The 56,283-nt window shown below is 65.8% G+C and carries 37 protein-coding genes and 22 pseudogenes; 22 read left to right on the top strand and 37 right to left on the bottom strand.

Features of this window, described 5'->3' with window-relative positions; all coding sequences use genetic code 11:
* Nucleotides 1-413: 413 nt before the first annotated feature.
* Nucleotides 414-1,346: a hypothetical protein gene (locus ABT070_RS41965; protein ID WP_351768225.1), complete on the bottom strand. Its 933-nt coding sequence runs from the start codon at nt 1,344-1,346 to the stop codon at nt 414-416.
* Between the two features lie 496 nt (nt 1,347-1,842).
* On the opposite strand from ABT070_RS41965, the gene ABT070_RS41960 reads away from it, so the two are divergent.
* Nucleotides 1,843-2,013, top strand: coding sequence for a hypothetical protein (locus ABT070_RS41960; protein WP_351768223.1), 171 nt, complete (start codon nt 1,843-1,845; stop codon nt 2,011-2,013).
* 76 nt (nt 2,014-2,089) lie between these two features.
* Nucleotides 2,090-2,921, top strand: a pseudogene (locus tag ABT070_RS41955) (helix-turn-helix domain-containing protein); the annotation flags it as partial.
* A 787-nt stretch (nt 2,922-3,708) separates the two neighbouring features.
* On the opposite strand, the gene ABT070_RS41950 reads toward ABT070_RS41955, so the two are convergent.
* Nucleotides 3,709-3,831 carry a hypothetical protein gene (locus ABT070_RS41950; RefSeq protein ID WP_351768222.1) on the bottom strand — a complete coding sequence of 41 codons (123 nt, stop codon included), beginning with the start codon at nt 3,829-3,831 and terminating at the stop codon, nt 3,709-3,711.
* A gap of 81 nt (nt 3,832-3,912) precedes the next feature.
* Here ABT070_RS41950 and ABT070_RS41945 point away from each other — a divergent pair, with 81 nt between their 5' ends.
* Nucleotides 3,913-4,134 carry a hypothetical protein gene (locus ABT070_RS41945; RefSeq protein WP_351768221.1) on the top strand — a complete coding sequence of 74 codons (222 nt, stop codon included), beginning with the start codon at nt 3,913-3,915 and terminating at the stop codon, nt 4,132-4,134.
* A gap of 435 nt (nt 4,135-4,569) precedes the next feature.
* A complete protein-coding gene (locus ABT070_RS41940; RefSeq protein WP_351768220.1) occupies nt 4,570-5,067 on the top strand; it encodes a hypothetical protein in 498 nt (165 codons plus the stop codon).
* A gap of 1,032 nt (nt 5,068-6,099) precedes the next feature.
* Here ABT070_RS41940 and ABT070_RS41935 read toward each other — a convergent pair.
* The 5 genes and pseudogenes from ABT070_RS41935 to ABT070_RS41910 form a co-directional block, all read right to left on the bottom strand.
* On the bottom strand, nt 6,100-6,432 hold the full coding sequence (locus ABT070_RS41935; protein WP_351768219.1) for an integrase core domain-containing protein: 333 nt from the start codon (nt 6,430-6,432) through the stop codon (nt 6,100-6,102).
* Between the two features lie 12 nt (nt 6,433-6,444).
* Nucleotides 6,445-7,185, bottom strand: a complete 741-nt coding sequence (locus tag ABT070_RS41930; RefSeq protein ID WP_351768218.1) for a hypothetical protein — start codon at nt 7,183-7,185, stop codon at nt 6,445-6,447.
* 145 nt (nt 7,186-7,330) lie between these two features.
* Nucleotides 7,331-8,132: pseudogene (locus tag ABT070_RS46350) on the bottom strand (IS3 family transposase); the annotation flags it as partial.
* Between the two features lie 84 nt (nt 8,133-8,216).
* Nucleotides 8,217-9,329 (bottom strand): IS30 family transposase, encoded by a 1,113-nt coding sequence (locus ABT070_RS41915; RefSeq protein WP_351768216.1) that lies wholly within the window; start codon nt 9,327-9,329, stop codon nt 8,217-8,219.
* Between the two features lie 698 nt (nt 9,330-10,027).
* A pseudogene (locus ABT070_RS41910) lies at nt 10,028-10,986 on the bottom strand (IS481 family transposase).
* Between the two features lie 430 nt (nt 10,987-11,416).
* Between ABT070_RS41910 and ABT070_RS41900 the strand changes: the two are divergent.
* A pseudogene (locus ABT070_RS41900) lies at nt 11,417-12,628 on the top strand (RNA-guided endonuclease InsQ/TnpB family protein).
* Nucleotides 12,629-13,363: 735 nt separating this feature from the next.
* Here ABT070_RS41900 and ABT070_RS46345 read toward each other — a convergent pair.
* Nucleotides 13,364-13,528 (bottom strand): annotated as a pseudogene (locus ABT070_RS46345) (IS110 family transposase); the annotation flags it as partial.
* 12 nt (nt 13,529-13,540) lie between these two features.
* Between ABT070_RS46345 and ABT070_RS41895 the strand changes: the two are divergent.
* Nucleotides 13,541-14,401: pseudogene (locus tag ABT070_RS41895) on the top strand (IS481 family transposase); the annotation flags it as partial.
* Nucleotides 14,402-14,808: 407 nt separating this feature from the next.
* On the opposite strand, the gene ABT070_RS41885 reads toward ABT070_RS41895, so the two are convergent.
* The 3 genes from ABT070_RS41885 to ABT070_RS41875 form a co-directional block, all read right to left on the bottom strand.
* Complete coding sequence (locus ABT070_RS41885; protein WP_351768213.1) at nt 14,809-15,039, bottom strand: helix-turn-helix domain-containing protein; 231 nt, start codon at nt 15,037-15,039, stop codon at nt 14,809-14,811.
* Nucleotides 14,934-15,272, bottom strand: a complete 339-nt coding sequence (locus ABT070_RS41880; RefSeq protein WP_351768212.1) for a helix-turn-helix domain-containing protein — start codon at nt 15,270-15,272, stop codon at nt 14,934-14,936. Before ABT070_RS41880 ends, ABT070_RS41885 begins: the two co-directional genes overlap by 106 nt.
* Nucleotides 15,273-16,127: 855 nt before the next feature.
* Complete coding sequence (locus ABT070_RS41875) at nt 16,128-16,310, bottom strand: hypothetical protein (RefSeq protein WP_351768211.1); 183 nt, start codon at nt 16,308-16,310, stop codon at nt 16,128-16,130.
* Between the two features lie 213 nt (nt 16,311-16,523).
* On the opposite strand from ABT070_RS41875, the gene ABT070_RS41870 reads away from it, so the two are divergent.
* The gene (locus ABT070_RS41870) at nt 16,524-16,934 is read left to right on the top strand and encodes a hypothetical protein (protein ID WP_351768210.1); all 411 of its coding nucleotides are present in this window, start codon (nt 16,524-16,526) and stop codon (nt 16,932-16,934) included.
* Nucleotides 16,935-17,106: 172 nt separating this feature from the next.
* Here the strand turns inward: ABT070_RS41870 and ABT070_RS41865 are convergent, their stop codons facing one another.
* From ABT070_RS41865 to ABT070_RS41855, 3 genes are all read right to left on the bottom strand, one after another.
* Nucleotides 17,107-18,372 carry a JmjC domain-containing protein gene (locus tag ABT070_RS41865; RefSeq protein ID WP_351768209.1) on the bottom strand — a complete coding sequence of 422 codons (1,266 nt, stop codon included), beginning with the start codon at nt 18,370-18,372 and terminating at the stop codon, nt 17,107-17,109.
* 180 nt (nt 18,373-18,552) lie between these two features.
* Nucleotides 18,553-20,046, bottom strand: coding sequence for a lanthionine synthetase C family protein (locus ABT070_RS41860; RefSeq protein ID WP_351768208.1), 1,494 nt, complete (start codon nt 20,044-20,046; stop codon nt 18,553-18,555).
* Nucleotides 20,043-23,264 (bottom strand): lantibiotic dehydratase, encoded by a 3,222-nt coding sequence (locus ABT070_RS41855; protein WP_351768207.1) that lies wholly within the window; start codon nt 23,262-23,264, stop codon nt 20,043-20,045. Before ABT070_RS41855 ends, ABT070_RS41860 begins: the two co-directional genes overlap by 4 nt.
* 656 nt (nt 23,265-23,920) lie before the next feature.
* On the opposite strand from ABT070_RS41855, the gene ABT070_RS41850 reads away from it, so the two are divergent.
* Nucleotides 23,921-25,153 carry an MFS transporter gene (locus ABT070_RS41850; protein WP_351768227.1) on the top strand — a complete coding sequence of 411 codons (1,233 nt, stop codon included), beginning with the start codon at nt 23,921-23,923 and terminating at the stop codon, nt 25,151-25,153.
* 70 nt (nt 25,154-25,223) lie between these two features.
* On the opposite strand, the pseudogene ABT070_RS41845 reads toward ABT070_RS41850, so the two are convergent.
* Nucleotides 25,224-25,604: pseudogene (locus tag ABT070_RS41845) on the bottom strand (transposase); the annotation flags it as partial.
* A 173-nt stretch (nt 25,605-25,777) separates the two neighbouring features.
* On the opposite strand from ABT070_RS41845, the gene ABT070_RS41840 reads away from it, so the two are divergent.
* The 4 genes and pseudogenes from ABT070_RS41840 to ABT070_RS41825 all read left to right on the top strand — a co-directional run bounded on the left by ABT070_RS41840 (nt 25,778) and on the right by ABT070_RS41825 (nt 28,553).
* Entirely contained in the window at nt 25,778-26,605 is an 828-nt protein-coding gene (locus ABT070_RS41840; RefSeq protein WP_351768206.1) for a helix-turn-helix domain-containing protein, read from the top strand.
* 60 nt (nt 26,606-26,665) lie between these two features.
* Nucleotides 26,666-26,971: a hypothetical protein gene (locus ABT070_RS41835; protein ID WP_351768230.1), complete on the top strand. Its 306-nt coding sequence runs from the start codon at nt 26,666-26,668 to the stop codon at nt 26,969-26,971.
* A pseudogene (locus tag ABT070_RS41830) lies at nt 26,908-27,297 on the top strand (transposase); the annotation flags it as partial. The gene ABT070_RS41835 and the pseudogene ABT070_RS41830, both read left to right, overlap by 64 nt.
* A gap of 983 nt (nt 27,298-28,280) precedes the next feature.
* Nucleotides 28,281-28,553 (top strand): helix-turn-helix domain-containing protein, encoded by a 273-nt coding sequence (locus ABT070_RS41825; RefSeq protein ID WP_351768205.1) that lies wholly within the window; start codon nt 28,281-28,283, stop codon nt 28,551-28,553.
* 622 nt (nt 28,554-29,175) lie between these two features.
* Here the strand turns inward: ABT070_RS41825 and ABT070_RS41820 are convergent.
* The 7 genes and pseudogenes from ABT070_RS41820 to ABT070_RS41790 all read right to left on the bottom strand — a co-directional run.
* Nucleotides 29,176-29,346 carry a hypothetical protein gene (locus ABT070_RS41820; RefSeq protein ID WP_351768229.1) on the bottom strand — a complete coding sequence of 57 codons (171 nt, stop codon included), beginning with the start codon at nt 29,344-29,346 and terminating at the stop codon, nt 29,176-29,178.
* Nucleotides 29,347-29,511: 165 nt separating this feature from the next.
* On the bottom strand, nt 29,512-29,862 hold the full coding sequence (locus ABT070_RS41815) for a WhiB family transcriptional regulator (RefSeq protein WP_351768204.1): 351 nt from the start codon (nt 29,860-29,862) through the stop codon (nt 29,512-29,514).
* Between the two features lie 28 nt (nt 29,863-29,890).
* Nucleotides 29,891-30,439: a diguanylate cyclase domain-containing protein gene (locus ABT070_RS41810; protein WP_351768203.1), complete on the bottom strand. Its 549-nt coding sequence runs from the start codon at nt 30,437-30,439 to the stop codon at nt 29,891-29,893.
* Between the two features lie 91 nt (nt 30,440-30,530).
* Nucleotides 30,531-30,749, bottom strand: a pseudogene (locus tag ABT070_RS41805) (GGDEF domain-containing protein); the annotation flags it as partial.
* 1,013 nt (nt 30,750-31,762) lie between these two features.
* Complete coding sequence (locus tag ABT070_RS41800; protein ID WP_351768202.1) at nt 31,763-32,257, bottom strand: hypothetical protein; 495 nt, start codon at nt 32,255-32,257, stop codon at nt 31,763-31,765.
* Nucleotides 32,258-32,308: 51 nt separating this feature from the next.
* On the bottom strand, nt 32,309-32,464 hold the full coding sequence (locus ABT070_RS41795; protein ID WP_351768201.1) for a hypothetical protein: 156 nt from the start codon (nt 32,462-32,464) through the stop codon (nt 32,309-32,311).
* A gap of 259 nt (nt 32,465-32,723) precedes the next feature.
* A pseudogene (locus ABT070_RS41790) lies at nt 32,724-32,981 on the bottom strand (helix-turn-helix domain-containing protein); the annotation flags it as partial.
* 182 nt (nt 32,982-33,163) lie between these two features.
* On the opposite strand from ABT070_RS41790, the gene ABT070_RS41785 reads away from it, so the two are divergent.
* The 3 genes and pseudogenes from ABT070_RS41785 to ABT070_RS41775 all read left to right on the top strand — a co-directional run.
* Nucleotides 33,164-33,778 (top strand): hypothetical protein, encoded by a 615-nt coding sequence (locus ABT070_RS41785; protein WP_351768200.1) that lies wholly within the window; start codon nt 33,164-33,166, stop codon nt 33,776-33,778.
* Between the two features lie 95 nt (nt 33,779-33,873).
* Nucleotides 33,874-34,093 (top strand): annotated as a pseudogene (locus tag ABT070_RS41780) (helix-turn-helix domain-containing protein); the annotation flags it as partial.
* A 147-nt stretch (nt 34,094-34,240) separates the two neighbouring features.
* A pseudogene (locus ABT070_RS41775) lies at nt 34,241-34,450 on the top strand (transposase family protein); the annotation flags it as partial.
* Nucleotides 34,451-35,322: 872 nt separating this feature from the next.
* On the opposite strand, the pseudogene ABT070_RS46340 reads toward ABT070_RS41775, so the two are convergent.
* A pseudogene (locus ABT070_RS46340) lies at nt 35,323-36,377 on the bottom strand (IS630 family transposase).
* Between the two features lie 113 nt (nt 36,378-36,490).
* On the opposite strand from ABT070_RS46340, the pseudogene ABT070_RS41760 reads away from it, so the two are divergent.
* Nucleotides 36,491-37,392 (top strand): annotated as a pseudogene (locus tag ABT070_RS41760) (transposase).
* A gap of 1,110 nt (nt 37,393-38,502) precedes the next feature.
* Here the strand turns inward: ABT070_RS41760 and ABT070_RS41755 are convergent.
* The 7 genes and pseudogenes from ABT070_RS41755 to ABT070_RS41715 all read right to left on the bottom strand — a co-directional run.
* A pseudogene (locus ABT070_RS41755) lies at nt 38,503-38,713 on the bottom strand (helix-turn-helix domain-containing protein); the annotation flags it as partial.
* 284 nt (nt 38,714-38,997) lie between these two features.
* Complete coding sequence (locus tag ABT070_RS41750; RefSeq protein WP_351768199.1) at nt 38,998-39,576, bottom strand: hypothetical protein; 579 nt, start codon at nt 39,574-39,576, stop codon at nt 38,998-39,000.
* A 148-nt stretch (nt 39,577-39,724) separates the two neighbouring features.
* Nucleotides 39,725-40,081 (bottom strand): annotated as a pseudogene (locus ABT070_RS41745) (transposase); the annotation flags it as partial.
* Nucleotides 40,082-40,206: 125 nt separating this feature from the next.
* Nucleotides 40,207-40,386, bottom strand: a pseudogene (locus tag ABT070_RS41740) (transposase family protein); the annotation flags it as partial.
* A 79-nt stretch (nt 40,387-40,465) separates the two neighbouring features.
* Nucleotides 40,466-41,546 (bottom strand): annotated as a pseudogene (locus ABT070_RS46335) (IS630 family transposase).
* A 555-nt stretch (nt 41,547-42,101) separates the two neighbouring features.
* Nucleotides 42,102-42,338 (bottom strand): annotated as a pseudogene (locus tag ABT070_RS41720) (sulfite exporter TauE/SafE family protein); the annotation flags it as partial.
* 120 nt (nt 42,339-42,458) lie between these two features.
* Nucleotides 42,459-42,837 (bottom strand): annotated as a pseudogene (locus ABT070_RS41715) (cation efflux transmembrane domain-containing protein); the annotation flags it as partial.
* Nucleotides 42,838-42,978: 141 nt separating this feature from the next.
* Between ABT070_RS41715 and ABT070_RS41710 the strand changes: the two are divergent.
* Nucleotides 42,979-44,142 carry a UDP-N-acetylglucosamine--N-acetylmuramyl-(pentapeptide) pyrophosphoryl-undecaprenol N-acetylglucosamine transferase gene (locus ABT070_RS41710; protein WP_351768195.1) on the top strand — a complete coding sequence of 388 codons (1,164 nt, stop codon included), beginning with the start codon at nt 42,979-42,981 and terminating at the stop codon, nt 44,140-44,142.
* A 6-nt stretch (nt 44,143-44,148) separates the two neighbouring features.
* On the opposite strand, the gene ABT070_RS41705 is transcribed toward ABT070_RS41710, so the two are convergent.
* From ABT070_RS41705 to ABT070_RS41695, 3 genes and pseudogenes are all read right to left on the bottom strand, one after another.
* A complete protein-coding gene (locus tag ABT070_RS41705; RefSeq protein ID WP_351768194.1) occupies nt 44,149-44,568 on the bottom strand; it encodes an arsenate reductase/protein-tyrosine-phosphatase family protein in 420 nt (139 codons plus the stop codon).
* Nucleotides 44,568-45,623: a DegT/DnrJ/EryC1/StrS family aminotransferase gene (locus tag ABT070_RS41700; RefSeq protein WP_351768193.1), complete on the bottom strand. Its 1,056-nt coding sequence runs from the start codon at nt 45,621-45,623 to the stop codon at nt 44,568-44,570. The genes ABT070_RS41705 and ABT070_RS41700 overlap by 1 nt, the downstream gene beginning before the upstream one ends.
* Before the next feature lie 31 nt (nt 45,624-45,654).
* Nucleotides 45,655-46,200, bottom strand: a pseudogene (locus ABT070_RS41695) (dTDP-glucose 4,6-dehydratase); the annotation flags it as partial.
* Between the two features lie 359 nt (nt 46,201-46,559).
* On the opposite strand from ABT070_RS41695, the gene ABT070_RS41690 reads away from it, so the two are divergent.
* Nucleotides 46,560-47,975 carry an NsdA family TPR-like regulatory protein gene (locus tag ABT070_RS41690; RefSeq protein ID WP_351768192.1) on the top strand — a complete coding sequence of 472 codons (1,416 nt, stop codon included), beginning with the start codon at nt 46,560-46,562 and terminating at the stop codon, nt 47,973-47,975.
* 648 nt (nt 47,976-48,623) lie between these two features.
* The gene (locus ABT070_RS41685; RefSeq protein WP_351768191.1) at nt 48,624-49,268 is read left to right on the top strand and encodes a class I SAM-dependent methyltransferase; all 645 of its coding nucleotides are present in this window, start codon (nt 48,624-48,626) and stop codon (nt 49,266-49,268) included.
* Between the two features lie 50 nt (nt 49,269-49,318).
* Here ABT070_RS41685 and ABT070_RS41680 read toward each other — a convergent pair whose 3' ends face one another.
* From ABT070_RS41680 to ABT070_RS41665, 4 genes are all read right to left on the bottom strand, one after another.
* On the bottom strand, nt 49,319-50,047 hold the full coding sequence (locus ABT070_RS41680; protein WP_351768189.1) for a prepilin peptidase: 729 nt from the start codon (nt 50,045-50,047) through the stop codon (nt 49,319-49,321).
* A gap of 68 nt (nt 50,048-50,115) precedes the next feature.
* The gene (locus tag ABT070_RS41675; RefSeq protein WP_351768188.1) at nt 50,116-50,319 is read right to left on the bottom strand and encodes a hypothetical protein; all 204 of its coding nucleotides are present in this window, start codon (nt 50,317-50,319) and stop codon (nt 50,116-50,118) included.
* Between the two features lie 338 nt (nt 50,320-50,657).
* Nucleotides 50,658-51,002, bottom strand: coding sequence for a fic family toxin-antitoxin system, toxin component (locus ABT070_RS41670; RefSeq protein ID WP_351768186.1), 345 nt, complete (start codon nt 51,000-51,002; stop codon nt 50,658-50,660).
* A 545-nt stretch (nt 51,003-51,547) separates the two neighbouring features.
* Nucleotides 51,548-51,982: a hypothetical protein gene (locus tag ABT070_RS41665; protein WP_351768185.1), complete on the bottom strand. Its 435-nt coding sequence runs from the start codon at nt 51,980-51,982 to the stop codon at nt 51,548-51,550.
* 1,076 nt (nt 51,983-53,058) lie between these two features.
* Between ABT070_RS41665 and ABT070_RS41660 the strand changes: the two are divergent.
* The 3 genes and pseudogenes from ABT070_RS41660 (at nt 53,059) to ABT070_RS41650 (ending at nt 55,552) form a co-directional block, all read left to right on the top strand.
* Nucleotides 53,059-53,518, top strand: a pseudogene (locus ABT070_RS41660) (MarR family transcriptional regulator).
* 50 nt (nt 53,519-53,568) lie between these two features.
* Nucleotides 53,569-53,826, top strand: a complete 258-nt coding sequence (locus ABT070_RS41655) for a replication initiation protein, RepL2 (RefSeq protein WP_451102835.1) — start codon at nt 53,569-53,571, stop codon at nt 53,824-53,826.
* Between the two features lie 1,186 nt (nt 53,827-55,012).
* Nucleotides 55,013-55,552 carry a sigma-70 family RNA polymerase sigma factor gene (locus ABT070_RS41650; RefSeq protein WP_451102824.1) on the top strand — a complete coding sequence of 180 codons (540 nt, stop codon included), beginning with the start codon at nt 55,013-55,015 and terminating at the stop codon, nt 55,550-55,552.
* Nucleotides 55,553-56,283 lie beyond the last annotated feature (731 nt).

Here is a 56,283-nt window from a genome sequence, read left to right as displayed (position 1 = left end):
TGCTCGACCAGCTCGTACGGGACGTCGAGCATGGAAGGATACGGAACCAACAGAGCCCCTCGGCCGCCGGTGTGATGAGTGAGATCACCACACCAACGACGAGGGGCTCTGCCACGTCACCACCCCCGTTGACCAGCCATTTCACCCCTCAGACCCCAGGATGAAAGAGGTTCACTGTCGTGACTCAGCCCTGGACTACTACCGGTCCCACCTCGATCACGGACTCGACTTCATCGCGACCGGATCATGAGAACGCTCGCGCCTTGCACCATGACCAGCGACAGCTATCTACAGCTGCCATGGTTGAGCGTGGAGACCTTACTCAACCACCCTGAGTTCCGCCGGTTTCACAGCCGTCCACACGCCACTCAATCGGTAGCTAACCTGAAGTGTCTGGTGCTTAAAAGTCGAAATCAGACTCGCCTTTGAGTAGAACTGCCTTGACTACGGTGATTGTTGATGGCGCGAGGAGGCGTGAACGTTGCTGCGCTTGACGATGCTCCGTTATTGAGAGGCCGGCTGATTCCGGAAATCTGCCAGCTTGCAGCTAGAGCAACACCACTACCGGGGGACCTAAGGACCCGAGAAATAGCCTCCCCATACTCGGCTCGAGCGACCTCTTCAGCCTGTATTAGCTTCTCAGTTTCCGCGGAAAGAGCTTCCACTCCCCTGTCTGCAGAAATCACAGAGCCCGAAGCCGCCGATTGGATTTCTTCCGCTGCGTGACTGTACTCGCTCACCAGCCCCAATCTGTTATCTTTCACCGACTCGCTATACGCGAAGCCTGCAACGCCGCGGAGTTCGAATACGGATACTACCTTTTCCTCAAACTCCTTTTGAGCTGCCCCTACCGCACTCTTGTAAATCGCTTCAGCCACGCTCGCCTGCTCTTTGATTTGCCGATTATTCTGCTTATCTGCCGGAATCCGATCCCTCATGGACTGCACACTACTGTCAATCTGGACCTGCGTGTCACGTTTTGCCTGCAGCGCTCCTTGGTATGATTCATCAAATTTGCGTCTAGCGTCCATGACGCGGGCGTCAGCCTTGGCGAGGACAGACTGTGCCCTCCATTCGGCTACGACTCTCTCATCGATGGGGAGTCGATCAGGAGGCTTGACCGCTACAAAACGTCGCAAGAAGCGGCTGCGATTAGCGGGTTTGGCTGTATCAACTCCCGCATCCGATCGCAGTATATTTTCCGCTATTGCTGCAATCTTTCTGAGAAGATGGTCTGGAGCGTAAATTTCTTTACTGACCTCCTTTCCCTTGGCGTGCCAATCGACGACTAGCATAGCCATTTGGGCTGCAATCTCATTTTCGTCCCGCTCTGGCTGCTCCAGCAAGATGTACACCTTCTAATCTCGTACCAGACTAGCAATCTATTATTCAACAGGGATGACGAACTGCTCACATCTCAAGTATTGCGAATTAACCTGTCCCAACTTTCAAGCGGTTTGAGAGAAGGGGTGGAAATCCCTTCGGAAGAGTCTGAAGAGGTTCGTATACCCTCGCGTGCGCCCTGGTGTGCGGGTCTACTACTCGTGTGATACGAGCATTCGTTGCTATAGGTTCAACTCGCCCTGTTGCAGGGCAGGGTGGCTTCAAGTTCCCTACTCGTGAGTGTGTGAGGGCTGATAGCGATACAGACGCGGGCTTCGTGATCATTATTGTGGTGTCCTACGCCCGATGACCATGAGGTGCCCGTGCACACCGCTGTATCTCCTGCGATCCCTGCCGTGTTGACGAAGCTGGGCCCGTTGAACGTCTGCCAGGTCGCTGACCTGGGACCCTGTCTTCGATTGAGTCTCTGACCCGCACTCGCGGCGAAGCCGGTGGTACTTGCTGACGTCGATTCTGCTGGCGTGTGCCTGCGCGGTCGTCTCGGGAGCGAAGAGCACCGACGAGCTCCCCGAATGGGGTGCTGCGAGGGCTTCAGACAGACTGCTGGCGGTGCTCGGTGTCCGCCGTCATCCACTCGGGTGGCGGCGCACCCCCTCGCTAGCGCTCTGACCACATTGGTTCGCCCTGGTCGGTGGTCCGGGCGGTTGGATGTTGCGTGACGTCCGATCCGAATGCTGGGGGTGCGGTGGCTGAACCTGTCCGTGTGCGCAGGTTGACCGACCAGGAGGGGCAGAAGCTGCAGCAGATCGTGCGCCGGGGCAGCACCAGTTCGGTCCGCTTCCGACGCACGATGCTGCTGGTGTCGGCCGGCGGGAACCGGGTCCCGGTGATCGCCCAGCTGGTGCAAGCCGACGAAGACACCGTCCGGGATGTGATCCACCGGTTCAACGAGATCGGCCTGGCCTGCCTGGACCCTCGATGGGCGGGAGGTCGTCCCCGCCTGCTCAGTCCTGACGACGAGGACTTCGTTGTCCAGACGGCCACCACCCGCCCGACCAAACTCGGCCAGCCCTTCACTCGCTGGTCCATCCGCAAACTTCTGGCCCACCTGCGGAAAGTCCATGGGCGGGTCATCCGCATCGGCCGCGAGGCGTTACGCCGTCTGCTCGCCCGCCGCGGCATCACCTTCCAGCGCACCAAGACGTGGAAAGAGTCCCCGGACCCCGCGACCGGACGGCGCCCCCATCTACGTCATCCTGGACAACCTGTCCGCCCACAAAGGCGAGACGATACGCCGCTGGGCGAAGAAGAACCGCGTCGAGCTGTGCTTCACGCCGACATACGCGTCCTGGGCCAACCCAATCGAGGCGCACTTCGGGCCGCTGCGGCAGTTCACCGTCGCCAACTCCAACCACCGCAACCACACCGTGCAGACCCGCGCCCTGCACGCCTATCTGCGCTGGCGCAACGCGAATGCCCGTCACCCCGACGTGCTGGCAGCCCAGCGCCGCGAGCGCGCTCGCATCCGCAGCGAGAAGGGCATCCGTTGGGGTGGACGTCCCCTCGCCGATGCCGCTCCAGCCCGAACGCGAGGGCTTGGGCGATCTGGGCTACGTTGGCTCTGGCCTGCCCACACCGAGGCGCGAGCCGCCCGGCCAGGAACGATTTACCGGAGACAAGGAAGCCAAACGCTCCGCAGCACACTCCCCGCCGCGGTCGAGCGGGCCATCGCGTACCTGAAGAACTGGAAAGTCTTCGCCGCCCGGTACCGCGGCCCCCTCACCGTCTTCTCCCTCGTCGCCAGAACCGTCACTGCCCTCGTCTTCTACAAGAAGGGCTGGTGAAACCCCGTGAATAGGCCTCCTGGCATCCTTGAAGATAATTCGCTGCCGTGCCGGCGTGAAGGGCTGCCGCCCTGCGGCCAGCGCCGACCGCAGGGCGGCAGCCAGGCGGACAGTGGCCTCGGCGAACCCCCAACGGTGCCCCACCGTCCGCGGATGATCGTCGAGGAAGGCGAACAAGTAGGTTTTGCGCCCGGCGACCATCAGCCCGTGCAGGGCGTCCGGTCCAGAACTCTTTCGGCCCGTCCGCATCGAATCGGCCGAACACCGGCGGGACGGACAGCCCGCACAACAAGTCCAGGCACTCGCGGACGATCATGCGCTGGACGGTCCGCTCGTCCGGCGGCAACTTCGCGTGGATGACCCGGCAGATCTGCGCGGCCGACCGCGACCCGTTCCTCCTTCTTCATCAACGCCGCGAGCTCCATGATCTCCGGCGGAGTGCGGGACGGAACTGCCTCAGTGAGGGCACCAGCGCGTGATCCGCACGGGCGCCGTCCGGATCCGTATGCAACATGGCCTCCTACTCCCGCGCCAAAGCGCCGCGTTGGCGCCTGTTCAGGGTCGGGTCAGCAGCCTCCATGATCAGCGTGTAGCGGAACAGGCCGGTCGCCCGAATTCGTTCCAGCCGTACCTGTTCGTCCATCTGATCACCAGGCCTCTCACGCTGTGTGAACACATGCGCGTGATGGTGACACTGGTGACGGCCTGGCGTCAGAGTCGGCTCGTGTTGATCATTTCCGAGGGCCAGGGCGGAGTCAGCAGTATCCCGCTCGAGGCGGCCCAAGCCACCAACCAAGGCGACACCTCGCCGAGGTGGGCCACCGCTCCCGCACCGGCGTCCGGGGCAACCCCCGGCATCCACCACCAACGCCGTGAACACCCGCCGGACCTGAACGGCTCGGCGGGCGAACCGCCGCAGCCAACCCGCACCGTCTCCAGCGGCTGACCCAGCCCCCGTGATCGGTCCGCGCTCCCTGATCGGCCGCCTCTGCCAGCGCCCGCCCGACCACCTCGACCGTGTCCGCCCGCCTGACCAGCACGAACTGTGTGTCGGCTGCGACATGTCGCTTGTGCTCTTTTCAGTGAGCTCAGCAATCAGAATTCACACGGTGGATCAAGGCTGAACCATGAGCACAGTAAATACGTAGTACTACTAGGTCGCCGCAGTACGGCATCCGCCACAGAAATACCTCTTCAGGAGCCTCCGAAACTAAGCGAACGGCATAGGGGAAACGTGAATCGATCATCGCATAACACTTCAACCCCCCTGCAAAATCCCACCGACTGGACCCAGTGGGGGCGGGAAGGGGCTGCGGCGGCATACCGGCAGTCACACCAGGAATTACACCGAGGTATTCCTTCACTGTTGGATAAATGGGAAATGGATGCACGAGAAAATATTGAAGCCTCGGTCGCCAGACAGTTAAGCCAGCCCCACGTGCATGCACCTGCAACGTCTCGACAGCCGTTCGGGACCCCGTCACCGTATGCAGTGGCAGCCGCACCTCCGTTCGTCACGCGTCCGCTGACCGGGCAGGCATCGCCGGCCTCCTCCTCGCTCGCAGCGAGCGCAAGCCGTCGCCTAACGGCAGAAGAAGAAGCTGTTCTCGCATGGGCTCAGAAAATGGTAGATTCGAATCATGCTCCAGTAAGGCACGCAATGGAAATGCTGCGACAAATGGCGACTCGCGGCTATTTTACAGATCCGCTCACTGCAGATGATTACACTACGCGTTACCTGAAACCCGAATTTTGGACATCCGAGGCAGCCATTAACGCACTGCGCGGCATGCAGCATAAATATCCGCAAACGATGAATCCAGCTCAAAACGCGCACTATTACGGCGCTGTGCCCCCTGCAAACCATGCTCGCAGGTGACGACCCTGGCGACGGCGCCGTGCAAGCGCAGGTACACCAGTGCGGGATTCCTCATTGGCCGGACATCTGTCCTGGTGGCGGGGTTGGGCGACGGTTTTATAGGCACGGCAGGCAGGAGCGTGATGAGGGCGAGCGGGCCGTCGTTGGCTGGCTGGCGCGGGCATGGAAGGCTCCGCGAGATGTGGTGATGCGGGTCCGGACGATGGGTGGTCAGGGCCGCAGGCGGCAGATCACTGAGCAGGAACGATCATCTCCCTTGTCAAGGCTGTGCCACCGGGTCGGCTGCGGTGGGACCCCATCAGAACTGCGGGCCTTCGACGAGTCGGGACCGGCCGAGTGGACGCTGGATTCCCTGGCCGCGGCAGCGCGGGCCGAGGGGATCGAGGCGGGCCGCTCACAGATGCGCCGCCTACTGACCCTTTCAGTGTGGTCACCAATCGGGTGACGTCGCTTCGGCAGCTCGGCCCGGCAAGGACAGCAACTGCCATGCTTGGAGGCTTCAACACACTCGGCACTCTCACTCGCCGGAGGGGCGGCTGAAGAGGCTCACTGATCGCGAAAGGTGTGCGGTGGCGCCGCATCCGGTCCTAAATGCAGTCGAAGAACCCGGACTTCGTCCCAGAAGGACAAGGATCTTCGGCAGTCGCCTGCACCAAGGGCCACCGGGCACCACAGTGCGCCGTCCGTAGCGGATGGTCAGGCCTTTACCTGCTCGGCGAAGGTACAACGCGCACAATCAGCGACGTCGCAGAACAGTCGCCGCACCGGCTGGTCGACGACCACTCGGGTTCGGGTCACCGGCCGCCGCACAGGGCCATCCCACCATCACCCCGGCGCGCAGGATCTGCCGCAAGAGCCTGAGGACGGACTGGATCAGCAGACACCCAACAGATCCTGCCGACACAACCCTCAACTGCCAAGTCCCACAACGCAATTCATTCTGAAACGATCAGTAAGGTGGATTCGCATGATCGTCGCAACGTTGCAGGCTCAAGGTGCCAGAGCTGAACCGTTCCGGGTTTGATCGAGACTCTAGGTCGTGACTGTGACCTGGGATTTTGTGGTTTCGCGGTAGTACTTGGTCTCGTATTCGGCAGGTGGGATGTGCCCTATTTCACCGTGGAGTCGGCGGTGGCAGTACCAGTCGATCCATTCGGCGGTGGCCAGCTCGACCTGGGAAAGTGTCTTCCAGGGTCGACGGGGCTTGATCAACTCAGTCTTGAACAGCCCGATCGTCGACTCCATCAGGGCATTGTCGTAGGCATCGCCGACTGATCCGATGGATGCGGCTATGCCTGCCCGGTCGAGGTGCTCGGCGAGCGCGAACGATGTGTACTGCGACCCGGCATCCGAGTGGTGTATCAACTCGCCTTTCTGTTACGGGTGTTGGTCTCGGTCGCGCTGCCACAAGGCCATCTCGAGGGCGTCCAGGACGAGCCGGGTCTCCTTTGAGGTGGCTGCTGACCAGCCGACGATGCGGCGGGTGGCTTCGTAGGTGATGACGAAGAGCGTTTGCTGTCGAGTTTCGGCAGCGGATGTTGATCTAGGAGCGTGGACGTGGCCCTCGAAGAACGCCTCCTGCCCGGCCGACGCGAAAATTCGATGCACCGCCTTGCCCGAGTAGGACAGGCGGAATGCGAACAGGTAGCAGGTCACCAACTCGCCGGCCAACCGCACCGTCACGTCCCCGAAGTCGACCTCCACCTCGGCTCCGGGCTTGTGGGTCTGCGGGATGAACGCCTCCACCACACCCCGGCCAGCCTGGACCCTGATCTCCTCACGGCGCGTCGCCACGTATCCACGGACCATCTGATACGAGATTTCGTCCGCGCCGTGCTCATCCAGCAGCCGCTCGAAGATCCGCTTCACCGTGTGCCGCTGCTTGCGCGGCGCGTCCAGGTCCGCCCGCAACATCTCGTCGATCAACGGCTTGAACGAATCCAGCCGGGTCGCCCTCGGCGGAAGCTGCTTCCTCGGCTCCGGCCAAGCCGACGACAACGCCTTCTGCACCGTCAAGAACCCGACGCCGTACCTCCGCTGAAGAGCACGGTTCGACAACCCCTGGCGCGAGTCACGACGGATCGCCGCGTACAGATCGACCTTGGACTTCGGCAGCACCCGGGCCCCCTCATCGTGCAGAGCACAACCATGGTCCCGAAGCAAGCATCCAGGTACTCTCAAATCTCAGCGACATCACTCTTCCGTGGAAGAGAGTGCTCTCAAGGCTGAGCTACAGGCGCTCTCGTAACTCGCTGACAAAGCCACGGCGGGAGAAGGTGTCCACGACGAAGGCGACGTAGACGACGCCGGCGAACGTGGTGACGTGGGTGAAGTCGGCGACCCAGCAGCGGTTCGGGGCGGGGGCGACAAAGTCGCGGTCCACGAGGTCCGGGGCCCGTTCCGCGCTCGCGTCGGGGACAGTGGTGATCACCTTCTTGCCGCGGACCGCTCCGGTGATGCCCAGTTCACGCATGAGGCGTTCGACGGTGCAGCGGGCCACCGCGACTCCCTGGCGGTTCAGGTGCCGCCAGATCTTCCGGGCTCCGTAGACACGGCCTCGTACGCGTCGGTGATGAGGGTCTTCAGCTCGGCGTCGCGGACAGTGCGGGCCGCGGGTGCGGCCTGGCGTTTGTGGTGGGCGTAGTAGGTGGACGGTGCGATCTTGCAGTCGTGGTCGGTGAGGACCCGGCAGATCGGCTCGACGCCGCCGAAGCGGTCCCCCTACTCGTCGATGAACGCTACGAGCGTGTGTGTGGCCGGTCGAGCTCGGCCGCGAAGAAAGACGCCGCAGCCTTGAGGATGTCGTTGGCCCGTTTCAGCTCGGCGTTCTCCTTCTTCAGCCGCTTCAGCTCCGCCGACTCCTCGCTCGTCGTGCCCGCACGGGTCCCGGCGTCGATCTGGTCCTGCCGGACCCACTTGCGCAGCGTCTCGGTCGTGCCGATGCCCAGCTTCTGGGCGACCGCTTTCATCGCGGCCCACTCGGTGTCGTACTCCGGCCGCACCTCGGCGACCATGCGCACCGCACGACGGCGCAGCTCAAGCGGGTACTGGGAAGGACGTGCCATAACTCGATCCTCTCAAACGATCGAGTCCCTACCGAACCCGGAACGGTTCAGCTGCGGCGAATGTTTGAGCTGGGGTCTGCCAACTCAGTTTCTTGCGGGGTCGGTTGTTGAGCCGGTGCTCGATGAGGCGGAGGTCGTCAGCGGTGTGGAGGGACAGTTCGTGCGCTTGGGCAAGTACTGCCGGATCAGGCCGTTGGTGTTCTCGTTCGTCCCCCGCTCCCAGGGACTGCCGGGACGGGCGAAGAAGATTCCGTCGGTGAAGTAGGGCGCAAGCTCGTGATGACGGGCCATCTCAGAGCCCTGGTCCCAGGTGAGACTCCGACGTGCTCGTTCCGGCAGCATGCCGAGGGCGTCACGCAACTGGCCGGACGAGTGCCCCTCGGGCAGCGGGACCAAGCGGAGATAACGGGTGCGTCGGTCGACGAGCGTGGCGACGGCGGACTGGCTGCGGGCGCCCACGACCAGGTCGCCCTCCCAGTCACCGAGACGCTCGCGCAGCTCGATGACCGGTGGCCGACGGTCGATGAGTACGGCGGGTGCAACGAACCGCGGCATGCGCTGGTCAGGGCGGCAGCGCTTTTTCCTCAGCGGCCGACCGGTGCGGAGTTTCCTGGTGAGAGTCCTGCTCAGGCCGCCCTTGGCGCCTGGGTAGAGGGCTCGGTAGATGGTCTCGTGACAGAGGTGCCGCTCGGGACGGTCGGGCCAGCGGATCCTGAGATGGGCGGCGATCTGCTCCGGGCTCCACTCCAGATCGAGCTTGGACTGCACCTCGGCTTTGAGTTCGGGATCCGTGGCCAGCTTGGAGCGTCTGGGACGTCCGGCACGCTCGCGGCCGCGGTGGTGAGCCAGGTCGGCGTCGTATCTGCCGTAGTCGTGCGGGCGGCTGTTGCGCCGCAACTCACGGCTGACCGTCGACGGCGCCCGTCCGAGCCTGCCGGCTATTTCCCGGATGGCCAGGCCGCGGCCGCGCAGCGAGGCGATCCTCCGGCGTTCCGACAACGACAAGTACCGGCCCGAGCGCGAGGCTTCTGGGAGATAGTCGGGTTGAAGGCCGCCGTTCTCCGCCCGCCACCGGTAGCCCGTCTTGCGCCCGATGCCGAGGCGCCTGCACGCCTCGACGCTGCCCACCCCGGCCGCCAGAAGGCGCCAGTACTCGGCTTCGAGCTCCAGTCTGCGCTTGCGTCCCCGCCTCGCCATCAACACTCCACAATGATCAAGGAATGTTGCGACAAGCGTTAGAACCCAAGCGCCGAATCGGCTCACATTTCAAGCGTCGCCGACACTGGCAGCTACCCGGACCGGACTTCCACCGGCAGGCGACGACGAGCTTCCGAACAGCAAGAACACCGCTACGTCACGGTGTCACCTCCTGTTCTGCTGAGCGCACGAAAGAGGCTCACTGATCTGGTCCCAGATGGCGAAGCGGACGGCCGTTCCGACGCGATGTAACTCACCGGCATCTCCCGCTCCACCATCAAAGGGCTACGCCCGTACCGGTGACTTGGCAACCTGTGCACGGGCGTGGCATGCCATGGAGAGCGAGTGGGTGCATGCGGCAGCGGCACAGGCGCCTTGCTGTCGGGCGCGGCCCTGTTGGCGGCAACTGCCAGGGCCGCGCCCGCTCCGCCTGAGTCCGGCGGAGGCTTTGCAGGAGTTGGCCTGCCGAGAGAAGCAAGGCCAACCCCCGTGGTGCTGCCCGGATGCCAGCGTGGACAGCTGTTGCCTGCTCGTCGCGTGGGAGTGGTCCGAGCAGACATTGGTCAGAGCAACCCCCCGGGGCCTGCTCTGACCATGAACCCAACTGCTGTCAGGTACGGCAGCGTGTTCATTCCTACCTACGCCCCTGCTTGGTGGAGGGTTCACATGTTTGCCGGTGTGCAACTGAAGTTCTTCGTTTATGCCTGGGTCGTGGTCTTCTGCTTGAGGCGTTCGTAGGGGGTTTGGCCGCCGAGGCCGCCGTGGGGGCGATGGTAGTTGTAGTGGTCCTCCCACTCGCCCAGTTTGTCGTTGAAGACCTCGGCGTCGTCGATGATGACGCCGTCGAGGAGCCGGTGGATCTCTTCGGTGTCGATGCGGTGGGAGCGTTCGACCTTGCCGTTCAGCCGCGGTGTGCGGGGCCTGATGCAGGTGTGGGCGATGCCCTTGTCGAGGGCATGCCAGTGGAAGGCGGACTGGAACTCGGCGCCGTTGTCGGTCTTGATGACCTCGACCTGGAACGGCAGGCGTTGAACCACCTGGTCCAGGAACTGGATTGCGGTGGCTTGGTTGCGCATTGGATAAATACGCAGGACGCGCAGGCGGGTGCAGTCGTCGATCGCTGTGAACTGGAAGTACTTGTTGCGGCCGCCGCGGCGGCCCTGGGGCATCGAGGCGAGCGGCTCGATGAACTTCACGTCGATCTGCACTCGGTGGCCGGCGAGTTGCTTCTCGTAGCGCTTCCATCGGCGGTCGTGGCGCGCGTAGCGCGGGGAGGTCGGCAGGCGGCCCATGTCGAGGCGGTTGAGGATGCGCCAGACGCCCGCCTTGCTGATGGTGACGTCGTGATACCGCTTGAGGTACAGGGCCATCTTCTCGGGACCGAAGTGTAGTTCTGCCGCAGATAGATGATCTTCCCGACCACCTCGACGTGTGTCGCGTTCGGGGACGTCTTCGGGGCCTTGGAGCGCGTGCGCAGCCCCTCGACGCCCTCGACCTGGTAGCGGCGGTACCACGTGTAGCACGCCTGCCGGCTGAGCCCGAAGTAGCGGCAGGACACCGCGACGTTCTCGCTGACCTGTTCGACGTGGCGTATGACCTCCAGGCGCCGCTTGGCCTCGCGGTCGAGCGGCGGGGCGGTGGGGGTGAGCTTCGGCATGTGGGTCTCCGTAGTGATCGGAGACCCAGGTGTCAACGATGAGCGTCAGTTCTAGACCGACACACATGCTTCCCCGCGGGCTGTGGCCCCGGGGTTGCATGGATACCCGGGGCCACAGCGGCCAGTCTCCTAACCATGCACTTGGAGACGGGCGTGGATGCTGAGGCTGAACTGCTGCCCTCCGTGACGAGGGAGCCCGGCAGGCAGACCTCTGCTCAGCAACGTGGCATCCACCAATTGCTACGTACGGTTTCTGCTGAAGGGTTCATCAGGGCCTTCTTTCGTGGATACCCCGGCCTTCAGGCCGGGGAGGAAACGAAGTTCCTGCGGGGCAGGGCAGGAAGGGTCGGTTCGCCGCCAGTGCGGACCGACGTCAACCGCCCACCGACCGACACCCGTCAGTCACATGGAAGCTGATCGAATGTGAGGCATGGCGCAGCAGGTCAAGCGGGCGTTCAAGTACCGCTTCTACCCCACGGACGAGCAGGCAGCTGAGCTGTCGCGCACGTTCGGCTGCGTCCGCCTCGTGTACAACAAGGCGCTTCAGGAACGCACCCGAGCCTGGTATGGCGAGCAGCGCCGCGTCTCCTACGTGCAGTCCTCCGCCGCGCTCACCCAGTGGAAGAAGACCGAACAACTCGCCTTCCTGACGGAGGTGTCCTCCGTCCAGCTCCAGCAGGCGCTCCGTCATCTGCAGACGGCGTTCGCCAACTTCTTCGCCAAGCGGTCCAAATACCCGCGCTACAAGTCGCGCAAGAGGTCCCGCGCGTCGGCCGAGTACACCCGCAGCGCCTTCACCTGGCGCGACGGGCGACTGACTCTGGCCAAGATCCCAGAGCCGCTGGACATCCGCTGGTCGCGTCCACTGCCCGATAACAGTGAGCCGACCACGGTGACCGTGTCCCGCGACGCGGCGGGACGCTGGTTCGTGTCCCTGCTGTGCGAGGACAGCATCGCCCCGGCCCCCGCCACCACAGCGGCGATCGGCCTGGACGCCGGGATCACCTCCCTGGTGACCCTGTCCACCGGGGAGAAGATCGCCAACCCCCGGCACGAGCGCCGTGACCGCGCCCGCCTGGTCCGTGTGCAGCGTGAGCTGTCGCGCAAGGCGAAGGGATCGGCGAACCGGGAGAAAGCCCGTCGTCGCGTCGCCAAGGTCCACGCGCGGATCACGGACCGCCGCCGGGACTTTCTGCACAAGCTGTCGACTCGTCTCGTCCGTGAGAACCAAACGGTCGTGATCGAGGACCTCACCGTCCGCAACCTGCTCAAGAACGGCAAGCTCGCGCGCGCCATCTCCGATGCGGCCTGGACGGAACTGCGGTCGATGCTGGAGTACAAGTGCGCCTGGTACGGGCGCGAACTCGTCGTGATCGACCGGTTCTTCCCCAGCTCGAAGCTGTGCAGGGCCTGCGGTACGGTCCGCGGGTAGCTGCCGCTGAACGTCCGTGAATGGACGTGCGAGCACTGCGGTGCCGTGCATGACCGCGACGTGAACGCGGCACGCAATATCCTGGCCGCCGGGCTGGCGGCGTCTGCCTGTGGAGACGGTGTAAAACCTCAACGGGAGTCCTCCCGGACGGGGCAGTCGTCGATGAAGCAGGAACCCCAGCGGGCGACCGCTGGAATCCCCCGCCTTTAGGCGGGGGAAGAAGTCAATCAATCGCCCCCCGCCCGCTTGCACCGCTGGACCGAGCCGGGGCGGAGGGGGCCCTCCCCCGTGATGGTGGGCACGCGGCTATTGATCACGCGGCGGGTGTTGTAGCGGGTCAGCCAGGAGAAGACGGTCTTTCTGCAGGTAGCGGCGTCGCTGTAGTCGTGGGTGCCCCGGAGGGTTTCGCGTTTCAGGGAGGTGGAAGCTTTCGCAGGCCGCGTTGTCCGCGCTGGTGCCGACCGCGCCCATCGACCGGGTGAACTCGAGCTGCTCACAGAGGTCGGCGAAGGCCCTGGATCCGCCGTGGGCTCCGTGGTCGGAGTGGAACACGGAGCCGTCCAGACTGCCGTGAGTCGCAGCGGCCATCTGCAGTGCGTCGGCGATCAGGCTGCCGGAGCAGGGACCCGTTCTGCGGGTGATGCGCCGCAGGCCACACCCGGTGCGGGCGACGCAGAGGAGGGCCGAAAGCGGTCTGCGGCACGGCGCCGTCGCCGGGCACGGGCGAAGGGCGCCGGGCTCGGCAGGCCCAGAGGCGGACTGAGCAGCAAGGTCTACGCCGCGATCGATGCCGCGGGAGTGCCGCTGGTGCTCGAGCTGCCCCCGGGCCAGACGGCGGACTGCCCGCAGTTCCGGGCGGTACTCGACCGGGTCCGTGTCGCAGGTCCGAGGGGCCGTCCGCGGGGCAGTGGCCGCCGACAAGACATCCCATGCGGATAAGCGTCGAGCCGCTGCTGCCTTGAGGTCTGCTGAGGCCTGTGGGAAGGCGGCTGCTTCGTCGTAGGCGTGACCGTTCTGGAGGCAGTGGAACAGCATGCCCATGAAGCGGTTGAAGAGGTTCCGCTGTGCTGCGACATGTCGGTCGCCAGCTGCTCGTCGGCGGTCGTAGTGGAGACCGTCGAAGAAGCGGAGTTGTCCATCGAGGTCGTCGAACCGCCGATTCTGCCGCCGCAGGGCACCGCGATCGAGTTCGAGGTGCGGGTGCCGCCCAGCGGCGAGATCACCCTGGTGACGGGCAGGCAGCGAGTGGGCATCCACCAGGCACTGGCCGGCAGGACGGTGACGGTTTGGGCGAATCACCGCAGCGTCCACTTCCTCCTCGACCGGCACCTCGTCACCACGGTCCCGTCCCGGCTGCGGCCGGAGGAACTCGCCTACCTGACCATGCGCTACGGCGCTCGCCCAGCCGGTCCCGAGCCTGTACCCGCGGCTCTGCCCAGGGCCCGCAGCGGCACGGCGATCCTCGCCTCCGGCGAACCCGTCGAGGTTAACCGCAAGGTCCATCGCGACGGGATCGTCTGCCTGGCCGGAGGCCGCTACCAGGTCGGATTCGCCCTCGCCGTCCGCACGATCACCCTCCGCCTCGACGGACACCTCATGCACGCGATCGCCGACAACGCACTGATGGGAACGTGGCCCTGCCCCGTTCCGGCCGACAGTCTGGGGCAGATCGACGGAGCACGGACGGCGACCTCCCCGCCTCCGCCTCTGCCGGCTGGCGCCATCCGGGCCCAACGCAAGGTGCATGCGAGCGGCCGTTTCATGATCCACGGCCAGTTCATCAAGCTCGGCCCACGCCATGCGGGAAAGATCGTCACCGTTGTCATCGAGGACACGCACTACCGGATCCTGCACGGTGAGGACGAACTCGCTGTCAGGCCCCGCAAGAACCTCGAGCCGATCACCAGGCTCTATGTCAAAGGCATGGGCACCCAGAAGGACCGTCAAGGATCTCCTGACGACAAACCGTCAAGGAAGTCCTGAGACCTCACACCGACAATGCAGAACGAACCGCGCCTGATTCCGAACACACCTGCCCGGACTGATGGACACGAGCCAGTCTCGTCTTGTCAACAGGGCTCTCCGGCCCGGACATACTCAAAGGCTCGATTCGCGCCCGCGAAGGCCGCCTCCCGCCGGCCTTCGCCTCCCATTAGGCCTACTCGTTCAAGGACAACCGTGCCTACCTGCGCAGACGCGGGATCACCGCAGTCACCCCGGGAAAGAACGACCAGGCCTCCAACCGCCGCAGGAGGGGCTCGGCCGGCGGTCGCCCCGTCGCCTTCGGCACCCGATGCGCAGCGTCATCGAGAAGCCGACCTCGTCTTCGAAGCACAACCAGGCCCCAAGCGCCACCCCGGACTTTACAACCGCGGCCGGGTCTCCTTCACTCAGCCGGTGACGGCTTCCTCGTCGCATGCGGTCGCGCGGCGGGCCGGGAGCTGGTGGCTGAAGCCATGCCGCGCGATCGCCGACGGCGTCATGCTCTTCTGGAACCGGCGTCCGATCAGCGTTTTTATCCTTGCCAGCGTCCAGGTCTGGTCCAGCCAGCCGTGTGCGACCGGCCCCTTGGGCAGTTCCTGTTCGAATATTGCGAACAGGGCATCACTCGGCTTGTGCACGGAGACCGATCCGGCGGACCGCAGTTCCTCCGCACCACGTGGTGCCAGGCCCGGCGCCAAAGCTGCACCAAACACACACTTACCCGTAAGTCCTTGGCGACCTCCGCGTTGGAGACATCAGCAGCAAACCGCTCCGCGGCCTCCAGCCGGATTCGCTCGCGAAACGCCTGCCGTTCAGGCGTCAGCCCACCATCCTGCAGATATCTCAACCACCGGCATACCGCAACGACCACACGTCGTCAGCCCCCGGCAACATCACGCCTCAAAGGTCAGTAGCCGTGTGTCACAAAGTGGCCCCCTTCTCGAGTACCTCCTCCCCTCTACACAGGCGCAGAGTTCCCGTCAGCAAGCTGACGGGAACTCATGAACGATCGAGGCTAAAGGAACGACATTTGGGTTCTACCGAGGCTTCTTCTCGCCGACCGCCCGGTAGACTGAAGTTCCGGGGCGTGATTGCTACCGTCCCTTAGTTATTTGAGTCGGCTTGCCATGCTGTTTGGCCGCAGGCTTGGGAGTAGAACTCGAGGCGGCTGGCGTGGACCCCATCCCCAGAGAACGGAGGTTAGCTGCGAGAGCCAGTTCTCTCTTCTGGCGCGCCTTGATATCGATAACCTCCTCGGCTGACTTACCGTTCAACAGTGCAGCAGCCTGCTGCTCTCGGGTGAGTAGCGGCCTTGCCTCACTACCCCCCTTCGCCTTGGCATCACGGTATTCTGCATGATCGTTTTTATCCTGAAAGCTAGGCATAGCTCATCCTTAAAAGTTCCAACGCTGACGTAGTGAACTACGCAGGATGCTCTCACGTGGTTCATTGGAAGAAGCTGAGGCATCGGTCACGACGGAGGCGAATTAGCTCTCTTGCTTCCAGATGACATCGATCACGGCCCACTCAGCGCAAGGACGCTGGCCCGGTTCTCGCACTCGCGACATACCTCCCGCTTGCGAACACTTGTAGGTGGCCGCCCAGGGTTGACTCATGACGGGATGCAAATTGCCAGGAGGTTTCAGCAGTCCTGGATGAACCCAAATGTCGGCGACCCAGGCCCCATGCCCAGGGTCATTGAGAAGTGATCTTGTGTCCGGGTTCGTCAGGTGAGTCCGATGGCGGTCAGGGGGCGTTGGCAGTCGCGTGTGGTGTGGCGTAGGGCGGCAGCAACGTCGGTGTGGCCGTCCCGGACGTGGTGCAGGAGGTTGTCGATGCCCCGGTGCCCGCGGAACCAGGCGGCGAGTTGGGTGCCGGTGGCCTCGCCGGGATGCAGGCTGGAGATCACGCAGAACGCGCTCGATGGTCAGCTTGCCTTTCGTCTTCTCCTGTTTCCGGCGCACGACTTGGAGGGCCTGGCGGACTCCGGGGCAGTCGATGTGGTCGAACTTGACGATCTTGAGGCGGCGGATCTCGTTGCGGTGGTGGGCGCGGGTGCGGTCGTAGTGGTCGAGCGTGATGTCACGCCAGGGCAGCCGGCTTATGCGGTCGTGGAGGCCAGGTGCCCGTAGTCCACACGGTCTCCGGGATCGGGCACGGGTGGCGGAAGTCCCGCTCGGTCAAGACCATGGCCATCGCGGCGAACCTGGGCGGGATCGCCTTCCCCGAAGCGCGGCTGGCCCTGCGCATCCACCCGCGCCGCCAGGAGAGCGGCAAGCGGCAGACCAGAGAGACGGTCTACGCCGTCACCAGCCTCGATTCCCACCAGACCGGACCTGCCGAGTTGGGCGGATACGTGCGCGGGCACTGGAGAATCGAAAATTCCAGCCACCACGTCAGAGATGTGGTGTTCGCTGAGGACGCCTCCACCGTCCACACCGCCAACACGCCGCGGGCGACGGCCTCCTTGCGGAACCTGGCCATCGGCAGGACGCGGCTGCTGGGAGCGGACAACATCGCCAAGACCACCTGAGCAGTCCTGGACGCATCCGAATACGCCACCTGGATCTGGGGCATCACCGACAGCCCACTCCTACCAGGAACTTGAAGCCGCCCTGGTCCGGTTACCGGGCAGGTCCGCATCGAATTCCCGGGCGATCTCAACGGAACCTACGCCAGACCCCACGTCGCGGGGTTGAAAGGTGTCAAGCGTCCATGATCTGCAGGACACCCTCATGGACCAACCGCTGTAGCAGGACCTCGGCAGCGCGGCCGTCGGTGGTCCGCAGCTGTGCCGGGCGGACCGGCGTGCCAGAGAGCAACAGGCGTACGTCATCAGCAATCGCGGCGGGCAGCCGGATGTCCTTGTCGTCGACCGAGACCACGTACTGATCGCCGGCGCGGCGGGCCCGCGCCACGATGCCCGGTGCCCTGCGCACCGCAGTGGTCGTGCCGGTGCCGGCGGTTGCGCCGTCCGCCGTCGCGGCCACCATGGACAGCAGTCGCCCGGCATGTGCGGAGCGGAACTCATGGTGCCAGAAGCGCTCCCGTGCCCAGGTGACCATGTCCTGGTATGGCGGTACCTGCGTCGCGGCAGGGCTTTGCGGGTCGGGCGCTCCGGGCCGGGCGAACCCGGCCGGAAGGACCTGCCGCCAGGGCAGTTGCTCCTCCTCGGCGTGTCGGCGCACCGCCGAACTGAGCGCATCCTTCCAGGTCACGGCCTCGATACCGAGAGTGATGTGCAGGCTGGTGTCAGTACGGCTGCTGACGGTGTGGATGTAACCACGTGGCAGGTACATTGTGGCGCCTGCGGCCAGTACGCCGTCGAAGTGGACGGTGGATGGGCCTAGCCGCTCGGCGGTGTTGTGCTGGCTGCTCAGTGGCAGTACGACGGTCGGCTCCTCGATGAGCCAGTGCTTCGAGCCGGCGATCTGCAGGGTGAACAGGTCGTGGGTGTCGTAGTGCCGTAGGTGGCCGGTCTGGCCTGGCGGAGTTAGGTATGCGTCGGCTACCACCCGGTGACTCAGTAGCGCGGACAGTTCCTGGCAGACCCTGCGCAGCGGCGGCCACCAGCGGTGCAGCCCGTGCAGCACCAGAGTGGCGCCCGAGCCGAACGCGTCCAGGATCCGTCCAGGATCGGCGAGGGGACCAGTGCCGTTGCCGCGGTAACACACCAGCCGCTCGGCCGGGAGGGTCTGGCTGGCGTTGACCGCGTGCAGGGTCTGAACGGCGACCGGACCCTCGGTGAGGATGCGGTCGAAGTCCTGGAGAGTCATCAGGTCGGCAAAGGCGTCCGCGGGTTGGCCGGTGGCGATCACTGGTGCGTTCTCCCAGTGCCGTGCGAGGAACACGTCAGCGTCGCCGACCAGACGGGTCAACGACTGGTGGCCGGCCGCGAGCAGTTCGTCCAGGCCGAACCATTCGACGCCGTCTTCGGCGGCGGGAGTGGGGCTCGTGCGGGAGGTCTCCATGGTGTTCCTTCTGGTGCGGGGCTGCTCAGGCCGGATGCGGCTAGATGCGAGTGCGCTGCGTGCGCTCGGTTTGCGCTATGTAGATGGGTAGGTACGTATGGCTGTTTAGACATGTGGCGCGGTGCACGGGTCAGCCGGGCGGCGGCGGTGCAGTGGCCAGTAAGGTGGCGGGCGGCGGGTTCAGTCGATGAGCAGTGCCATGTCCCAGCCGGTGACCGGGTCGGCGCGCCGCAGATGGGCGTGGAGTGCCAGGGCGATACCGGCGGCTCCTTCCAGGAAACCAGCCCGGTCGCGCGCCAGGTGGACCTCGCCGGGGGAAACGAGGGCGAAGCCGAACGGGCTGTCCGGCCGGAATCCGCCCCGTACGGCTTCGGCAACGGCGTCCAGCCGGTCGTCGAAAGCGTCGGTGGCGGCGTCCCGGGCTATGAGCTGTGTGATCCGCAACAGTCCGGCCCAGCCGTGGCACAGACCAGTATTGGCCATGGGCACCGGGCCCAGCGTACGGGCGAGTACCGCGTCGAGGGCGTCCAGGCCGGCCTGGGACCAGTCGGGTCGGCCGTGGGCGAGACCTGCCAGCTGCAGAGCACGGGCGATGCCGGCCGAGCCGTGGCACCAGCCAGCCCGGGCGCGCGGCTGCTGCTCCAGGCCGCCTGCGAGCTGTTCGCGGAGGCTGACCTCAACAGGCCAGAACGGCCCGGCCTCGTCGTACTGCCGCCAGGACAGCAGCCACTGGACCATGCGGTCCACCGCACCCTGGGCGCCCGGCACACGACTTCCGTGACGGTCCGCCAGGGCGAGCAGGGCCAGCGGGCCGGCGATACCGTGCGCCATGCCCAGGCTGACGCGGCTGACCGGACCGTCGCCTCCCCGCCACCAGCCGGACAGTTCGGTGCCGTGGGCGGGTACGGGCTCAGCAAGCCGGACCAGGCTGCGCAGCACGGTGCCCAGGGCATCGCGGTGCTGCGGCCCGTCGGCGAGTAGATGGCGGCCCAGTCCGGCCAACCCGCCCAGCACCTCGTACCGGGACGGGGCGGCGGGCGCGGCGGCTAGCACCTCGACATGTGTGAGGACGGCTTGGTCCAGTCTGCCCCTCAGGGTGGCGTAGTCGCCTGGCTTGTGTGCCGCAGCTCGGGCGGCAAATGCGAGCGCGGCCGGTCCCTCGTACAGTCCCGTGGGGGACCGCGGGGACCAGGACGGTGCCCCGGCCGCGACCAGATATGCGTGAGCGGTTGACCGGGCCGCGGCCTCGGTGCGCCCCAGTTCCGCAGGGAGCAGAGCTACCCCACAGAATCCCTCAATCAGCGACAACGGCTCCCAAGGAGGCCGCGCCGGACCGTCCGTGTACGTGTCGGTGTTCTCAGCCGCGACGGCGATCCCCTCAACGGCACATGGATCAGCAAGTCGCCGGGCCACGTCGGCCACCACCTGTGCGGCATCGGGACGGGGGCGGGCGGAATGTTGGTCATGACGTACGTTCGGTCGTGTGGGCCGGACTCTCTGCGGTTCGGTATATGCCTGCTGCGGACAGGCGAGCGGTGTACTGACAGGGCGGTGTGCCGTTGGCGCGTCAGCCGGCGTCGGCACGGTGTTGTCCTGGGGTGGTATCGAACTGGTAGACGGCTCGGAACTAGGGGATACCGCTGATACGGCCGGTGTGGTCCGTCGGTACGTCATCGCGTGTAGCGCCGCTTGTCCAGCACCGCCTGGACCGCGCCGCGCGCAATGGCGTGGCTGCGACGCTCGCTCTCGCGGTCGATGCCCAGCAGACGATTGTGGTGCATGTGCAGCACGCTGCTTACCACCGTTGCCGCGGGCCGCGGGCCGCCTGGCCGTACTTGCTGTTCGGTGAGCCGCGCTGCGTAACGCTGCAGCGCCTCGGCGCGGCGGGCCCAGCTGTCCGTGATCGCCTTGCCGCCCGGACTCGCGGAGAGCCGCTCCCACTGGCCGTCAGGATCAGCGAGGTCAAGTGCGGCCCGGCGGTGCGGGCGGAAGTCTGCGCGGTCCCGGTTGCTCGCGGAGCTCTGCAGCAGCCAGGCCGGACCTGGGCCTCCCCTGGCCGGACCGTCAAGATGGTGCAGGATGTCCAGGTAGTTCAGGGCGACCAACAACACCGGATCCAGCCCGCCAGGGCCGTCCGGCTGTTCCTGACGTGTCGTCAGCTGTACGAGCGCCGACTCGCTGTCGGCCTGGAACACCTCCTCGGCGAGTGCGAGTGCGGAGGGACCGCCGTACCGCTCCACCTCGGGATCGTAGGTGTCGAGAACCATCCGTCCGCACAGCCGGGCCGACCGTAGCTCCGACGCCCACCTACCGAGCAGGGGCAGCAGCCGCCCCGCGTCATCCGGCCCGCCGGCGAAGAACCGCAGCCGCAGGTGCGGTTCCGGGTCGCGATAGCGGATGAAGAACCAGCGCCGCAGTGTGGGGCCGCAGGCGGTCAGCAGGTGCGGCAACCTGCGGGTGAGGATTTCGTCCTGGCGTTGCTCGCTGCTGTAGAGCTTTGCGTAGAGCCAGCCGCTATCCAGCGGCAGGGGCGCGACACCGGTGTCACGCACGACGGGCACCGCTCTGCGCAGGGCGGTGCTCGAGGGATCGGTGCGTGGCGCACGAGCTGTCAACGGGAAGACCACCTCGTGGCTGTGCGCCCCCTCGTCACCCGTCAGCCAGCCCGGGGCTGCGGTACCGCCGGGTACCTCCAGTAGATCGGCCGCGGACCGGCCGCGCTCTTGGCGCAGGATTCTGGCGTGCGCCGGGCTGCTGAGGTCGAGCTGCAGGAAACGGTCGCCGTCGGCGAGGAGCACGTGCTCGGGGACCTGCCAGCGCTCCCGCCAGTCGTCCAGGGCCTGCCGCCACTTGGTGTCGCCGAGTCCGGTGTCCTCGAAGAACGGCTCGTCGGTGCGCCAGCGCGCCGCGGCCAGTATGGTCCGCCCATGGCGCACCCGCGGCAGGTGAGGCAGCACGTCCAGCCCGCCCCAGGTCCACGGCTCCCAGGACCGGTGGCCGCTAAGCGTCACTTCGTGGAGGAATCGGGCGACGTTCGGTGCGTGCGCCCGCATATTGAGCATGTGGAACGTGGCAGGCGTGATCTCCCGACCCATCTCGGTGCCGACCAGCGCCAGCCGGTCCGGCCAGGCGCACACCGCAAGGTCCCGTAGCCCGATGACCCCGGGATCGCTGCGGTCGGCGAACCCACCGACGACGATCCTGTGGGCGAGTTGGTTCGGCACCTGGCTGATGTTGCTCGCACGCAGCCAGGCTCCCTGGAGGCTCAGCTGCGCCGCGACCGGCGCGTCGGCATCGGTGTCGTCGGCCAGGCGGCCCAGCGCGCGCTCCTCCTCATCGGTCGACCGAGGAGGGGAGAGCAGCCGGTGGGCTGCTGGGCCGAGCAGGTGTGCGAACCGGCCGCCCATCGCCCCGGCCATGCGGGAGCCACTGGTCCCGGAGAGCCAGAGAGTAAAGTCTCCGGCGGCCAGTGCGGCCAGGTCCGTGGCCACGACCCGGCCGCACAGCTCCATCGATGACAGCGCCGGTCTGGCGTCCTCGGCCTGGATTCGATCGATCAGGTCGTCGTCGAGGACGACCTCCCGCGCGCCGGTCGACAGGCTGCGGCTCACCAACGCGGCCAGCACCTGATCGCGCCGCCGCTCGGCGTCTCCCGGCTGTTCGTGGACGGCGGCCCGGCCGCTGCGCGGGTGCCGGTAGCCAGCCGGGGCTCCGAGACCGATGTCCGGATCGAGGAGCTCTGTGACCGGCACCAGGCGGCCGATGCCGTACCGCTCCAGAAAGTCGGCGTGGTACTGGCGCAGGCGGGAGGGCTCGCCCCCACCCGGCGCCAGGCGCCACAGCAGGTCCGCCGCTCGCTCGGCCTCACGGGCCACCTCGGTCGGGAGACGGACCCGGGCGTCGACGGCGAGGTCCACGTGCAGGGGCCGTTCGGTGGTCCTTAGTGCTCCCATACGGTGGGTGGCGGTCGCGAGCGCGTCGCCGTCGTCCATGACGGGTGCCGCAGCGTAAGCGTGCAGCGCCTCTTGCACGCCGGTCAGCGCGGGCAGTGCGGTGAAGCCGGGCACCTCGCGCAGGCATTCGATAACGTGGCCGAGCGGGTCCGGCTCCGAATCCGCGGGACGCAGGTCGGTCAGCAGGACATCGTGGGTGACGAGCTGGTTGATCAGCCCGTCGACCGCTGCACCCGATGCCTCGGGGAAGGCCTCGATCAGGTGGGCGGCGAGCACGGCCCCGGTCACCGGATGCTCCGCACGCCGCAGGGCCGCCGCGACAGCCGCGGTGTGACGCATTGTCAGTTCGGTAGTGTCCTGTGTGCTTGGTCGCTCACCGGTGATGTCGGGCACATAAGGGACCACGAGCCGGTCGCCGCGCACGAAACACAGGTCGTTGGCTACGAGCCGTAGGCGCCGCCAGACGTCCGAGCGGCGCTCCCAGCGGGCCAGCAGCGGCAGCAGCCAGGAGGCGTCAGGGCGTACGGCCTTGCGGTGCCGGTTACCCAGCCGTGCCACTGTGTCATCGCCGACCTCTGCTAGTGCGACTCCGGCTAGCAGGCCGAACGGTGTCGGCCGGGTGGCCATCCGGATCAGGTAGCGGTTCAGGGATCCGGCCGTTCTCCGGACCCGCGCCTCGTCTGGTTCGGTGCCTGTGGCGGCGTGCTCCGCGGCGGTTGCAAGTGAGGCGCTGGCGGCAGCCACCGCGCCCCGTACCCGTGGGTCGGCGATCGATTCGGCCACCTGCGAACGCACTTCGGCGGCGTGAGCACCGGGGTCAGCGTCCAGGGCGTACCGGGTCCGCCCGGCTGCCGGAGCTGAGGCCGGGAGCGCGGCGACACGCAGCAGGACTGTGTCGTGGCACGCGTAGACGGTGGGTTCGGTGCCGTACTGAGTCATCCGCTGGTCTCCCCGCTGTTCCTCGTCCGACTGTGTCTGCCGTTCGGACGACCTCGCCCACTGTTCGGGCGTGGTCCTCGCCGGAGAAGCCTCCGGCGAGGACCACGGTCTACGAATGTCGGTCTGCCCAGTGTGGGTACATCACCCGCGCTGAGTCACAGCGACTTAATGCTCGACGCAGCGCTCGAAGATAGACGAGGTGCCGGCGGCGTGGGCGGCCGACTCCTCATCCGTGTCGACCGTCACGATCTGGATGTCGAGCTCGAACTCGGACATGATTCCTCCTCAATGGAAAAGGTGTGAAAATGGCCGGATAGATGCCGGGCGGGAAAATTTTGTTCCCGCTCCGGCGGATTTCCACCCGCCGTATGGTAGCTCGCCGTAAACGAAGAAAGTCAAATACTCCCCGCTGGCTCGCACTCGCTTTGCCACCCCTCCTCGGGGGGCAAAGTGATTCCCCACTACTGCAGATACGACACGGAAGGGCTGGACGGTTCAAATCGCTTTGCGAGCAGGTCGAAATGCGCCTTTTTCAGTGAAATCTAGTGATATTTTTGACCACTCAGGCATCTGGTTAGCAAGTGTTCACGGCAGAGGCCTCGGTAGTACAGTGCTGGAAAAGAACTCTTCCGAGCTCTTTCCCGTTCTGCTGATGTATCTCTCCTGGAGTTTCCACGAACACCAAAGAAATATTCCGCGAGCGGCGCTTCGCGCTGCTGTTCGGGGCCCGCTCAATATCCATCACAGGTAACTCCCTCGGACGTATTGCACTGACTTTCGGTATTCTGTCGATCCCTGGTGCCACGGCGCAGAGCGTGGCTATGGTCCTGATAATCCAGGTGGTTTCGCAGGTCACTCTTGTGCTCTTCGGTGGGGTGCTCGCGGACCGACTTCCGCGGGCCAGGCTGATGGTGGGCGCGGATCTGGTAGCTGCGCTGGCCTACGGATTCCTCACGGTAGTGACCGCTCTCGCGCTGCCTGTTCCGCTGCTGGCCCTGGGCGCCGTCCCGGCTGGCGCCGCCACCGCTCTGTCCGCCCCCGCGATGAGCGGCCTGCTGCCGGAGTGCGTGCCGGCAGAGGCCCTCCAGCCAGCCAACGCCGTAATGCAGATGACTCGACGGGGAGCGGACCTGCTGGGCACCGTGCTCGGCGGCGTGCTCGTGGCGATGGTCGGTGCCTCGGCCGTACTGACTCTGAACGCGCTGTCCTTTGTCACTAGCGCGGGTCTGACCGTCGCCATGCGTTTGAACGCCGACGGCAAGGTCCGTCGCATGACTGTGCTGGCTGATCTGCGGGCCGGCTGGCGCGAGTTCACCACCCGCTCCTGGGTGTGGTCCACCGTGGCTGCATTCTCGGTGGCCACCGCCGCGCTCAGCCTGGGTCAGAGCGCGCTGGGTCCCGCCCTGGCCCAGACCCGATGGGACGGGGCCCGGTCCTGGTCCCTCATACTGGCCACCCAGGCGGTCGGCATGATCTGCGGCGGCGGCCTGTCCACCCGCATCAGATCCCGGTACCCGCTCCGGACCGGTGTCCTCTTCTCCGCCGGGCTGGCGCTGCCGATGGCGGCACTGGGCACCGGGGCGCCGCTCTGGGCGACCATCCTCGCGGCCCTGCTCGCGGGTGTCTGCACGGATGTCTTTGGGGTGCTGTGGACCACCACTCTGCAACGGGAGGTTCCAGCCGACTCGCTCTCGCGGATCAGTTCCTACGACTGGCTGGGGAGCATGCTACTGGCCCCGCTCGGCCTGGCCTTAGCCGGTCCGCTCACATCGGCCCTGGGAATCCAAACCGCAACGCTGGCTTGCGCTGGGGCCGTGCTGCTCTCCTCCGTCGCCGCCCTCCTGGTCCGTGACACCTGGCACCTGACCGGCCCAACCTCCCCACGGTGAGCCACCCGGTGCCGGAAGAGGGCTCTCATCATCACTCACCGGTTGTCGGGAGGTGCCTCTGTGTCCTTCGTCAAGCGAGGCGTGGAATTCGGGGTTCGTAGAAGGTGCCGTCGCGGAGCATGGCGGACAGCACGTTGATGCGTTGTCGGGCCAGCCGGAGAAGGGCTTGGGTGTGGGTCTTTCCGCGGGCCCGGCATCGGTCGTAGTAGGTGCGGGCGGCGGGTCGTGCAGGGCGGCGGACGCGGACAGGAACATCGCGCGTTTGAGTTGCCTGTTTCCGCCTCTGGGCGCGTGTTCGCCCGCGGATCGAGGTGCCCAACGACTTGGCCGTCGCGGCGTAGGAGGCGAGGTGGGCGGCGGTGGGGAAGTTGGTGCCGTCGCCGACGGTGACGAGCAAGGTGGCGGCGGTCCTGACCGCGACTCCCGGAATCGAGGTCAGGACCTTCGAAAGACATCTCACGGCGCTAACGGCGTTGTGTACGACAGCGGTTTCGGCTGGTCTGGAACGTAACGAAAGCCGTACGGGTTGGGATGGTTGTAAATCGATCCTTGGCCCGTACGGCTCTCTCGCATCGTATCTGCGCGGGCATCTCGAGGCGTCGACTCGGGGCGCTCATCGCGGAGTTGGCCAGCCCGTGGACGGCGCGGAAAAAGTCCCGGCTGGGCGAACGCCAAGGCCATGAGCGTCTGCGCGCCGAAGGTGGCGGACCCAGCCATCAACTGGTCTTCACCGACCGGGTGACCGCGGCCCTGGTGATCCTGCGGTTTCAGCTCCCCCACGCCGCCCTCGCCGTCTTCTACGGCGTGGACCGCTCCACCGTCACTCGGGCCGTCCATGAGATCCGTCCCCTCCTGGCAGCGCGGGGATTCGCGGTTCCCGGCGAGGCGGGACTGCGTCTGCACACGCTGGCCGATGTCTTCGCCTACGCCACCGCGAAGGGGGTGGAGCTGCGCCTGGACGGCACCGGGGCCGCCTTCGGGACGCGATCGGTAGTGGTGGACGTCGAGGAGGTTTCGGCGGCCTGCTTTCCCATGGCTGAGGTTGGCCACCCGCCTGACATCGCCGCGGCGACGGAAGAAGGGCCCGAGCAGAATGCGCGCCAGCAGTGGCCGACGCCGCGTACTCGTACCGGAGCCGAGTGCCTCGTCGACGGCAAGCCTGACCACGGACGCCGCTTGCATTCCCCGTCGGGCGACCATCACGAGCCCGACAGCCGAGGCCGCGGCCAGAACGACGGCCAGCCAGTCGGCGGCCGTAGCGATATTCAACTAACGACGCCGAAGCCGCGCGGCCGACCGTGCAGGGGCGTGGCTCGGCCTGCCCTCTGGGCGAACACGGAAGTTCGACGACAGGACGTACCAAAGCCTCCAATTCCTGTGGCCGAAGAGGGCATTGGCACTCCCCGGCCACAGGATTCCCTTGAGCCGCTTTCCACGCAGCGCCCACTCTGATCACTGGTTTCCGCTCACCAGGCCGGAAGCGTTGTCAGCGTTCGGGGAAGGACGCCACCCATGCGAAGACTCCACACCCTGTGGGCAGCGGCAGGAGCAGCAGGACTACTTACGGGCGCCATCACGCCTGCCACGGCCGGTTCCGGACTGCAGGTCACCGCTGCGGACGCACCGCCTGGGCAGAGCAGCGCCGAGTCCGCAGCCACGAAGACACAGGCCGTCACTCTCTTCACCGGCGACGTCGTGTCGCTCAGCGTCGGCCCGGACGGCAAGTACGCCGTCGACGTGCAGCGCGGCAAGGGGCGCGAGGCCGCCACCTACGCGTCGGACTCTCCGAGGCCCACACCCACGACAGCCAGGCCCTGAAGCCGATGCTGCCGGATTTCCACATGGGACACGAGTCCCATGCGACCGATTCCAAGCCCCAGCGCCTCCACGCCGATAAGGCGCACGACGTGCCCCACCTGCGCCGATGGCTATGGGGCAGGCGCATCGGTGTCCGGATCGCCCGCAAAGGCATCGACTCCAGCGAACGGCTCGGCCGCCGCAGGTGGGTGATCGAACGCACCATGTCCTGGCTGACCGGCTACCGCAGACTCAACCACCGCTACGAGCGGAAACCAGACAACTACCTTGCCCCTCTCGGCCTCGCAGTCGCCCTCTGCTGCTACAAACGGCTCCTCAAACTGACCAACGGTCTTATCTCGCAGCGTGAGAACGCACGCGCGCTGGCCTGGGCATACCGCGGGAACCAGTGGGGGCCCCCGCAGTGGGGAGAGTTGTTGTCGCTGCCGCATCATCTGGTGCCAGCGCGGCAGCGGCAGCAATGCTCGGAGTGCCCGCTATTTCCTCCGCGGTCCGGGTTCGCTTCTCTGCGCGTCCCGTCGACGGGCTTCCAGTAGAGCCTTCCGGACTCCCTGACGCAGGCCTCTTCCTTCGGATGGAAGGAACCGCCGGTGCCGCGCTCGTAAGGTCTAGCAATGTTGCAGCGCCAGGAGTTGCAGATGCCCCTCCTGACTGCCAGCTGTGTTTTTTTTAGATTCACTTCCCTATTAGCCTGCGCATTGGTAGCTGCGGGTGGAGTGGATAGATAGATCGCCTCGGCTTGCGCTAATTCGCGACGCTCTTCTGTGGTAAAAGTAATTTTGCGCTGCCCGCAGTCCGACCACCAGGTACTGATACTAGCGGGTGGCAGTCTACGACCGATCGCGTAAGTTTGTTTGTCTATTCTATTATTTCCACGATTTGCGCGCGCCCACCCAAGAAGATGCCCCTTGATTTCCTCGTCCGAATATTTAATAGGCATGGAATTCCTTCCTGTTTGCCGATGCTGAAAATGTCTACCCGGATTACAATAATTGAATTTTGCTATTCCAGTTGAAATGAAGCTTGCGGATAGGACGACCAAGCTTGGACTTCAACCTACATAACGTACGAGACCCGAAACTGGTTCATGTCGTATGCACTGGAATCACTTCGCACGACCAACTAGTGCTGGATTCCCTCTTTGGTCGGGTATATGTCCCGGTGGCGGGGTAGTTGAGGGTGCTCGGGGGCTGGTGCTGGGTGATGGTCTTATGGGTACGACCGGAGCGTGACGAGCACGAGCGAGATGTCGTACGCCGGTTGTCACAGGCGAGGAAGGCTCCGCTGGATGCGGTGACGCGGGGCCCGGATGATCGAGCTGAGCTGGGCGGGGCTGCGGGTGCCGGCCATTGCTGTGGAGCTGGGCTGCAGCCAGAAATCGGTCCGCTGCGGGCTGCACCGCTTCAACCGATCGGGTCTGCAGGGACTCGATGATCTGGGTGGAAAAGGCCGCAAACGACGGATCACGAAGGAGGAACGGTCCCGGGTCATTTCCCTGGTCAAGACCGTGCCGCCGGGGCGACTGCGGTGGGAGCCCGTCGGGGAACTGTGGGCCTTCGACGGGTCCGGGCCGGCCGAATAAACGCTGTACTCCCTGGCCGCGGCAGCGCGGGGAGGGGATTGAGGCGGGTCGCTCGCAAGTGCGCCATATCCTAAAGAATGATCATTTTCCAATCTTGATGTCTGGGCCAGGGATGGTGTCCCGCCGTGTGGTGTAGGGGATCTCCGCGGGTGAGTGCGCGGGTTCTGCCCCTTGCCTGCCCCGTCTGCCGGTGACTGCTCACTGCCCAAACAGGCAGACCACCGTGCAACTGGACGGGGTGGACTAGCAGTTCAACCCCAAGGGGTGCACGGTGGCTTGTCCCAGCATGGCCTACTTCGACTGCTTCAGTCACTATGTTCGGCTGATGAAGGTCTTTTAGCGCGGCTACTGATCGGGTCACCGGAACCCTGGCCTCAACGCACAAGGCTCCCGCGCCGTTGAGGGAGGTGTCCGAAGTCCCAACCCATCGGCACAGGAGCCTCGTTGGTTCCCCATCCTGCCGCACTCGACCTACTGCACGCGCTGGTTGAGTGAGTCTCCATGACGGCGGCAAGCCGATTGAGGGATCGGTGGGTGGGGGTGCAGTGCCTTCTGCCGCGGAGCATGGCCCATAAGACATCGACTCGGCGACGGGCGAGGGCGAACACTGCCTGGACGTGAATCAGCCCTTGGGATGGTGGCCGTGCAGGGCACGACCATTTTGTCCACCACTTCGTCGGTGAGAGACGACAAAACGGAAGCGAGCGGTGGTTTCGCGCCGGTCGCCGCGCATGGCCTTGTCGTACAGGAAGCCGTTCAGAGCGACTGCCATGCCGCTGCGGTTTATGGTCATCTTGCCTTCCTGGCCGGTGCACTGGCAGCGGCCAGGAGCCAGCTCATGTTGTGCTGCTGGTCGTCCGGCGTGAGTCTCCGCGGCCACCGTGGCAGGGGTCCGTTGACGTCGCGGTCCAGGCGGACGATACGGGCTTCGCGGACGGTGAGCGGGGTCTGCCGCGGCTTAGCGCTGCTGGCGCAGCCGCTGATCGTGGCCGGCGACGACGGTCACCCAGTCGGTACCGAGCCGTACAACCAGACGCTGGCGCAGGTGGGTGCGCTGTCGGGCGGTGGTGCCAGCCCACACCCCCAAGCACGCCTCGCTCGGGTGGGCCAGCGCCCATTTGAGGCAGCCTGTCGCGATCGGGCAGCCGGAGCACAGCAGGGTGGCCTGCTCGATGTCGGCCTGTGCTGTTGGTGTGCTGGTCGCCTCGTGGGAGAACAGGGCGGGCTGGTGCTGGCAGGCGGTGGGGGTGGCGGTGTAGGGGAAGGCGATACGGGCGGAGGCCGGCAGGGCGGATCGGAATCCGGGCATGGCAGAGCTCTCCAAAGAAGGGCGAGGGTCAGGCGTGGTCGTCGTCGCTCTGGCGCTTGGGCTGGACGCCGGAGGCGAACCGCCCGCGGCGGGCCTCGACGGGGTGCTGGGCGAGCGCAGACTTTGCGGACGGGCTCGCCGTAGTGGGAGCGCATCGGCGTCGTCTTGTCGCACAGCACGCAGGGAGGCTCTGCCAGCGGTCAAAGTGTTGGGCGTCCTTGCAGTCCAGGACGCCGCTGTGGGTACGGCGGGTCATGCGAGGGGCAGGTGCGTGCCTGGGCGGCCGGCCAGGACAGCGTTTGTGGACCGTGGGCGGGTAGGCGGGCTTCTCGCCGGTCTTCACCCGGTACATGGCCAGGTCCGCTCCGCGCAGGAGGCGCGAGGCGTCGGCGGCAGGGGCGGTCCCGATGGACACGGTCGGGGTGAGGGTCTGTCCGGCGTGGTCGACGGGCTGCGCGAGCGGCTGGCGCAGCGCGGCAACCTCCCGCAGCGTCACGGTCGGCGCGAGCAGCACGGCGACACTGAGCTCGTCGTCCCCGAGCCGTGCGGCGAGACCGCCGCGAGCGCTTCCGCCCACGCCTTGATCCGGTGGCCGACGGCGGCGGTGAAGCGTCAGCAGCGGCGTGTCCGAGGGCGTCGTTGACCGTTTTCAGGCCGTCGGCATCGGCGACCAGGACGTCCAGGAGGCTGCGGTGTACGCGGACCAGGGACGCGGTGCGGGCCTGGAGGGTGTCGCGGCCGGGCAAGCCGGTGAGCGGGTCGTGGCGGGCGGCGTGCAGGTGCCGACGGACCCTGACGTCGTCGGCGACGGCGACCGCCAGGGGGACCGCGACGGCAGCAAGCGCGAGTATCCGGGAGTTCTGCCGTAAGGCGGGCTCAGCAGGCATGATGAAGTCTCCGTTCTGCCCCTTCGGGGCGGGATGAGGAGGCACACCCTGGGCTGTCCAAGCGTGGGGGTGCGCCTCCGCTGTGTGCGAGTGAGGAGCGTTGACGCGGACCGCGCTACCGAGGATCTGCTCTTCATGGTCGCGTCGGGCAGTACGTAGTCGGCGGGGGAGGCGCTGTGCCTGCGCGAGTTTTGAGCATGCGCAGCGGCAGTCGTCGAGGTCGGCACGGTGCGCACCAGGCTGTGGTGGGGTTTGCACGCGATCGTGGTGAGCAGCTCCGCTGTGGTGCGCACGGCGCCCTTGCGGCCGTTGGGCACGATCAGTGCGTGGTGGCGTCCCTTGGCGGAGACCGCCGGGACCGGGTCGGTGGTGGCGACAGCGGTGGTGTTCTTGCGCAGGATCGTCACGTGCGGGGCGTGGCCGTAGTGAGCCAAGCCGGCGGCGACCCGGGCGGGGGTCGAGCCGGCGTAGGGGGTGAATTTCTTGCCGTTCGGCCGTCCGTCGCCGATGCGCCGGCCGGGCAGGGACCAGTCGATGACGCCGCTGATGGGCCGGGTGACCGGGTCGTTGATGAGGTGCCTGTACCGCCGGTTGGGGCATCGGTAGTCGAACTAGTGAGGTGCAGCCCTTCCGGGTGGTTCGCCCGGTGCGCGGCCACCTGCACCCGGTTGTGGTTCATCGCCAGCAGCCAGAGTCCCGCGCTTTTCAGGCCCTTGGTGGAGCCTCCGAGACCGCAGAACAGGTCGGTGAAGTCGTCCTGGTCGTGTCTGAATACCACCATCAGTGGCGTGTCCGTTCTCACCCTCAGGCGGAATGAAGAAGGCGCACCTGGGCTGTCCGAGCATGGGGTGCGCCTCTTGCTGTGTGATCACGTGCACTCCGGGCGGCACCGGATATCGGGCATGCTGGAAGGTGCACTCGTCCCTCGTGACGGAGAAGCTGAGGGGCGGGTGTCTGTCCCGACGCGGCCGTATCCGCGCCCTTGCCTGTGCGGCGGGCTGTCCCGGGGACTGCTACCGCTGGCTGTGCAGGAGTGGCGCCGCCAGGATGCTGCGGCAGTTGACCGCGGTGTCGTCGTGCACCGACCGGCCGTGCGTCGGTGCCACTTCCGCGAGGACCTCGAGCAGCATCTCCTCGCCGTCGAGCGTGATGTCGGTGTAGCGCCCGCAGGTGCACGGCACGATCAGCGTGAGGACGTCGGCGGCGCCGTCGTACTCGGTGATGCGCAGGGTGTGATGCAGCCACAGGCCGCCGTCCAGCGACGCCGCCGCCGACGCCTTGAAGTGCTGGCCTCCTCGCTCCGTGGCCGGTGATGCCTGCCAGTCCGCGGCCTCCACGGCCTGCGCGAGGGTGTGCGGGTAGGCGGCGTAGATGTGGTGGGCGGCGGCGGTCTCCGCGTCTTCGCGCTGCTCGGTCTCGTTGGGGCCGTACGCGTCGGCGGCCATCTCCAGCAGGAACGCGAGCGGGGAGCCGGGCGCGTACGGGCGGGCCGTGGTGGTGTCGGGCATGGGTCAAACCTCCAGGTTCGTTGGTGATACTCGAAGGGGGCGGGGTCCGGTTCACGCGGCCAGCCGGTGCGTGCCGGACGCCGAGGTCATGTGGCTGTTGGGGTCCACGGGAGTGCCGTCGTGGCACTCCAGGCAGCACCCGAGCGTCTTGGACAGGCAGATGTAGAACCGTTTTCTGCACTTGCGGCACGTTTGTCTGGCAGCCATTGCCCGGTCCAGCGCTCACTCCTGAGCGAGCGTCGGCACCCTCTTGGGCTTCGCGGCGGTGAGGTCGTAGAACCAGGCCCGGCGGCGATGCGTGCACGACCACCGCGGCGTGGTCCGGCACGCCGTGCAGCGCAGATACCTCAGGCGCTCAACGTGTCAAGCAGCTGCGGCGACAGCGGGCGGAAAGGCCGTGTATTCGTCGAACGGCGTGTGGTGCTGGAGGCAGTAGTAGAGCTGGCCGAGCATGCGGTTGAAGCCACAGGCGCTGGATGACCCGGCAGACCGTGGCCGAGGAGACCCCGAAGAGCGGGGCGAGCTGCCGCATCGTGAGGTTCGTGCGGTAGTACACGGCCACCAAGAGGACCCGGTCAGCCAGTGGCAGACACCACGGGCGGCCGCCACCAGGACCGTTCCCGCCCCGCTCCCGGACCACCCTCAGCAGCCTCTCGAACCGGTCCATCCGCAGCCCTGTGAACGTCTCCACCCACAACGGCTCAGCCCTCAACACCCCACGCATACAAGGGAAATGCCCGGAACGCGGCCTTGCAACACCCTTTACGTCGGCGGACCATCACGAAAGATCGAGGCTAACGAATGGTCCTCGCGGATGCCGCTTGAACCGCGACCGCAACTTCGACGTATCTCAAGACGAGGCTGCGTCTGAGAACGCAAATAAACTACACGAAAAGAAGGCTTGAAATGCCTAACGCGAAAGTTGAATTTACAGAGGCTGAAAAGTTTCAAATCTTGCTTTGCGCAACCCGAGAGAATTTGGACATTCTCATGCGGAAAGTAAATGAGTCACACGAGGCCAGAGATCTCAAAAAGTTCCAAATCTACACTGAGGCGATCGGGCTCGCACGCACGTATCCTGCAAATCATCTGACATCCATGCTGGAAGCGCAGAGGCATATGCTTGAGGATATGTCTAAAAGTGCGCAGCTCAACGCCGGTGCGGCTCAGGATCCGCCCAGAATTCCCCTCCCCTCGGAGGCACCCAGTCGCGACGAGCTAGACTCTGCGAGTGCGATCCGCTTGATGGACCCGATCGTTGCGACAAATCAACGGGTTTCCGCCAACAATGGCAGAGGAGAGCCGTATCGATATACTGCGCGACCCGATGATTCCTACCTTAACGCTTCCACAAGCCACAGTGGCGGCTCAGGGATTTCAAGTATCGGTCTTGCCCAAATTGCAGGCATGAGAATTATAGCACCTTCTTCCGTGCACTATTCGGCAACGCCAAGCAGCTCTTCGCGCTCTGTCAGTGAAAATCCACAGCTCGCAGGTGGCACCCAGCAAAAGCGCCGCTGATATCATTACACAATGAGCCTCTTTCATCCTGTGCTGGAGGGTGAAATGGGCTGGTCAGCAGCTGTGGTGACGGGGCAGGGCCCCTGGTCGTTGGCGTGGTGATTCCAGTCATCACGCCGGCGATCGAATGGGCCCTGTTGGTTCCGTATCCTGGCCTGACCCGTAACACCGGCTGGCGCAAGCTCGGCTGTTTCAAGCAGGCGCTGCTCACGTTGGTCCACCTGCGGAAGAACGAGACGTTCTCGCCGCTCGGAGCCGGTTTCGGAATATCCCAGAGCCACCGCCTGGCGATACGTCGACGAGACCCTGGACGTATGGTCCCGAGGTCGGCATCTGGTCCGCGATCCGGCCGCATCCTGGCCGCGGTCGACCCCGTCGCCTGCGACCCGACGCCGGTCCCGGCCGTCCCCACGGGCGACGGCCGGCCGGTACTGGTCTGCCGTCTTCGAGGACGAGGCGGGATTTGCCTCCTGGGCACCCGGCCTGCACGAAGCCCTCACCGGCCTCGGTGAGGGCGACCACGTCGTGGTTGACGGCACCCTGATCCCGATCGACCGCATCAAGGCGGACGAGCCGTACTAATCGCAGAAACACAAACAGCACGGCATGAACGTCCAGGTCATCGCCCGTCCGGACGGCACCCCGCTGTGGTTCTCTCGCGCAACACCGGGCAACGAAAGCCATAGGGGCACGTTCATGCCGTGACGCCGGTGTTTTGCGAGAGCGGCCGCTCCTGACCGTCGCCGACTCGGCCGTGCCGTCCAACTGAACCAAGCGGCCAGCATAAACGTAGAAACGTACAGCACAGCACGAAGAGTGCTAACCGCCGTAAATGCGTCCGAAAAGTCTGCCGCCTAGGCGAAGCGAAAAAAGTACCAATAATCCGCAGCATGCCGAGAAGGTTAGATAATATGCCAGACGATCCACAGGTAACAAAGAGTGATTTCATTAAAAGGCAAAATGATCTGCGCGCTCACGTTCGCAGCATGAGGGAGATTTCGGAAGACAACCGAAGGCGGGCATCTTATTACCCGAGAAACGCTATCCTTGAAGAGAATATTTCCGACCTGATCTCGGCGACCGATCAAATCCAGATCGGGATCGATAGAAGGGATGTGACGGCAAAATCGACTCAGGACTACACTGCTCTAGCGGGAGAGGTTCGCGAAGACAAGAGTAGGCTGATTAAGTTCAGTACCGAAGTCAATGAATTGGCCGTGCAGGCAATTGATTACAAGCAGCCTATTTGTCGGGTCAGTAAGTTTCCCGGGAGCGTCACTGTGCCAAGCTTGGCGGAGCTCGCTGCAACCCAGCTCCTACGTGAGGACCCTTTAAAATTTTCCCAGGCGCCGGCCGAAGTTCTGCGATCTTTGCCATCGGCTTCTTTCGCTCAATATGCAGCGAGGGTTCCGGAGGGTTCGTCCACTCCTGCTCCTCACGCTTCCGCCCAGAGCGCCCCCTGGAACCTTCGGAGCCACACCACGTATGCAGCACCCCGCCGATAAATGTGAACCGCTTCTACTGTCCTTGAATGGGTGATGTCGTCATGGTGGCTGGCGTCGGAGACCGGTGCCGGTGAGGCAGCCGTCGAGGACGCGGGACGGTACTGGAGTTGGCGTAAGCCGCGCCGGACGGCAGTGATCAGGTCATCGGGATCGGCGAAGGCGCGGTTGGCCGTGGTGGTGCGTCGCAGGACGGACCAGATGTTCTCGACCGGGTTGAGGTCGGGTACGTAGGGCGGCAGTTGGAAGACGGTGAGCCAGTCGCGGTCGGCGATGTACCGCGCATGCCGGCGGTGAGGTGGGTGTTGAGGTTGTCCCAGACCAGCACGATCGGGCCTCTCAGCTGCTGGTGGGCGGTCTGGATCAGGTCGCGGTAGTCCTTCCAGAAGAAGCTTTTGCGCCCGTCGGGCCGGGCATCCGCGCAGGGCCGGTAGATTAGCCGCGAGGGTTCACCGGTCTTGTAGCTGGCCAAGGCGGCCACCGATAAGCGGGAACGGTCCCGGACGCGGACCACAGGGATGTGGCCGCGGCGGGACCAGGTGCGGGTGGTCGGCGGCGTCATCGAGAATCCGGCTTCGTCCTCGAAGACGAGCCGGGCGTCGAGCGCCGCCACGGTCCTTCCACCTGGGGCCAGGTCTCCTTCATCCAGCCGGCCACAGCCGCCTCGTCTCGCTCGATGGCACGGCGGGCGGGGACCTGGCAGGTCCAGCCATGCCATCTGAGCAGCGCGGCGACACCCTGGACGGTGTAGCTCTTGTGGAACCGGCGCCCGATCAGGGTCTTGATCCGCGACAGCGTCCAGGTCTGGTCCGGCCAGCCATGCGCGACCGGTCCCTTCAGCAGCTCCCGCTCGAGGACGGCGAAGAGTTCGTCGCTGAGCAACGGCAAGGACGCCGGCCCCTTCGAGACCAGGCTCTCGGCCCCTCCTGCGACCAGGCCCTGCGCCACCGCTGTACCGACCGGACGCTGATCCGCAGATCGTGAGCGATGACCGCGTTCTCGTCGCCCTGCTGGAAGCGCTCAGCCGCCTCCAGCCGCAACTTCTCACGGAAGTCCCGCCGTTCGTCGGTCAGCCCGCACCCTTGCGCATACCTCATGCACTTGGCGTACCGCAGGGATCATGGCCCGTCAGCCCACCGACACCACGCTTTGAAGGTCAGTAACGAGTTGGTGCGTGATAGCGAGTGGGCATGCTCTGCTGGTGAGAGGCATGGTGGCTTGTTCTGTTCTGACACATCCGTTGTTTCACGGGCGTCTCGAGGAGTCATCTGTCGTCTTTGGTAGCGGAGTTGGCCAGGCCGTGGGTGGTCGGGGTGGAGGGGCGCCGGTATCGGGCCCGGGGCGGGACGAGGAAGCGGGCTCCGGGCGCCGGCGCCCGGCATCAGCTGGTGTTCGTGGACCGGCTGGTGGCCACGCTGATCCATCTGCGGCACGACCTGCCGCACGCTGTGCTGGCCCTGCTGTACGAGGTGGACCGCTCGACCGTGACCAGGGCGGTGGGTGAGGTGCGCCGGCTGCTGGCAGGACAGGGTTTCGCCGTTCCGGGACGGCCCGGTGTGCGGCTGCGGACGCTGGAGGATGTGTTTGCCTACGCTGAGGCTGAAGGTGTCCGGCTGCGGCTGGACGCCACCGAGGTCCAGGTCCGCCGCCCGGCCGTAGGCCGCAGCGGCCGGCGGGTGTTCGTGTCGGGCAAGAAGAAGCAGAACACCATGAAGGCCACCGTCATCGCCGACCATCTGGGCCGACGCCCTACGGCCTGGGCGAATGCACGACGCCACTGCCGCCCGTCTGGCCGGTATCAGCAGATGCTTCCATACCTTCGACCGGTTCCAGGTCCTCCTCGACGACGGCTACCTCGGCCTGAGTAGAGACCATCGAGGCAAGGCTCTGACCCAGCCCCGAAAGCTACGACCAGGCGCGACACTTCCCTTCCTCGAGCACAACGAACGCCGGCGGCACGAACACTCCTCACAACGGATCACGGTCGAGCACGCCCTCGCCGACCACAAACGCTGGAAACAACTCCAGCGCTGGACCCACCGCAGCGACCGTCTCCCCGACACCTACCAGGCCATCGCCACCTTGGTATCCGACCGCAGCATCATCACCTGACGAGCGCCATGCCGAGGACACCCACGGCCCACCCGATATCACGCACCAACTCGTAAGCAGTTGTTGCCGTCACCCTTCTGTCGATCCCATTCTGGATTTGATCGGTCGCCGAGATCAGGTCGGAAAGATTGCGCCGTCACCCCCTCCCCCGCACAGGCGCCAAGCCTGGTCTGGTGAAGGTCTTGCGCGTGGTCACGCCCTTGCGGGTCTTGCAGGACTCGCAAGGGCGCGACATACAGGTGCAAAGGCGCAGGCCTGCTGGAGGTCGATGTAGCCACCCTTGTCGTCGTCCCAATCGACAGGCCTTTTGCTGCAGCCGTACCGTGAGGCCGCTTTCTTCGGAAGCGTCACCGCAGTGAAAGACTCAGCGGCTACCGTCCAGTCGGCGGCCCGCTCCGGGTGTCAGCAACTTACCGATTGCGCGTCTGATTTACCCGATTCACTGACGTGAACGGACTAGCTGTAGCTTGAGGACCGCCCGGCGCTGCGGATGCCCCTCCGTGGGTTGCCACATGCCCGTATGCCGGGTATGCGAGGAATGGATCAGCACTGACGGTTTGCGCGTACCGGCGGCCGTCCTCATTAAGAGAGTAGCACTGGAGCGTGGCCCCGTTCTCATCTACCTTCACGCCATTTGGGTACATCCAGGACTGCTGAAATCTCTGGGCAATTTGCATCCCGTCAAGAGTCAACCCTGGGCGGCCACTTACAAATGTTCGCAAGCGGGCATCGCAACTATAAATGATGTTCGTCAAATCTGACGTTGTAAAGTTAGGGTGAAACTGACGATATAGGCGCTCAATAACAGCATTTTCGATGCGTTCGAACTCTTCAGGAGTTATGGGCATATTTAAGCACCTTTCACCCTTGTGGGGCTGATTCACCGTCGCTTCTTTGCTGCAATATCAACAACGCAGGCAGCGCAGCAAGCGTTCAGTTCCCTTGGTCGCTGACTGGCCGGTACTGAGCGTCTTCAGCCGCCCCTCCGGCGGGTGAGGGTCCCGAGTATGTTCACGAGGCCGCCAAGCAGGGCAGTTGCTGTCCTTGCCAGGCCGAGCTGCCGAAGCGACGTCACCCGATCGGTGACCACACTGAAAAGGCTCCCTACGTCACGCAGCGCGCGCAGCAGGCCGGGCGCGCGATCGGCGAGCAGGCTGATCACCGCGGTCGTGTAGGCGTGTGCGGTGCCGACGGAGATACAGAAGCCGGCGGCGAGCTGCGCGAGAGTGTCGTGCCGACGCAGGTACACCAGACCGACCAGAGCACGCTGGTGCGGCGGGAGCTTGCATCGGCGGTCACCCTCGCGGATGACAATGAGCATGGTGACCCACTCGACCAGGGCATGGGGCAGGTCGAGTGCGGCAGGATAGATAACTAACAAGGCTCCTGCGCCATTGAGTTGAGACGTCGAACACCTCCCTCAACGGCACGGGAGCCTTGTCCGTTGCGGACGGCTACGTCGTCACCCGATCAGTGGCCACGTTGAAAGCGACAACGGCGGAATCTTCGGACCCGGGCGACTCATACCCGATTAACGACGAATCTCTGACTCAAGTCACTAGTCTTTGATGAGCTGCTGGCTCAATCAACACCGATATGGAGGAATTAATGACGACGGATGGTTGGGTTAACGCGCGTCATAATGTCGGCTGAACTGGCGATCTGAGTTCGATTATTTACACCTGTAGCCCGATAGGCTGATGACAAGATTGCGGTCCGCGCGATATTATCGACATTTGGAGTGGCCCGCCCGTAGGCTTGCGTGTAGGCAGCAGCCACGTCTTGCCAAACCCTTTCCGCTATTCGGTCTGTATGGGCGCGGATTTGCGCCCCTTCAGTTCCATAGGATTGGTCTACTTGTGTGAGATGATCTTGTTTCCATCGATCAAATTCATCGCACGGCAGATTAATCTTCGCCATTATGTCCACGCCGGCTTTGTCGAATGCTCCTCGCAGCGTCTCCACCCAGAGCCCGTTCCTCATTTTTCCATAGGAGTCCCCGTTGTTGTTTCGCACCTTGTTTGCGACCGTCGCATGAGTGACGTACTGATATATGCGACGCACTTGCTGCATATTTTCGGAATCTTCTATCTGGGAAAATAGAGCTTTGACCTCCGTATATATATTCCTCTGTAGTTCATCGGCGTTAGGTTTCGAGTGGCCGATCCTACCCTCGTTGAACACTTAACAATTCCTTCGATGTTGAGGCTTTGTGATCTTTATCGGGACTACGTGGCTGAGTGAGTTTCAGTTCAGTCAGCAGGTGGAAGGGCACACTTCGTCGGAGCCACGGGTGAACAGTTCCCATCTACAGTCACGAGCCCGTGCACGGTTACTGACGTTGTTGGCGTGATGTCGTCAGCGTGAGGCCGGTTTCGGCGAGGCATCCGTTGATGAGGTTGCTGCGGTACTGGATCTGGCGGAGGCCGTGTCGGAGCGTGTTGATGAGGTGGTCGGGGTCGGTGGAGGCGGTGTTGACCTGGCTGCTGGGCCGCAGCAGGGACCAGATGCCCTCGACGGGGTTGAGGTCGGGTGCGTAGGCCGGCAGGAAGTAGCAGGTGATCCAGTCGTGGGTGTCGATGAACTCCCGTAGCCGGCGGTCTTTGTGGACGTTGAGGTTGTCCCACACGAGCACGATCAGGCCGAGAAGTTGCTGGTTGGCGGCGATGAGCAGGTCGCGGCACGCGGTCCGGGGGTACTGTTCGACGTCGATCGCTCGACCGTCACCCGTGCTGTCGGGGAGGTGCGTCGACTGCTCGCGGAACGGGGATTTGGAGAGCGGCAACGCGCTCTCCGGTTCCGCCCTGGCTGGTGTCGGGCGGCGGTCAGGTCGTGGGTCGATCCGGGCAGGGCGGGCGAGGCCCAGAGCAGGCGTCCGAAAGGGTTGGTGATGACCTGGACGTTCATGCCGTGGCGTTTGTGTTTTTCCGAGTACTACGGGGTGGCTGCGGCGATGCGGTCGATCGGCAGCAGCGTGCCGTCGAGGATGACGAACGTTTTCGTCCGGATCGTCTTCATCTCCTCGGTCAGGGTCGATCGTCGGCTGGCCGTGCTGGAGTGGTTACTGAGCTTTTCAGGTTGGGTTCGGTTGGTGTGCAGTGATGGCCAGTCCGGTCTCGGTGAGGCAGCCGTCGATGAGTTCGGGATGGCGCTGGATGTGGGCGAGGCCCTGGCGGAGGGTGCGTGCGAGGTGGTCGGGGTCGGTGAATGCGGTGTTGGCCATCCAGCCGCGCCGTAACAGCGACCACACGCCTTCCACTGGATGCAAGTCCAGTCTGTAGGAGAGAAGTTGGACGACAGTGAGCCCGTCGTGTTCGGCTGCGTACTTCCTCATCCCGGCGGCACGATGGGTGTTCAAATTGTCCCAGACGACCACGATCTGGGCGGCGAGCTGCAGGTGCGCACGGACCAGGAGGTCACGGTAGTCCTGCCAGGAGAAACTCTTGCGGGCCCCTTTCAAAAGCGGGTGGAAGCGGGGCCGGTAGATCAGCCGGGACCTGTCGCCGGGCCGGTAGCAGCACAGCGCGTCGACCGAGATCCGCCGCCGGGAACGTCCCCGCACTCTCACCGCGGGAGTCTGCCCGCGCCGGCCCCACGTGCGGGCGCGCGGCGGCGTCATCGCGAATCCGGCCTCGTCCTCGAAGGCGAGGTAGGCCCCGAGCGCCGCCGAGGTGCTTCCACCTGCGGCCACACGTCCTTCTTCCAGAGCCCGACCGCGTGCTCGTCACGTTCAAGTGCGCGATGGGCAGGGCTCTGCCAGGACCAGCCGTGGCGGTGCAGCAGCCGCCACACTCCGGTGATCGGGCAGCTGATCTGGAACCGGCGGTCGATCAGCGTTGCGACGCGTTCCAGCGTCCACCGTTGATCTTCCCAGCCATGCACGGCCGGTCCTTTGGCCAGCTCCTTCTCCAGCAGGGCAAACCGTTCGTCCGACAGCTTCGGCAGTTTCGGGCCCCTTCGACTTCAGAGCCTCCATGCCGCCCTCACGCCAGTTGCATCGCCAGTTCTCCACCGAACGCTCGCTCACCCGCAGGTTCTTGGCGATGTCCGAGGTTCTGTCACCCCGTGCGAACCTCCGCCCGGCCTCCAGCCGGATCCCTTCACGCGCAGCCCGCCGCCCAGCAGTCAGGCTCCCCACCATCCGCGTACCGCATGACACCGGCATACCGCAGGGATCACCCAACGTCACCACCCGAACGCAACCCGAAAACGTCAGTAGCCGCGCCGCCACCTCCGCAATGGGACCTCCATAAACCTCAGCACCTCGGCGCGGCCCTGCGCCATGGCGACCTTCAGGCGCCGTACGGCCCGGCAGGTACTTCCAGGCCAGATCTTCGTGCTGACGCCGGGCGTACACACCGTGGCGTAATGATCACGCCGAATGCAACTGTGAGGCAGGGTGGGTCTCCCCGATGTAGATCTCTCGGATGCGACGCGCAATGACCTCCGCCGTGACCTTCAGGTGTTGTGCCTCGACACCGACCCTCCCGCAGGAAGCGCAGGGCGTGTGTGCAGCGGGCGCCCATCGCGCCGACGTAGCTGCCGGGCAGTGTGGCCGCCCGGCGCAGGAGAGGAATGCCGAACCGTACGTTCCAGGTGATGGTTGGGCCAGACGACACGGACGCTGCTGACGCCCGCCTACGCCCTGCCTGCACGACACCTCGACGTACGGCACGGCCCCGTCCGCCCCAGCAGGACGTCCCATCCCCCCGGAGGATCGCGACAGCCACGGTGGCGGCGATGTGCTTGCCGTAGCGGAGCAGGGCGCCGGGACCAGCCACGACGTTGAACAGCAGGTTCGTCGGCGTCACCGCCGGGCTCGGGACCCCCAGGACACTTACCTGCACAGGCAGCAGAAACACCGCGCCGGAGACGCCCACAGGAGCGGTGGCCACCGATATCAGGAGCCCGGCAGCGAATCCGAGCAGTCCTGTCGACCAGGTCACCGCAAGCCCCCTCCGAGAGATCATCGCCCCAGTATCCGGACCCGGGAAGTCCGCCCTTCGACTGCCTCCCATGGCAGTGAACAGCCGCTGTCGAAACCCCCGGGTGCTGCGGTTAAGCGCTCAACAGCAGGTGCAGCCCGCGCTGCAACCACAGGTGCCTGCCTCGGGCTTGGACGCCGTATACCCGATGGAGGGAGCGCAGCATCCTTCGCCTCGCCAGGCTTCGCGGCCTTCCTTGACCGCGATGGCGGCGATCACGAGTGCGGCGAGGGGGTCGGCCCAGGACCAGCCAAGCAGCAGGTTCGCCAGAAGGCCGACGAGCAGGACGGCCGAGAGGTACGTGCACAGCAGGCTCTGTTTGGAGTCCGCTACGGCGCTGGCGGAGCGGCCGAGTTCGCGGCCGTCCCTGCGCTGGGCGGCGGACAGGAACGGCATGACCGCCAGAGAGCGCGGCAAGGACAATGCCGGGCACCGAGTGGTCGGCCAGGCGACCGCCCGTTGTGCAGATACGGACGACACGTACGGCAGCCCGCGAGACACTGACTCGCTCGTACGGCCCGCTGCTGTATCAGTCCCACTTGGGCAGGAAGCGCTACTGTGACGGCTCGTCTGATCTCCGCCGAGTCTTGGAGCAGTCCCGATGAACAGCGACTCATTCCGTCTCGTCGTCACGGGCGGCGGAACGGGAGGACACACCTATCCCGCACTCACCGCGGTGGGCACTTTGCGAGCGAGGCTCGCGGCTGAGGGGCGGTCGCTTGATGTTCTGTGGATCGGGACGGCTGAGGGCCTGGAGGCGCGTGTGGCGCCGACCGAGGGCATTCCGTTCGTCAGCGTGGTGACGGGCAAGATGCGCCGCTCTAAGAACCCGCTGAAACTCGTGTCCCCGGCGAACGTGCGGGATATGGCGCAGGTGCCGCTCGGTGTCCTTCAGGCACGTAGAGCGATCGAGAAGTTCCAGCCGGACGTTGTGCTGGCGACGGGCGGCTATGTTGCGGTGCCAGCTGGGCTGGCGGCGCGGTTGTGCCGCCGCCCGCTGGTGTTGCACGAGCAGACGGTGCGCCTCGGGCTGGCGAACCGGAAGCTGGCCTCGGCGGCTGCCCGGATCTGTGTGTCTTCGGAGTCGACGCTGCCGTTGCTGCCGGAAGCGGCACGGCAGATCGCCGTGGTGACGGGCAACCCGGTGCGGCCGCAGGTCCTGTCCGGGCACCCGGCCAAAGCGGTCGAGGCCTTGGGCCTGTGGGGCTTCGCCCAGCAGCTGCCGACGGTATACGTCACGGGTGGGGCGCAGGGCTCGCAGCAGATCAACGAGTTGGTGGGCAAGGTGCTGCCGTGGCTGCTGCAACGGGCGAACGTGGTCCACCAGTGCGGCCCGGCTCACGAGGAGGGCCTGCGGATGCGGGCGGCCGGGCTGCCGGGCGAGCTGGCCGGACGGTACTACCTGGCCGGGTACGTCGGTGCGGAGCTGCCGGACGTGCTTGCGCTGGCCGATGTGGTGATCTCGCGCAGCGGTGCTGGGACGCTGGCGGAGCTGACGGCGCTGGGCAAGCCTGCGGTGTTCGTGCCGCTGGCGTCGGCGGCGGGCAACGAGCAGGCGCACAACGCGCGCCATCTGCAGGAGGCCGGGGCCGCGGTCGCACTCGAGGGTGAGGTGACGGAAGCCCGGGTGCGGGACGCGTTGGGCCCGCTCCTGGCCGATGCCCACCTGCGGCAGGCGATGGCGGAGCGGGCCCGTGCGCACGGCCGTCCGGACGCGGCTGACCGGCTCGTCGACGAGATTCTGGCCGCCGCCGCGTCCGGCTGAGCGGCTTCATCCCATGTGCAGTGCCGTCCCCGCCGAGATGAGCACGGCGCAGTCGTTGAACGCTTCTTGATCCTGGCCCATCGGGTCGGGGACGTCCCGATCGCACAGATAGAGGGCGAGCTTGGGCTGGTTGCTCTCGCCGCAGACGTCGATGAGGACATCGCGCACGCGGGTGTCCATCGCCACGATGGTGTCGGCCCAGTCCATCATCTCCTGGGTGATCTGGCGTGCTCGGTGGGTGGTGAGGTCAAGGCCGAGCCGGGCGGCGGCTTTGATCATCGCCTCGTTGGCGGGTTCGCCCTCCCACTTCCCGATCAGCCCGGCCGAGCGGACCTCAAGCTCGGTGCCGCCGCGGTGGGCGAGGGCGAGCGCCGCGAACGGCGACCGGCAGAAATTGCCGAGGCAGACGATCAGGACGCGGCGCATCATGCGGCTCCCACGCTCGTGAGGACTTCGCCAAGAGCGGTGACGACGTGGTCGATGTCGGTCTCGGTCAGGTGCTGGTGGAAGGGCAGGGTCAGGATTTCCCCGGCGACGTGCTCGGTGGCGGGCAGGTCGCGCCGCCACCGGCCGAACGCGGGCTGCAGGTGGTTGGGCGGGTAGTGGACGCCAACGCCGATGCCCCGGGCCTTCAGTTGCGTGAAAACTGTGTCGCGGGCGGGCACTCGGACCTGGCAGAGGTGCGGCACACTGCGTTCGGGGTCGACGTCGATGAGGGTCACGCGGTGGTTCAGCGGGGCGAGGGCGTTCCGGTAGGCGTGCCACAGGGCGCGGCGGGTGGCCTCGGCCTGCTCGAAGTGCGCTAGCTGGGCCAGTCCGAAGGCCGCGTTGATGCCGGACATCTGGTAGCGCAGGCCGAAGCCGGTCACGGAGTAGCCGGTGGTCTGGGCGCGTTCGGCCTGGGACTGGAGAATGCCGAGCAGTCTGATCCGACGGATCGTGTCCGCTTCGGTCCGGGTGCGGGGGACGACAGCTCCGCCCTGGCCACAGGTGAGGTTCTTGATCGGACCGAAGCTGAAGCAGGTCAGATCTCCGCTCGCGCCGACGCGGCCCTCTCCGAGGCGGGAGCCGAAGGAGTGCGCGGCGTCCTCGATGACGACGATGTTCCGAGCGGCCAGTTCCTCACGTATGAGGGAGACATCGACGGCGCGGCCGCCGAAGTGGACCGGGATGACCGCGCGCGTCCGGACGGTGACGGCGTCCATGACAAGCTGGTCGCTCACGCACAGGGTGGCCGGTTCGATGTCGACGAACCTGGGCGTGGCGCCGGCGGCGAGGACCGCCTGAACGGTCGCGCAGAACGTCATGGACGGCACGATGACCTCGTGCCCGGGACCGATGCTGGCCGCGAGCAGCGCCGTGTGCAGGGCCGCGGTACCGGAAGCGACGGCGACGACGTCACCGACGCCAAGAAACGCGGCGATGCTGCGTTCGAACTGTTCAGTGATGTCGGTGTGCCCGTACTGGCCGCTCTCCAGCACACGGGTGACGGCGGCGGCTTCTTCGCCACTGCTGGCGGGGTCCGTAGTTGTTCGAGGACCGGGTGACGCAGACCGGCGCGCCGTAGGTGTGCCAGTAGCTGAGCGCCATGAGATCGCTGGCCGCTTTGGACGAGGCGTAGGGCACGGTCGGGCGCAGCGGGTACTCCTCGGTGGCCGCACCTTCTGTGAGCGGTCCGTACACCTCGTCCGTCGAGACGTGCACGAAGCGCTCGATGCCATGCCGCATGGCCGCGTCAGCGAGGGTCTGGGTACCGAGGACGTTCGTGGCCATGAACCGGACCGCCGTGTGGAAGGACCGGTCGACGTGCGACTCGGCGGCGAAGTGGACCACGGCGTCATGACCGGCCATGAGCGTGTCGACCAGGGCGCGGTCGCAGATGTCACCGAGGACGAACGTGAGTTTCGGGCTGAGGAAGGCTTCCCCGAGGTTTGCGCGGTCGCCCGCATAGGTGAGGGCGTCGATGACGGTGACCCGCTCGACGTCCTCGGCGTTGAGCATGCCTTTGACGAAGTGGGAGCCGATGAACCCGGCTCCGCCGGTGACGAGCAGTTTCATGGCTGCCTCCGCTGCGGCTGACCGGCAGACGGCGTGGAGGTGCCGCGTGTCTTCTGCGGTGAGCCGTTATCGGTCACGGCCTTCCTGTCGAACGTCGCGCGCAGTTGGTCTTGCCGCCAACGCCCTGTGCGCGCCGGAGGGTTCGTCTGCATGGCGCCTCACCTCTGCATTCAGTCGTCGAACGTGGTTGCGATAAGTGCATGAAACCTTCGGGAGGCGAGAGCCGGGCAGGCTCACGAGGGTGCCCACAAACGTAAAATCACGTCCGTCTCAGTACGCAGGCCACTACCTTCGGTAGTCCCAACTGGCCTGCTCGGCGACGCATCCGGCATGGCCTTGGCCCCTAGGAGGCGTCTGCTATGGCGCTCAGCCAGCACCCGGACGAACCCGCCAACCCGGCTCTCGCCGAGTTGAGCGATGCGTCCCACCTCAGCCGCAACGAACTTGCCCACCTCGTCAACGCCAAGGCGCAGCGGGCCGGGCACGCGTGCTCCTACACCCACACCAGCGTCGCGAACTGGATAGTCCGAGGAATGATCCCCAAGCCCCCGGTTCCCGAGTTCATCGCCCAGGTACTGGCCGACCGGCTAGGACGCCCAGTCAGCCCGGACGAGATAGGCATGCCTGAGGTCTTGGAAAAGCCCGGCCAGGTGGGGCTGGACTTCCCCCGAGACACCCAAGAAGCCGTCCGTACCGCCACTCGATTCTGGAGCACCGTGCACCGCCGTCAGTTCCTCGCCACCTCAAGCGGCTTCGCCGTCAGCGCCTACAGCACACCGATCACCCGGTGGCTCGCCGTCCCCACCGACCCGGACGCCGCCCACCCCGGCGACCGCCGCGTCGGCCGGCACGACCTGGACGACCTGTGGGCAGCCGCTGCCCACGCCCAGCGCTCGGACTCAAAATTCGGCGGCGGCACCCTTGCAGCCTCCAAAGTCACCCGCATCCTGCGCGAGCATGCCGTCCCACTCCTGCACGGCGACTACACCGACGCCGTCGGCAAGGAGCTCTACGCCGGCACCGCCGAACTCGCCCGCATTGCCGGATGGAGCGCGCTCGACATGGGCCACCACGACCTCGCCCAGCGCCACTTCGTACAAGCCCTGCGCATGGCCAAGGCCGGAGGCAGCCTCAACGTCGGCATCCACGTGATGACCAATCTGGCCCTCCAGACCACACTGCGCGGCTACCCCGACGAAGCCGTGGATATGGCGCAGGGCGCCTACGACCGCGGACGCGGCAACGCCGCCCCACGGGTACTCGCCTTCGCCAAGCTCATCGAATCCCGCGCACACGCCCGGCTCGGCGACAAACGCTCCGCCGCCACCGCCCTCACCGCCCTCACCGCCTCGGAACGGCTACTGGAGCGTGCCGACACAGCCCCCGGCAATGAACCGGCGTGGATCAGGTACTACACACCGGCGCGGATGGCCGCCGACGCAGTCGAAATCCACCGCGACCTGAACTTGCCCGACGCCGCACTGCGGTGGAACAAGCGGGCGGCGCCGATGTCTGCCAGCGACTTCACCCGATCCGTCGGCCTGCGCATGATCGTCGTGGCAACGGCCCACCTCCAGCGGGGCGACCTCGACCATGCCGTAGCCGATGGCCATCGCGCCGTCCGCATCCTCAGCCAAGTGCGCTCCGCCCGCGCAACCGAGTACCTCACCGGAGTCGTACGGGCCATGGCGCCCTGGCACCGCGACCCCAGAGTCGCCGATCTCTCCCACCACGCCCACCGGGCCATCGTCCTCAGCACACCCCAGGCGCCCTGAGCGTCGAATGCACGAGCGACCGCAATAAATGCCAGCGCGGCATCAACCCCAACGCGGAACCCCTGGATCTACATCGCCGAAGCGCTCGGCCGGCCCGCGGACATCGTCCGCGTCGACGACTGGCCGAGCTGGCTGCCCCTCAGCGCCGACGGCGTCGTCCACCCAGTCGCTGCTCCTGGCCCGCCGCATCCGCGCACTTTGCTGCGTCAGCGTCATCAACGACCTCCTCCCCCGCTTCCAGCCTTACGCCCACGCACAGGGCGTTCCGGAACTCCTCCAGCTTGCATCCGCCTATGCCTTTGCCTTGAGACCAGGAACATCGCTCGCGTCCGCGGATTGAGAGACCGTCGTTGACGGACGAGATGTAGTCGTACCTGCGTCTGCGGGGTCGCTCGGTCACGATCTTGCTCGCGCAGTGGGCAGGACGCCGTCTTCGGATCTGCGGGCGGTCAACGGGGAGCCTGCCGGGCAGGCTATCGGGCTTCACCCACCACATGGAGAACAGCATGAGCGAGTTCGCTGACACCGCCCCCTACTACGCCACCTACCGGCCCGGCATCCCCGAGGCTGCCGTCCGCCTCCTTCAGCCAGACGGTAGCCAGCAAGCAGCACGCGGTCCTCCTCGACCTCGGATCGGGAACAGGACAAGTGCCCGCCGCCCTACACACCGCCTTCGCCGAGATCGACGTTGTCGAACGAGACCCCGGCATGCTCGGGGAAGCCGACAAGGCACTGGCCGGACTGCCCGCCACAACAATCCGCCTGCACAACAGGCATGCCGAGGACTTCATCCCGCCCTACGCCCACTGGGCAGCCGACACGGTCACCATCTGCCGAGCCTTCCACTGGATGGACCAGCCGGCCGTGCTGTCGCTGCTGGAGGGCTGCACGGTCAAGGACGCCACTATCGCCGTCATGGGGGACGGCAGCCTCTGGACCGCCCGCTCGGCATGGACGGACGCCCTGCGGTCCCTGATCCAGGAATACACCGGCAGCGAACGCCGGGCGGGCAAGGACAAGACCTACGCGACCCATGACCGCCCCTACCGGGACATCCTGATCGAGTCCGCCTTCGCCCACGTCGAGGAACACACCATCCCCGTCGAACGTCCCTGGACCCCGCAGACCGTCATCGGCTACCTGTACTCGACGTCCTTCGCCACCCGTCCCCTGTTCGGCAACCGACTGGAGGAGTTCCAGGAGCGCGCTCTCGCCCTGCTGACCGAACACGCCGACGCGGGCGTCCTGATCGAGCACGCGCGCTTCGACGTACTGCTCGCCCGCCGCCCCTGACATCTCCGGGCGAGGCCCTGGCGGGTCCCGCCCGCCTCGTCTCATGGGGATCAACGGGTGCAGGAGCCCAGGAGCACACCGGCGAACGCCCCGGCGAGAAGAAACGGGCCGAACGGGATCCTGGTCTTCCGGCTGTCCCGGCCCGTGACGATGAGGACGATGCCGTACAGAGCGCCCAGCAGGTACCCGGCGAAGGTCCCGACCACGACGATCGCCCAGCCGTACCAGCCCAGGACAGCGCCCAGGGCGAGGGCGAGCTTGACGTCGCCGAACCCGAAGCCCTTGCTGAGCAGGAAGAGCACGAAGTAGCAGGCTCCCAGGATGAGGGAGCCGAGCAGCGCGGACGTCCAGCTGCCGCCGGCACTGGGCAGCATCGCGGCAACGCCGAGCAGGACGAGCGCGGCCGCAGCGAGCGGCAGGGTGAGCACGTCCGGCAGCCGGTGCGCCGTGAAGTCGACGGCCGCGAGCAGCACGCCGGCCGGGACGAGCAGCAGCCAGACCACCAGTTCGGGGCGGGCACTAGTGGTGGTGGCAAGAAGAACGCACACCACGGCCGTGGCGAAGGCGGCGGCGAGGGTGCTCGGCCCGAAAGTGTCCCCCGCGGCGCAGCGAGCACGCCCCAGCCAGCCGCCCGTCCCAGTGAGGGGGTGGCCAGCCGGGCACACCGACCGCCAGGGTTCCTCGGGCGGCACGGAGAACCGGTACGCGGGACGGGGTATGAGCACGCCCGTGCCGCAGCCCCACAGGACAGCAGCCGTGATGATCAGCAACGTCTCCACCGGACGGAGCCTATGCTCATCTGCGCCCGGGCCACTCCTTCAGGCCGCGGCCGGGGCGCGAGCCCGCGTCAGTCGTCAGACGTCTTCTCCGAACGGTCTCCCGTGCGGGCGTGGCTCCACTTCTCCTTGAGCTCGTGCCACGTGTCGATAACCCTGAACAGGTCCCGCATGAACGAGTCGAGATCGTGCACGAAGGCACGCAGGAACATCAGCAAGAGGCCCGCTATCGCAAACACGGCGACGATGATCAAAACGATGTGGTCGGTCTCCACCGGCGGCCTTCCCCTTCCGAGGGGAAGGCCGAACTGGTGCAAGGCAGCCTCAGCTCGACCACCCTCAGAGCGGTCGTCGCTGAGACCTGCCGACGTTCAGCGTCTCAAGCAGCGCGTGTCCGACGCGCTCGGTTACTGCCACCGTGGAGCGGGTACCGCCCCTTGCTCGATTACTCAGAGCTGCATTCGATCCCACCTGCAGGTTCCTGATACGTCGACTCAGGGCCGCCTGCAGGAGAAATCAGGCTAACTCGGATGCGACCGCCTAAGCCGGCCCCATCGGACAAGATCATCGCCGAGGGTGTGAGAGTGCGTCGTTCTTCCTGCTCACGGACCGATCAGGTGCGTTCCGTCCACTCCTTGAGTGCCGCGGCCAGGGCGCGCACATCTACCTGCCTGGCGGACACCTGGTCGGCGAGGTCGGCGGCCTCCTTGGCGGTGAACCGTACGGGCAGGCCGGACGCGTGCAGGTAGCCAGCCGCGACCGTCGCGCCGAAGAGTTCGTTGCTGTGCTCCAGGGCCGGGATCCGGGCGAGCGAGTGGAAGAGGGCGGCGGCGCGGTGATGCGGCCGCGGGTATACGGGTTCGTCCATGACGCGGAAGGCGTGCCGTGCGCGGGCCGCTTCCAGCGCTCCCCAGTCCGTGACGTCCGGGTCGCCCAGCTGTGTGCGGGCGATCTCCATGAGCCATGGAAGATCTACCGAGAGGTCCACTGTGTCGGTGCCCGCCCTACGCCGCGGACGCCGCAGTACCAGGCTGCGGGCCGAACCGGCTGGCGAACTCCTCGCGCACTCCGGGCGTGGCGAGGAAGAGGGCGCTGCCCTCAAGGAACCGCGCGCGCCACGGCGCCAGCACTCCTCGGCGTTCAGCGCCCCCGGGAGCCCGCACCCCCGTGCACGGTGCCGACTGCCGCCCCCGAACAGCGACCTCCGACCCACGCCGGATAAACGCAGCCGCCGACCACCGCGCGGTTCACCCACACCTCGACATCCGCGTCGACATCGATGAACCAGCACCCCGTCATCGTCGGTGCATGCCCGCCACGTCACGCCGTCCCGGTCGATCACCGCGTCGAACTCCACTGCCCTGTGGCGCCCCCTCCGTCGACGTCACCAGCGTGACGTACGACCCCCGCCCCCTGCCAGGGGTGTCCGACACGTCCGGAGGCTCCGCCCGGTCCTCACCTGCCGACGCTGGCTGGCGAGGACCGGACAGACACCTCAGGCGCCTACTTGGTCAAGCCATGCGTGTCTCCGGCGTCTTCGGCATCGGGCACTGCGTCCAGAGTGTCTCCGATCTGGACGCAGTCTTCCGCAGAGAGCTTGGGTGGAGTCCAGTGGTGTGCGCGTGCGTGGTCGACGAAGGCCTCGTCCAGCGGGACGTGGTAGCGCTCGACGTAGTGAGCGAGGTCGGAGTACCAGAACCACTCGCCGTCAGTGCGCAGCTCCAAGGCGCCGATGAGTTCGCTGCTCAGCGCGTCATGGACTGGCGATCCGGTGACGGCAAGGGCAGATCCTGAACGGAGATAACGCACCAGCTTTTCCTCGCCCGGGGCGGCGTGGTCGCGGACCGAGTCGCGAAGTGAAGGGCCGTCGGGGCAACCATGTGTCAGTTCCTGAAACTCACCAAGGAACCGGTTGTAGGGCAAGGATTCACTGGCCATGTGCAGAAGCCTATTCAGGCCCTGCAGCCTGGTCACGCCGCCTCTAGAGCCTGGGCAGCAGTCGAAGGAAACGCCGTCGCTTCAGCCCAGCGCCAGCGGGCGCCAGCACCCTTCAGACTCGCTGTGCGCTGGGCGCCGGCCCGACGTACGTCCAGCGCTCTAGTGGCTTCCATCGGTTCGTAATGGCAGCCGATGTTCCAGGACGGCAGCAGCGATCTGGACCACAAAGGGAACCTCTACGTCCGAGGAGACTCACCCAGGGACGCCCGCTTCCGGCCCCACCCCCAGGCCCCATCGAGGCCGAGGGACTTGATCTTGAGCGGAGGTTCGCCTCTCCGCGCCTACGGGTCGGTACATCCTCGGCCCCTGGGGGGCCGCCGATGCCCCGATGGGGCCTTCAGGCGATGGAGCGGCTGCGGCTTGGCAGGCGGTGTATAGGCAGCGTGGCTGTGGTCAGTTGGGGCTGATGGAGGCACACGTGACGGGTGCTTCGTCGACTACTGCTGCATCGTGGCCTGCTTTCGTGGGCTGGGGTGAGGTTGGGGAGGATGCGGCATTCTGTCGACCAGGGGTAGTGGGTATGGATGTGAACGCCATGCAGTCGGCGTTCAGCGATGCCCTGCGCGAACGCCTTGGAGGGCCGGTGTGTTTCGGGGACGGCAGCAGGTAACGGCCACTCCTACTGCTTAAGAGGCTGCAGGTGTCCATGGCGATCTGACCTGCAGAAATGCTTTGTAGCGTCCAGTTCCGGCGATCTGGCACCCAGTCCCCACCATCGTGCACCCAGTTCCTGAGGGCAGGGCAGACGGTTTCTGAAGGCAGGGCAGACGGTTTTGGAGCTGTAGTGCCCATGTCTTGAGAACCGTGACTACGGGTGCAGGATCCGACCAGATTGACGTCAGGTTCATCAGCATGTGCCCGGGTGGGATGGCAGTAGGGCGGATCGGTGTGAGGTTCAGCGACACGCTCTGGAAGCAGGGTTGATGAACTCCGTGCTCATGTACGTTAAGTTCATCTAGTCGGCCTGAGGGTCGCGGTCCATGCGCGTTGAGGCAATGCCCAGTACGGAGGGCCCGTTGGGAGCAGTACGCAGACTCGTTGATGCGGACACGGGCGAGGCCATCCCCTATGCGCTATGCGCCCTACGCCTTCTCCGGCGAGCACATCCAGGTCGACAAGGCGAGAGTCGCAGCGATCACCGAGAGCAAGGAATTCACCCCGAGCCAGAAGTTCCTCGTGCTGTGGTGGATCGGGATCTCCCCACAGGGCATGGCGCCCTTGAGGGCGACCGGCGCGGACATCGCCAAGAAGGTCGGGATGACCGCCGATGCCGTCGGCAAGATCAACCGAAAACTGCTCAAGCGTCGCATCCTGATCGAGCGCGGCCGGATCGGCAACTACAGGCTCTACCGGATCAGCCCGTACATTGCCTTTCACGGGACCGGGATCGAGCAACGGGAAGCGATCAAGACGTGCAACCCGCCGGAGATCCCCGGCTTCGACAACACGTCCCCTTCATGGTGGGAGGCCCAGTGAACAACGACGAAAAGCGAAAGCTTCTGGATGTCCTCCACCGCACCGCTGGCATGACCGCCAACCAACGCTTGGTCGTCATGCTCTACGCGATGCATCCCACGGAGCGGGCCGGCGCCGTCGTTGAGACCGGCGCCAACCTCGCCAAGCTCGTGGGCATGTCTCCGACCGTGTTCTCCCGCACCCGGCGCCAGGTCGTGGAAGCCGGATGGCTCGAAGAATCCGAGCGGCTGGCACACATCAGCTACTACCGGCTCAGTGAGAAGAGCACCGGCGAGGACGTTGTCGTCCCTCTGCGCCGCGCAACCTGAACAGTTCCAGTGTGCAGAGCTCATGTACGTGAGGTCAATGAGTACCAATCCCGGGATTGGTACTCATTGACCTCACGTACATGAGCTCGCGCGGGACGCAGTCGCCGGACTCGTGGTCAGTCTTTCTCGGAAGGCGTCGAGCATTGTGGCTGGAGACGGTGGTCGCGCAACTGAGTCAGCGGAACACAGGTGCCCAGAGCATTGAGGAACTTTTCGGACGTTCCATCCGGCCAGAGCCCCTGCAGGGAAAAGACAGAGGCCCACATGGCCGATGCCGGTATGTTGTCGTAGTCGTCGAGCTGCAGGTATCCCGAGAGCGGCTGTACAGCAGAGAACCGCTTCCGCTCGAGCGGCGAGCCCTCCTGGACCGGGTCTGTCGCCTGTTAGCGCTGATGGTTGAGTGGCTGGTCGGTGCCAGCTATTGCCTCGAGGTGGACATTGCGGGCGGCTCGATCGTCAGCGTTTTTGAGCCAGTTGGCCTGGGCGAGGACACGCTGGACCGTGTACTTGGGCGGCATGGGTGCGTGTATGGCTTCGCTCAGGGTTCGCCAGCACAACTCCTCGGGCGCCACTTGCGGAAGCCCGCCGCCTTAGTCTCTTGGCCGGAGCGAGACGGCGGGCTTCTCTCAGACGCGGAAGTAGTCCGCATCCGTTTAGACGGCAGCGTCACCCCTGTGGATGTGCTGGCGAAGTGTTCAACGATGGCCACACCGACGGTATTTAGTCCAGCACGTGTGAATTTGTCCACTGGCCTCGACTCTTGGCTGCGGTATGTGACTAGTTCCACACTGCGAGGTGTCAGTCTCGCGGGGCTTTCCGCCGCAGTCCTTGGCCGGAGCACGGTGAAGGCCCTCTCAGGCATGGGAGTTCACGTAATGCATCTCTCTCTGCATCCGTCAGGCAGCCAGTACAGGTGGACGCTCTGGCGCATGCCACGTCCACGTCGCGGCCAAGTAATTGTGCTCGTGATCATCATCTTGCTGGCGGTGCCAGTATGCCTCGCAGCACCGGCCCCGGCAGCCATGGCAGGCACCGCAGCTCTCATCCAAGCCGCGGCCACCTTGTGGATTGCCCTGAACCGCCCTGGCACCCCGGCAGCTGAGGTGTGATGACGGCATCAACATCGCCGGTTCCCCGCCCTGCGGGCGGGGAACCGGCAAACCGGATTCAGGGCATCCTGCAGTGCGTGGAGCGCGCCCAAGCCGGCGACAGCGCAGCCTTCGCGCAGCTCTACTCTGCCTACCGCGACACGGTGTATCGGTATGTCTTCTACCGGATCGGAGGCAAAGCGACGGCCGAGGACCTGTGCAGCGAAGTCTTCGTCCGTGCGTTCGCGCGCCTGCACACCTTCACTTGGCAAGGACGGGACTTCGGCGCCTGGCTGATCACCGTTGCCCGCAATCTTGTGGCCGACCACTTCGCCTCAGCGCGCTTCCGGCTTGAGGTAACGACCGGCGAGCTTCTGGGCAGTAAGGAAAACGAGCGAAGCTCCGAAGACATCACTATCGACACCCACCGCAACAGCGCCTTGGCCGACGCACTCAACCGGCTCCCCTGCCGCATGCGGCAGGCCGCCTGGCTATGGGCACTCGGCACCCCCACAGCCCACATCGCGCAGCAGATGCATATCAGCCCCAGCACGGTGCGGGTCCATCTCTACCAGGCGCGCCAACGCCTCGCCGCCGATCCGCTCCTGTCTCAACTCGCTGGGCACATGGAATCCTGACCGCTCCGCCTCCAAGTTCTTCGGCTCGTGGCCCGCCCACTGGAGGTTGCTCACCCCTCAGGACCACTGGCCCCGCGGCCGTGTCCCCCTCGGTCGAAGGCCCAGGCCGCCGCCGACGCCCACTGCGCGGTGCTCGCCTCTCGTGCTTGGTGACAATCCGTTCGCGAAGCGTTTTGAGTGCCGTCACACGCCTGGTTTCGCCCACATGGAGGAGGTAGGGCTCGTCGCAAGCCGACGAAAACGGCTGTACGGCTCCTCGGCGGCCCCTCGAGAGCTCAAAGGTCCAATCACACCAACCCTCTCGAGAAAGCGCCCCAGAGGTGCCTTTCTGTGCGTCGCTTTTACCCCACTCATTCCATAGATTCCTTTCAGGGCTCATCAAGTCTCCGCAGCACTGCGTCCACGCGACGCCCAACTACCCGACTGTGGCTTCTGCCGGCAGAACCGCGCTCCGACGACCTGGAACTCCGGCCGAGCTCACTCCGGCCTTTCGCAACGTGCCCTCGCCCGCACCCGCGCGACTCCGGACGGTCCCGCTCCCCCGCGGACGGTCCCGCTCCCCCGCGGACGGTCCCGCTCCCCCGCGGACGGTCCGCTCCCCCGCGGACGGTCCGCTCCCCCGTCACGTACGGAGGGGCGGCGGGGCGGCGCCGGGGGGCCCCCCCGCGGCCGGGGGCGGCCGGGCGGGGGCCGCGAAGTGGGCGGGCGCAGGGGCCGCGCGGAGGCGCAAC

The sequence above is a fragment of the Streptomyces sp. NPDC002884 genome, assembly GCF_040295245.1.
In the GTDB taxonomy this organism is placed as follows: Bacteria; Actinomycetota; Actinomycetes; order Streptomycetales; family Streptomycetaceae; genus Streptomyces.
This window is presented reverse-complemented; position numbering and strand designations above follow the sequence as displayed.

Excerpts from the sequence above, each read along its gene's own strand:
- ABT070_RS41950 (WP_351768222.1), bottom strand. The coding sequence starts at position 3,831 with ATGGACGAACAGGTACGGCTGGAACGAATTCGGGCGACCGGCCTGTTC.
- ABT070_RS41940 (WP_351768220.1), top strand. The coding sequence starts at position 4,570 with ATGGATGCACGAGAAAATATTGAAGCCTCGGTCGCCAGACAGTTAAGC.
- ABT070_RS41915 (WP_351768216.1), bottom strand. The coding sequence starts at position 9,329 with ATGGCGAGGCGGGGACGCAAGCGCAGACTGGAGCTCGAAGCCGAGTAC.
- ABT070_RS41865 (WP_351768209.1), bottom strand. The coding sequence starts at position 18,372 with ATGGAGACCTCCCGCACGAGCCCCACTCCCGCCGCCGAAGACGGCGTC.
- ABT070_RS41860 (WP_351768208.1), bottom strand. The coding sequence starts at position 20,046 with ATGACGTACCGACGGACCACACCGGCCGTATCAGCGGTATCCCCTAGT.
- ABT070_RS41855 (WP_351768207.1), bottom strand. The coding sequence starts at position 23,264 with ATGACTCAGTACGGCACCGAACCCACCGTCTACGCGTGCCACGACACA.
- ABT070_RS41835 (WP_351768230.1), top strand. The coding sequence starts at position 26,666 with ATGCGAAGACTCCACACCCTGTGGGCAGCGGCAGGAGCAGCAGGACTA.
- ABT070_RS41825 (WP_351768205.1), top strand. The coding sequence starts at position 28,281 with ATGATCGAGCTGAGCTGGGCGGGGCTGCGGGTGCCGGCCATTGCTGTG.
- ABT070_RS41820 (WP_351768229.1), bottom strand. The coding sequence starts at position 29,346 with ATGACCATAAACCGCAGCGGCATGGCAGTCGCTCTGAACGGCTTCCTG.
- ABT070_RS41815 (WP_351768204.1), bottom strand. The coding sequence starts at position 29,862 with ATGCCCGGATTCCGATCCGCCCTGCCGGCCTCCGCCCGTATCGCCTTC.
- ABT070_RS41800 (WP_351768202.1), bottom strand. The coding sequence starts at position 32,257 with ATGCCCGACACCACCACGGCCCGCCCGTACGCGCCCGGCTCCCCGCTC.
- ABT070_RS41795 (WP_351768201.1), bottom strand. The coding sequence starts at position 32,464 with ATGGCTGCCAGACAAACGTGCCGCAAGTGCAGAAAACGGTTCTACATC.
- ABT070_RS41785 (WP_351768200.1), top strand. The coding sequence starts at position 33,164 with ATGCCTAACGCGAAAGTTGAATTTACAGAGGCTGAAAAGTTTCAAATC.
- ABT070_RS41710 (WP_351768195.1), top strand. The coding sequence starts at position 42,979 with ATGAACAGCGACTCATTCCGTCTCGTCGTCACGGGCGGCGGAACGGGA.
- ABT070_RS41705 (WP_351768194.1), bottom strand. The coding sequence starts at position 44,568 with ATGCGCCGCGTCCTGATCGTCTGCCTCGGCAATTTCTGCCGGTCGCCG.
- ABT070_RS41690 (WP_351768192.1), top strand. The coding sequence starts at position 46,560 with ATGGCGCTCAGCCAGCACCCGGACGAACCCGCCAACCCGGCTCTCGCC.
- ABT070_RS41670 (WP_351768186.1), bottom strand. The coding sequence starts at position 51,002 with ATGGAGATCGCCCGCACACAGCTGGGCGACCCGGACGTCACGGACTGG.
- ABT070_RS41665 (WP_351768185.1), bottom strand. The coding sequence starts at position 51,982 with ATGGCCAGTGAATCCTTGCCCTACAACCGGTTCCTTGGTGAGTTTCAG.
- ABT070_RS41655 (WP_451102835.1), top strand. The coding sequence starts at position 53,569 with ATGACCGCCAACCAACGCTTGGTCGTCATGCTCTACGCGATGCATCCC.